53 protein-coding genes, 4 tRNA genes, 1 other RNA gene and 1 pseudogene (2 of these 59 running past the window's edge) are annotated in these 57,671 nt (G+C 39.0%); 36 read left to right on the plus strand and 23 right to left on the minus strand.

Annotated elements, in window-relative coordinates:
- Together M5E07_RS04110 and M5E07_RS04115 are read left to right on the plus strand one after the other, a co-directional pair.
- Window positions 1–1,345, plus strand: partial view of a vWA domain-containing protein gene (locus tag M5E07_RS04110; RefSeq protein WP_434087804.1) — the 3' portion only. 248 nt of this gene lie to the left of the window's left edge; 1,345 of the gene's 1,593 nt are visible here — the last part of the coding sequence; its start codon lies beyond the left edge, outside the window; its stop codon occupies window positions 1,343–1,345.
- Window positions 1,346–1,467: 122 nt separating this feature from the next.
- On the plus strand, window positions 1,468–1,782 hold the full coding sequence (locus tag M5E07_RS04115) for a DUF5713 family protein (protein ID WP_116760366.1): 315 nt from the start codon (window positions 1,468–1,470) through the stop codon (window positions 1,780–1,782).
- Between the two features lie 84 nt (window positions 1,783–1,866).
- On the opposite strand, the gene M5E07_RS04120 is transcribed toward M5E07_RS04115, so the two are convergent.
- Window positions 1,867–1,952, minus strand: a tRNA-Leu gene (locus M5E07_RS04120).
- 209 nt (window positions 1,953–2,161) lie between these two features.
- Between M5E07_RS04120 and M5E07_RS04125 the strand changes: the two genes are divergently transcribed.
- Window positions 2,162–3,946 (plus strand): alkaline phosphatase D family protein, encoded by a 1,785-nt coding sequence (locus M5E07_RS04125; RefSeq protein WP_252222244.1) that lies wholly within the window; start codon window positions 2,162–2,164, stop codon window positions 3,944–3,946.
- 40 nt (window positions 3,947–3,986) lie between these two features.
- On the opposite strand, the gene M5E07_RS04130 is transcribed toward M5E07_RS04125, so the two are convergent.
- The 3 genes from M5E07_RS04130 to M5E07_RS04140 all read right to left on the minus strand — a co-directional run bounded on the left by M5E07_RS04130 (window position 3,987) and on the right by M5E07_RS04140 (window position 5,593).
- A complete protein-coding gene (locus M5E07_RS04130) occupies window positions 3,987–4,718 on the minus strand; it encodes a hypothetical protein (protein WP_252222247.1) in 732 nt (243 codons plus the stop codon).
- 702 nt (window positions 4,719–5,420) lie between these two features.
- Window positions 5,421–5,506: transfer RNA gene (locus M5E07_RS04135), tRNA-Leu, on the minus strand.
- A gap of 13 nt (window positions 5,507–5,519) precedes the next feature.
- A tRNA-Cys gene (locus M5E07_RS04140) sits at window positions 5,520–5,593 on the minus strand.
- Between the two features lie 152 nt (window positions 5,594–5,745).
- Here M5E07_RS04140 and folD point away from each other — a divergent pair.
- Together folD and M5E07_RS04150 are read left to right on the plus strand one after the other, a co-directional pair.
- Window positions 5,746–6,594 (plus strand): bifunctional methylenetetrahydrofolate dehydrogenase/methenyltetrahydrofolate cyclohydrolase FolD, encoded by an 849-nt coding sequence (folD, locus tag M5E07_RS04145; protein ID WP_252222250.1) that lies wholly within the window; start codon window positions 5,746–5,748, stop codon window positions 6,592–6,594.
- Window positions 6,595–6,894: 300 nt separating this feature from the next.
- A complete protein-coding gene (locus M5E07_RS04150; protein WP_252222253.1) occupies window positions 6,895–7,563 on the plus strand; it encodes a class I SAM-dependent methyltransferase in 669 nt (222 codons plus the stop codon).
- Between the two features lie 27 nt (window positions 7,564–7,590).
- Here the strand turns inward: M5E07_RS04150 and M5E07_RS04155 are convergent, their stop codons facing one another.
- The gene (locus M5E07_RS04155) at window positions 7,591–8,022 is read right to left on the minus strand and encodes a hypothetical protein (protein WP_116763422.1); all 432 of its coding nucleotides are present in this window, start codon (window positions 8,020–8,022) and stop codon (window positions 7,591–7,593) included.
- Between the two features lie 129 nt (window positions 8,023–8,151).
- A complete protein-coding gene (locus tag M5E07_RS04160; RefSeq protein WP_252222256.1) occupies window positions 8,152–9,471 on the minus strand; it encodes an MFS transporter in 1,320 nt (439 codons plus the stop codon).
- A gap of 380 nt (window positions 9,472–9,851) precedes the next feature.
- Between M5E07_RS04160 and glpD the strand changes: the two genes are divergently transcribed.
- The gene (gene glpD / locus M5E07_RS04165; protein WP_252222259.1) at window positions 9,852–11,363 is read left to right on the plus strand and encodes a glycerol-3-phosphate dehydrogenase; all 1,512 of its coding nucleotides are present in this window, start codon (window positions 9,852–9,854) and stop codon (window positions 11,361–11,363) included.
- A 92-nt stretch (window positions 11,364–11,455) separates the two neighbouring features.
- On the opposite strand, the gene M5E07_RS04170 is transcribed toward glpD, so the two are convergent.
- Together M5E07_RS04170 and M5E07_RS04175 are read right to left on the minus strand one after the other, a co-directional pair.
- The gene (locus tag M5E07_RS04170; protein WP_116763426.1) at window positions 11,456–11,821 is read right to left on the minus strand and encodes a hypothetical protein; all 366 of its coding nucleotides are present in this window, start codon (window positions 11,819–11,821) and stop codon (window positions 11,456–11,458) included.
- A 101-nt stretch (window positions 11,822–11,922) separates the two neighbouring features.
- The gene (locus M5E07_RS04175) at window positions 11,923–13,755 is read right to left on the minus strand and encodes a phosphoenolpyruvate carboxykinase (GTP) (RefSeq protein ID WP_252222262.1); all 1,833 of its coding nucleotides are present in this window, start codon (window positions 13,753–13,755) and stop codon (window positions 11,923–11,925) included.
- 413 nt (window positions 13,756–14,168) lie between these two features.
- Between M5E07_RS04175 and M5E07_RS04180 the strand changes: the two genes are divergently transcribed.
- The 5 genes from M5E07_RS04180 to M5E07_RS04200 all read left to right on the plus strand — a co-directional run bounded on the left by M5E07_RS04180 (window position 14,169) and on the right by M5E07_RS04200 (window position 19,354).
- Complete coding sequence (locus M5E07_RS04180; protein WP_116763430.1) at window positions 14,169–15,101, plus strand: diacylglycerol/lipid kinase family protein; 933 nt, start codon at window positions 14,169–14,171, stop codon at window positions 15,099–15,101.
- Window positions 15,082–15,840 carry a metallophosphoesterase family protein gene (locus M5E07_RS04185; protein ID WP_116763432.1) on the plus strand — a complete coding sequence of 253 codons (759 nt, stop codon included), beginning with the start codon at window positions 15,082–15,084 and terminating at the stop codon, window positions 15,838–15,840. The genes M5E07_RS04180 and M5E07_RS04185 overlap by 20 nt, the downstream gene beginning before the upstream one ends.
- Before the next feature lie 195 nt (window positions 15,841–16,035).
- Window positions 16,036–16,326 (plus strand): co-chaperone GroES, encoded by a 291-nt coding sequence (locus M5E07_RS04190; protein ID WP_116763434.1) that lies wholly within the window; start codon window positions 16,036–16,038, stop codon window positions 16,324–16,326.
- Between the two features lie 60 nt (window positions 16,327–16,386).
- The gene (gene groL, locus M5E07_RS04195; RefSeq protein WP_116763436.1) at window positions 16,387–18,021 is read left to right on the plus strand and encodes a chaperonin GroEL; all 1,635 of its coding nucleotides are present in this window, start codon (window positions 16,387–16,389) and stop codon (window positions 18,019–18,021) included.
- Window positions 18,022–18,187: 166 nt separating this feature from the next.
- Window positions 18,188–19,354: a helix-turn-helix transcriptional regulator gene (locus M5E07_RS04200; RefSeq protein ID WP_252222265.1), complete on the plus strand. Its 1,167-nt coding sequence runs from the start codon at window positions 18,188–18,190 to the stop codon at window positions 19,352–19,354.
- Window positions 19,355–19,361: 7 nt separating this feature from the next.
- Here the strand turns inward: M5E07_RS04200 and M5E07_RS04205 are convergent, their stop codons facing one another.
- Window positions 19,362–19,736, minus strand: coding sequence for a diacylglycerol kinase (locus tag M5E07_RS04205; RefSeq protein WP_116763441.1), 375 nt, complete (start codon window positions 19,734–19,736; stop codon window positions 19,362–19,364).
- A 419-nt stretch (window positions 19,737–20,155) separates the two neighbouring features.
- Here M5E07_RS04205 and M5E07_RS04210 point away from each other — a divergent pair, with 419 nt between their 5' ends.
- Window positions 20,156–23,254 carry a multidrug efflux RND transporter permease subunit gene (locus tag M5E07_RS04210; protein ID WP_252222268.1) on the plus strand — a complete coding sequence of 1,033 codons (3,099 nt, stop codon included), beginning with the start codon at window positions 20,156–20,158 and terminating at the stop codon, window positions 23,252–23,254.
- Between the two features lie 276 nt (window positions 23,255–23,530).
- Window positions 23,531–24,118, plus strand: a complete 588-nt coding sequence (locus M5E07_RS04215; protein ID WP_252223679.1) for a DUF4112 domain-containing protein — start codon at window positions 23,531–23,533, stop codon at window positions 24,116–24,118.
- A gap of 56 nt (window positions 24,119–24,174) precedes the next feature.
- Here the strand turns inward: M5E07_RS04215 and htpX are convergent, their stop codons facing one another.
- A complete protein-coding gene (gene htpX / locus M5E07_RS04220) occupies window positions 24,175–25,080 on the minus strand; it encodes a protease HtpX (protein WP_116763447.1) in 906 nt (301 codons plus the stop codon).
- Window positions 25,081–25,209: 129 nt separating this feature from the next.
- Complete coding sequence (locus M5E07_RS04225; protein WP_416224532.1) at window positions 25,210–26,010, minus strand: lytic transglycosylase domain-containing protein; 801 nt, start codon at window positions 26,008–26,010, stop codon at window positions 25,210–25,212.
- A gap of 565 nt (window positions 26,011–26,575) precedes the next feature.
- Here M5E07_RS04225 and ttcA point away from each other — a divergent pair.
- A complete protein-coding gene (gene ttcA / locus M5E07_RS04230; protein ID WP_116763451.1) occupies window positions 26,576–27,499 on the plus strand; it encodes a tRNA 2-thiocytidine(32) synthetase TtcA in 924 nt (307 codons plus the stop codon).
- A 228-nt stretch (window positions 27,500–27,727) separates the two neighbouring features.
- Complete coding sequence (locus M5E07_RS04235) at window positions 27,728–28,111, plus strand: SCP2 sterol-binding domain-containing protein (protein ID WP_116763453.1); 384 nt, start codon at window positions 27,728–27,730, stop codon at window positions 28,109–28,111.
- A gap of 63 nt (window positions 28,112–28,174) precedes the next feature.
- Here M5E07_RS04235 and M5E07_RS04240 read toward each other — a convergent pair whose 3' ends face one another.
- Window positions 28,175–29,287 carry a transglycosylase SLT domain-containing protein gene (locus M5E07_RS04240; protein ID WP_252222271.1) on the minus strand — a complete coding sequence of 371 codons (1,113 nt, stop codon included), beginning with the start codon at window positions 29,285–29,287 and terminating at the stop codon, window positions 28,175–28,177.
- A gap of 365 nt (window positions 29,288–29,652) precedes the next feature.
- Here M5E07_RS04240 and greB point away from each other — a divergent pair, with 365 nt between their 5' ends.
- Entirely contained in the window at window positions 29,653–30,144 is a 492-nt protein-coding gene (gene greB / locus M5E07_RS04245; RefSeq protein ID WP_252222287.1) for a transcription elongation factor GreB, read from the plus strand.
- A gap of 92 nt (window positions 30,145–30,236) precedes the next feature.
- Window positions 30,237–30,326, plus strand: a tRNA-Ser gene (locus tag M5E07_RS04250).
- Window positions 30,327–30,443: 117 nt separating this feature from the next.
- Here M5E07_RS04250 and M5E07_RS04255 read toward each other — a convergent pair.
- Entirely contained in the window at window positions 30,444–30,938 is a 495-nt protein-coding gene (locus M5E07_RS04255; RefSeq protein WP_252222290.1) for a hypothetical protein, read from the minus strand.
- Window positions 30,939–31,261: 323 nt separating this feature from the next.
- On the opposite strand from M5E07_RS04255, the pseudogene M5E07_RS04260 reads away from it, so the two are divergent.
- A pseudogene (locus M5E07_RS04260) lies at window positions 31,262–31,491 on the plus strand (IS982 family transposase); the annotation flags it as partial.
- 169 nt (window positions 31,492–31,660) lie between these two features.
- On the opposite strand, the gene M5E07_RS04265 reads toward M5E07_RS04260, so the two are convergent.
- Window positions 31,661–32,563 (minus strand): LysR family transcriptional regulator, encoded by a 903-nt coding sequence (locus M5E07_RS04265; protein ID WP_252222293.1) that lies wholly within the window; start codon window positions 32,561–32,563, stop codon window positions 31,661–31,663.
- A 169-nt stretch (window positions 32,564–32,732) separates the two neighbouring features.
- On the opposite strand from M5E07_RS04265, the gene M5E07_RS04270 reads away from it, so the two are divergent.
- The 8 genes from M5E07_RS04270 (at window position 32,733) to M5E07_RS04305 (ending at window position 40,106) form a co-directional block, all read left to right on the plus strand.
- Window positions 32,733–33,419 (plus strand): hydrolase, encoded by a 687-nt coding sequence (locus M5E07_RS04270; protein WP_252222296.1) that lies wholly within the window; start codon window positions 32,733–32,735, stop codon window positions 33,417–33,419.
- A 70-nt stretch (window positions 33,420–33,489) separates the two neighbouring features.
- Window positions 33,490–35,358, plus strand: a complete 1,869-nt coding sequence (locus M5E07_RS04275; protein WP_252222299.1) for an amidohydrolase — start codon at window positions 33,490–33,492, stop codon at window positions 35,356–35,358.
- Between the two features lie 52 nt (window positions 35,359–35,410).
- Window positions 35,411–35,575, plus strand: a complete 165-nt coding sequence (locus M5E07_RS04280; protein WP_116763708.1) for a DUF1427 family protein — start codon at window positions 35,411–35,413, stop codon at window positions 35,573–35,575.
- Window positions 35,576–35,926: 351 nt separating this feature from the next.
- Window positions 35,927–36,139: a hypothetical protein gene (locus M5E07_RS04285; RefSeq protein WP_252222302.1), complete on the plus strand. Its 213-nt coding sequence runs from the start codon at window positions 35,927–35,929 to the stop codon at window positions 36,137–36,139.
- 158 nt (window positions 36,140–36,297) lie between these two features.
- Window positions 36,298–37,005, plus strand: a complete 708-nt coding sequence (locus M5E07_RS04290) for a YoaK family protein (RefSeq protein WP_116763706.1) — start codon at window positions 36,298–36,300, stop codon at window positions 37,003–37,005.
- 9 nt (window positions 37,006–37,014) lie between these two features.
- On the plus strand, window positions 37,015–37,599 hold the full coding sequence (locus tag M5E07_RS04295; RefSeq protein ID WP_252222305.1) for a TMEM175 family protein: 585 nt from the start codon (window positions 37,015–37,017) through the stop codon (window positions 37,597–37,599).
- 237 nt (window positions 37,600–37,836) lie between these two features.
- Entirely contained in the window at window positions 37,837–39,243 is a 1,407-nt protein-coding gene (locus M5E07_RS04300; RefSeq protein WP_252222309.1) for an aldehyde dehydrogenase family protein, read from the plus strand.
- A 200-nt stretch (window positions 39,244–39,443) separates the two neighbouring features.
- Entirely contained in the window at window positions 39,444–40,106 is a 663-nt protein-coding gene (locus tag M5E07_RS04305) for a helix-turn-helix transcriptional regulator (protein WP_116763702.1), read from the plus strand.
- Between the two features lie 525 nt (window positions 40,107–40,631).
- Here M5E07_RS04305 and ssrS read toward each other — a convergent pair.
- The 3 genes from ssrS to M5E07_RS04320 all read right to left on the minus strand — a co-directional run bounded on the left by ssrS (window position 40,632) and on the right by M5E07_RS04320 (window position 41,755).
- Window positions 40,632–40,816, minus strand: a non-coding RNA gene (gene ssrS / locus M5E07_RS04310) — 6S RNA.
- Window positions 40,817–40,916: 100 nt separating this feature from the next.
- Complete coding sequence (locus M5E07_RS04315; RefSeq protein WP_116763700.1) at window positions 40,917–41,201, minus strand: cell division protein ZapA; 285 nt, start codon at window positions 41,199–41,201, stop codon at window positions 40,917–40,919.
- Complete coding sequence (locus M5E07_RS04320) at window positions 41,198–41,755, minus strand: hypothetical protein (RefSeq protein WP_252222312.1); 558 nt, start codon at window positions 41,753–41,755, stop codon at window positions 41,198–41,200. Before M5E07_RS04320 ends, M5E07_RS04315 begins: the two co-directional genes overlap by 4 nt.
- Window positions 41,756–41,819: 64 nt before the next feature.
- Between M5E07_RS04320 and M5E07_RS04325 the strand changes: the two genes are divergently transcribed.
- Window positions 41,820–42,449: a UPF0149 family protein gene (locus tag M5E07_RS04325; RefSeq protein WP_252222315.1), complete on the plus strand. Its 630-nt coding sequence runs from the start codon at window positions 41,820–41,822 to the stop codon at window positions 42,447–42,449.
- A 76-nt stretch (window positions 42,450–42,525) separates the two neighbouring features.
- Window positions 42,526–43,845 carry a Xaa-Pro aminopeptidase gene (gene pepP / locus M5E07_RS04330; RefSeq protein WP_252222318.1) on the plus strand — a complete coding sequence of 440 codons (1,320 nt, stop codon included), beginning with the start codon at window positions 42,526–42,528 and terminating at the stop codon, window positions 43,843–43,845.
- A gap of 993 nt (window positions 43,846–44,838) precedes the next feature.
- Here pepP and M5E07_RS04335 read toward each other — a convergent pair.
- From M5E07_RS04335 to M5E07_RS04345, 3 genes are all read right to left on the minus strand, one after another.
- Window positions 44,839–45,330, minus strand: a complete 492-nt coding sequence (locus M5E07_RS04335) for a flavin reductase (RefSeq protein WP_252222321.1) — start codon at window positions 45,328–45,330, stop codon at window positions 44,839–44,841.
- Between the two features lie 162 nt (window positions 45,331–45,492).
- Window positions 45,493–46,539: a methionine synthase gene (locus M5E07_RS04340; protein ID WP_252222326.1), complete on the minus strand. Its 1,047-nt coding sequence runs from the start codon at window positions 46,537–46,539 to the stop codon at window positions 45,493–45,495.
- 36 nt (window positions 46,540–46,575) lie between these two features.
- Window positions 46,576–47,568 (minus strand): DUF1852 domain-containing protein, encoded by a 993-nt coding sequence (locus M5E07_RS04345; RefSeq protein WP_116762251.1) that lies wholly within the window; start codon window positions 47,566–47,568, stop codon window positions 46,576–46,578.
- A gap of 390 nt (window positions 47,569–47,958) precedes the next feature.
- Here M5E07_RS04345 and M5E07_RS04350 point away from each other — a divergent pair, with 390 nt between their 5' ends.
- The 5 genes from M5E07_RS04350 (at window position 47,959) to M5E07_RS04370 (ending at window position 52,757) form a co-directional block, all read left to right on the plus strand.
- Window positions 47,959–48,666 (plus strand): hypothetical protein, encoded by a 708-nt coding sequence (locus tag M5E07_RS04350; RefSeq protein WP_252222330.1) that lies wholly within the window; start codon window positions 47,959–47,961, stop codon window positions 48,664–48,666.
- Window positions 48,667–48,671: 5 nt separating this feature from the next.
- Complete coding sequence (locus M5E07_RS04355; protein ID WP_252222333.1) at window positions 48,672–49,499, plus strand: ADP-ribosylglycohydrolase family protein; 828 nt, start codon at window positions 48,672–48,674, stop codon at window positions 49,497–49,499.
- A gap of 397 nt (window positions 49,500–49,896) precedes the next feature.
- The gene (ubiH, locus tag M5E07_RS04360) at window positions 49,897–51,105 is read left to right on the plus strand and encodes a 2-octaprenyl-6-methoxyphenyl hydroxylase (RefSeq protein WP_252222336.1); all 1,209 of its coding nucleotides are present in this window, start codon (window positions 49,897–49,899) and stop codon (window positions 51,103–51,105) included.
- Window positions 51,102–52,334, plus strand: a complete 1,233-nt coding sequence (locus tag M5E07_RS04365; protein ID WP_252222339.1) for an FAD-dependent monooxygenase — start codon at window positions 51,102–51,104, stop codon at window positions 52,332–52,334. The genes ubiH and M5E07_RS04365 overlap by 4 nt, the downstream gene beginning before the upstream one ends.
- 174 nt (window positions 52,335–52,508) lie before the next feature.
- Complete coding sequence (locus M5E07_RS04370; RefSeq protein WP_252222355.1) at window positions 52,509–52,757, plus strand: hypothetical protein; 249 nt, start codon at window positions 52,509–52,511, stop codon at window positions 52,755–52,757.
- 66 nt (window positions 52,758–52,823) lie between these two features.
- On the opposite strand, the gene rsmI is transcribed toward M5E07_RS04370, so the two are convergent.
- Complete coding sequence (rsmI, locus tag M5E07_RS04375) at window positions 52,824–53,660, minus strand: 16S rRNA (cytidine(1402)-2'-O)-methyltransferase (protein WP_252222358.1); 837 nt, start codon at window positions 53,658–53,660, stop codon at window positions 52,824–52,826.
- 342 nt (window positions 53,661–54,002) lie between these two features.
- Here rsmI and M5E07_RS04380 point away from each other — a divergent pair, with 342 nt between their 5' ends.
- The 3 genes from M5E07_RS04380 to M5E07_RS04390 are packed head-to-tail and all read left to right on the plus strand — an operon-like array spanning window position 54,003 to window position 56,073.
- Window positions 54,003–54,443, plus strand: a complete 441-nt coding sequence (locus M5E07_RS04380; RefSeq protein ID WP_252222361.1) for a YraN family protein — start codon at window positions 54,003–54,005, stop codon at window positions 54,441–54,443.
- Between the two features lie 60 nt (window positions 54,444–54,503).
- Window positions 54,504–55,199: a BON domain-containing protein gene (locus M5E07_RS04385; RefSeq protein ID WP_252222364.1), complete on the plus strand. Its 696-nt coding sequence runs from the start codon at window positions 54,504–54,506 to the stop codon at window positions 55,197–55,199.
- The gene (locus tag M5E07_RS04390; RefSeq protein WP_252222367.1) at window positions 55,189–56,073 is read left to right on the plus strand and encodes an alpha/beta hydrolase; all 885 of its coding nucleotides are present in this window, start codon (window positions 55,189–55,191) and stop codon (window positions 56,071–56,073) included. Before M5E07_RS04385 ends, M5E07_RS04390 begins: the two co-directional genes overlap by 11 nt.
- Here the strand turns inward: M5E07_RS04390 and nudC are convergent.
- Both nudC and M5E07_RS04400 read right to left on the minus strand, forming a co-directional pair.
- Entirely contained in the window at window positions 56,062–56,835 is a 774-nt protein-coding gene (gene nudC / locus M5E07_RS04395) for an NAD(+) diphosphatase (RefSeq protein ID WP_252222370.1), read from the minus strand. The genes M5E07_RS04390 and nudC overlap by 12 nt on opposite strands.
- A protein-coding gene (locus M5E07_RS04400) for a chemotaxis protein (RefSeq protein WP_252222374.1) crosses the window boundary here: on the minus strand, window positions 56,835–57,671 show its 3' portion. Its footprint extends 813 nt past the window's final position; only the last 837 of its 1,650 coding nucleotides appear in the window; the start codon falls outside the window, past its right edge; it ends in the stop codon at window positions 56,835–56,837. The genes nudC and M5E07_RS04400 overlap by 1 nt, the downstream gene beginning before the upstream one ends.

A 57,671-nucleotide genomic window follows, 5' to 3' on the forward strand; every position in this document is an offset into this window, starting at 1 on the left:
TGATGTGGATACGGGCAGTTATAGCAATGTGAGGCGTTTTCTGACACGTGAAGGTCAGTTGCCGCCTGTAGATGCGGTTCGAATTGAGGAAATGGTGAATTATTTCAACTATGATTATCCCAATCCTACGGGGCAGCATCCATTTTCAGTGAATACTGAGGTTGTAAATTCGCCATGGCAGCCAACTGCTAAAATTATAAAAATTGGTATTAAAGCTAAAGATTTGGAAATAAAGCAATTACCACCTGCCAATCTGGTATTTTTGGTGGATGTTTCGGGAAGTATGGATGAGGACAATAAACTGCCTTTGGTTAAAAAAACCTTAACCTTACTTACTGAACAATTGCGCCCACAAGATAAAGTTACCATTGTGACCTATGCGAGTGGCGAAGATTTAGCATTGGCACCGACTTCTGGTGCAGACAAGGATAAAATTTTAAAAGTCATTCACCGATTAAAAGCGGGGGGTGCTACTTCAGGTGAGCGAGCAATTCAATTGGCCTATGAACAAGCACAAAAGTCTTATGTTCAGGGTGGCATTAACCGCATTCTGATTGCAACAGATGGTGATTTTAATGTGGGAATTACTAATTTTGAAACCTTAAAAGGGATGATCGCTGAGAAACGAAAGTCAGGGATTTCTTTCTCTACATTCGGTTTTGGAACGGGTAATTATGATGAGCAGTTGATGGAACAATTGGCTGATGCGGGAGATGGTAACTATAGTTATATCGACAATGAGCGTGAAGCAAAAAAAGTATTACAGCGACAACTGAGTTCGACATTGGCAACGGTTGCTCAAGATGTAAAAATCCAAGTGGAATTTAATCCGGCTACGGTTAAAGAATACCGTTTAATTGGTTATGAGAATCGCGTATTAAATAATGAAGATTTTAATAATGATCGTATCGATGCAGGAGATATTGGTGCAGGGCATACGGTCACAGCCCTATACGAAGTTATTCCTGTAGGTCAGAAAGGTTGGCTAAGTGAATCACGCTATCAAGCACCAATGAATTCATCCAAAGCCAATAAACAAGAATACGCTTATGTGAATGTACGTTATAAACAACCACAACAAAGTCAAAGTATTTTACTGAGCCAACCTGTCCCAGCACGCAGTCTAGCATTGGCACAATCATCTTCAGATACTCGCTTTGCTATTGCGGTTGCATCTTATGCTCAACAGCTACGTGGTGGGCAATATAATGCCAATATGAAGTGGGATGATATTTTAAAATTAGCCCAAAGTGCAGCTCAACCAGATGAATTTGGCTTGCGTGCAGAATTTTTAGATTTGGTGAAAACAGCGAAAAGCTTAAGTGCTGAGTCTATAAAACCCTAAGGATTCACGTTATTTTTATATTCAGACAACTGGGCAGTATTTATACTGCCCATTTTTTATTTGGTAAATGTTCATCTTTATGCTATATAGGCTCGCGTTTATAAGTAGTTTTGAGTGGCTGTATGTTTGCAGATTTACTTCTCCCAATGTTTGACGATGATTATTACCCTGATGTATTGGTGGCGGATGTACAACAATGCATTGTGCAATTTGCCAATAAAGTCGCAAAGGTGAAAGAAAGCACGGCAGAAATTTATCGTTTTGCTAATGAAACAGTTATGGCAATTAATGAAATGAAGCCACAATTTGAAGATTTAGATTCATCCTTGGATGATACCGCTGCGGATTATATTGCCGAAGCGATGATGATGGTGGTGCAAGAGCATGGCCATTTCGATGTGGAAATGGAAGAATTGATTGTAAATCGAGAGTGGTAACACTCTCTTTTTTTATTTATTTCAGATATAAAAAAACCAGCTTTCGCTGGATTCTTTATTGCACCATTTTAAGAAGTATTAAAATGGTGCCCGGGGCCGGACTCGAACCGGCACGCTTTGAGGGCGGGGGATTTTAAATCCCCTGTGTCTACCTATTTCACCACCCGGGCATGAGCGCAATAATAGAGTACGAATTTATTCTTTGCAAGACTATTTCTTTGTGTTTGCTTTATTTTCAGACAATTCAGAGGTTTGTGATCAAAAAATCACAATTTCAACGCCAATCTAATTTTTATTGTCATCATATGTTCATGTAATTGAGATCATCATTAAATAATTATTGCCTATTTTTAACTCACGTTTGTAGTGGATTAAAAAAATGACAAATACTTTAACGCGCCGTGAACTCATTCAAAAAACTTTAGCGGGTTTTGGTGCAGTCTCTTTACCTATTTCGCTCACCGCATGTGGAGATGACTCAGATAACTCCTCTGGCTCGGGTGTGAGTGTTCAATTTAAACATGGTGTAGCCAGTGGTGACCCTTTACAAGACCGCGTAATTATTTGGACGCGAGCGACCCCCAGTGATGTGCAAGCCCGCTTAGAAATTACTTGGGAAGTTGCTCTAGATGCACAATTTACTCAAATTAAAACCTCAGGTAAAGTGCAAACAAGCCCAGCACAAGACTTTACCGTAAAAGTAGATGTTATTGGCTTACAGGCACAGCAGCGTTATTTCTATCGCTTCCGCTTCGGGCAAACAGTTTCACCGATTGGGCAAACCAAAACCTTACCATCGCAAACCAATCAGGTGAAATTAGCCGTCTGTTCTTGTTCTAATTATCCTGCGGGCTATTTTTATGTCTATCGTGAAATGGCCAAACAAGATGTTGATGTGGTGCTGCATCTGGGGGACTATATTTATGAATACGGTCAAAATGGTTATGCGACTGAAGATTCGGAAAAGTTAGGACGCTTATTGGCAGCAGATAATCAGCAAGAAATATTGAGCTTGGAAGATTATCGCAAACGTTATGCTTTGTATCGTCAAGATGCTGATTTACAAGCATTGCATCAGCGACACCCTTTTATTGTCATTTGGGATGATCATGAGCTTGCCAATGATACGTGGCGTAATGGAGCAGAGAATCATACTGAAGTGACAGCTCAGGCACAAAATGAAGGTAAGTTCTCAGAGCGTAAGCTGGCGGCATTACAAGCTTATTTTGAGTGGATGCCTATTCGTCCTGTTTCAGAGGATGATCATTTGCATATCTATCGTCAGTTTAATTTTGGTTCATTGGTACAGCTCACCATGTTGGACACACGAATTATTGCACGTGATCAGCAATTGGATTATGCCAATTATATGACGGCTCAGGGCTTAAATACGGTGCAGTTTCAGCAAGATTTGTTAGCACAAGACCGAACTTTGCTCGGCTATGAACAGCGTGAGTGGTTGTTGCAGAAAATGATGCAAAGCAATGCACAGTGGAACGTATTGGGACAACAAATTTTAATGTCAAAGATGTTTATTCCTGCCGAGTTGCTTTTATCTTTGGCGGAAATTACCAGTGGCTCAGTCAGTGCTGAAACGCTCACAAGAATGAATGCGCAAATTGCTGAATTAGTGGGTATTAAATTGCGTGCTCAAGCGGGTGATCCTACATTGACAGATTTGGAAAAGGCGCGGGTTAATACGCTGGCACCTTATAATCTGGATGCATGGGATGGCTATTTTTATGAGCGAGAAGTGTTGTATGCAACCCTAAAGGCCTTGAATAAGAAAGTAGTGGTCTTGGCTGGGGATACGCATAATGCTTGGTATTCTGAATTGCTGAGCAAGGATCAAGATGTGGTTGGTGTCGAATTGGCGACAAGTTCTGTGTCTTCGCCTGGTTTAGAAAAGTATTTGAATATTCCTTTGGCACAATTGCAGCAATTTGAATATGCCTTTCAAACACTCATTAATGATTTAGCTTATTGTAATTTGAATCAGCGCGGCTATCTGTTGGTGAGTTTTACTGAGCAGAACATGCAAGCTGATTGGATCTTTGTTGATAGTATCAAGGAAAAAAGTTACGTGGTCGATGAAACCAGAGGATATCAATTGATATTCAATTCACAGCTACAAGTGTTGGAATCATTACCACAATCAGCATAACTGCAATAAAATAAAAAACTGGGAAAGTCCCAGTTTTTTATTACATTAAGCTATCTAGATAATTTTCTAAATCTTGATGTTTATGTGTTTGGCAAAGTTGCTGTTCCATATGCATAGATTTTAAATGCAAAGCATGAAAGTGCTGTAATTGTTTAGTTTTTTGCTGATATTTTTCAGTATCTTTTCCAATGAATTTTAGTTGAAATTTTAGTTTAAGCGTCTGTTTATAACTCCAGAAGTTAAAACGTCTTAATTCTTGCAGGTAATACAATCCAACATGGGTTGCGCTATTACGAAAAAGATTTTCTTTATAAAATTTCACAAAGCCAAAACCCATAGCAAAGAAAAACAGTACAATTTGCAAAAAAGTACTTTCAATAAATGCGATATTAATTGCTTGTAGAATAATTAATGCTGCAATTTTAATCGGTGCATGTTGTTGCTGTTCATAACAGGAGCTTGAGCTGTGTTTCATTTGTTTGAGTACAATCGGAACATACAGCATAAATAACAACATAAAGCACAATACAGCAAAGCCATGCGCTTGAAAGGGGGTAAAGCGAGGAAAATATATTTCGAAATAATGTCCTAAGCTGAAGGACAGGGAAACAAAAATCATAATGGCTAAAATCCAAGGAATAAATTCTTTGATTTCATCCATTAAACCTTTGGTTTTGAGCATGCCGTAAAATACAAAGTTACGTTTAAATGCTGCGGGATACTGCATTTGTAACGGTTTTAAAAAAAGTGCTGCCTGCTTATCACTGACCATAAAAATGAGTACTTGAAAGTTACGGCATTATAAATCAGAAATACACTTTTTGTTTAAATGATCTTAAAATCGATTAGAAGAGTATAAAATTTGATTGTGAAATAGAATCGTGACATAACCTTGCCTGTAGATAGCATATTTAAAAAACTGAGATCAGTTGAAGGGTTTTATGAAAACTACCGCTATGCCATTACATAATTTATATAAATTTTAAGAGTTGCTTTTTGGTTTGTTATTCCGTGGCTATCAGATATGGGGAGATTGCTTCTAAGTCTTGAGCCATTATTTTTGCAGGAATTCCTTGGCAATCAGGATATGGTAAAAGGCTGTAGTTTTGAAGATCTAATACAATTCCCCAAACAGACTATCCTCAAAGAAATGGAGAATAGAAATGTGCACTTACCTTTTTTCAATTATTTGTCCAATGTAACTTTTACCTTTTGTGCGGTACTGGATTTTGTATGTAAATATTTTTCAACTTAATAATTTAAAAGAGGATTTCTTTCAGGAATTGAAAACTTATATGTAGCAATCTTTGATCACTTAAGGAAATAATCAATTTAAAAAATCAGAGCTTTGTAGTTTATGTAATTTTAATTTGAAGGTTTTACTGGAGGGTTTAAGCATAAGAGCTATATTTTAGACATAAAAAAACCAGCTTTCGCTGGGTTCTTTATTGCACCATTTTAAGAAGTATTAAAATGGTGCCCGGGGCCGGACTCGAACCGGCACGCTTTGAGGGCGGGGGATTTTAAATCCCCTGTGTCTACCTATTTCACCACCCGGGCGTTTTAACAAGATTGGAGGCGGAGGTCGGAATCGAACCGGCGTACACGGAGTTGCAGTCCGCTGCATGACCACTCTGCCACCCCGCCATGTCTTGTTGATGCACATATTAGCAACCTTTAAAAAAATTACAATACTTTAAATAGCGCATATGCACATAAAATCAGCATGTAGAATAAAATTGCCTAAATAATCATGTATTATTTGCAAAATTGATTCATATCTACCTTGGAGATGTGCTGTGGTATTAGTTTTAGATGGTCGTGCATTGGCGAAACAAATTGAAACTGACTTGTTAACCCGTGTTGAAGCGTTGAAAGCAAAATCAGGTCGTACCCCAATTTTGGCAACGATTTTGGTCGGTGACGATGGTGCATCAGCGACTTATGTGCGTATGAAGGGAAATGCCTGCCGTCGTGTAGGTATGGATTCATTAAAAGTTGAACTTCCAAAGGAAACTACGACTGAACAATTATTGGCTGAAATTGAAAAATTAAATGCGAATCCTGATGTTCATGGGATTTTGTTACAGCATCCAGTGCCTGAGCAAATTGATGAGCGTGCATGTTTTGATGCAATCTCTCTTGCCAAAGATGTGGATGGCGTGACTTGCCTTGGCTTTGGTCGTATGGCAATGGGTGAAGCGGCGTATGGTTCTGCAACACCAGCGGGAATTATGACCATCCTAAAAGAAAACAACATTGAAATTGCAGGTAAGCATGCCGTAGTGGTTGGTCGTTCTGCAATTTTAGGTAAACCAATGGCTGCAATGTTATTGGAAGCAAATGCAACAGTAACGATTTGCCATTCACGTACCCAAAACCTTGCTGAGTTTGTTAAACAAGCCGATATTATTGTGGGTGCGGTAGGTAAAGCTGAGCTGATTCAAAAAGACTGGATTAAGCAAGGTGCTGTTGTGGTTGATGCGGGCTTCCATCCGCGTGATGGCGGTGGTGTAGGTGATATTCAATTGGTAGGGATTGAAGAGATTGCATCTGCTTATACGCCTGTTCCAGGTGGTGTAGGTCCAATGACCATTACCACTTTAATTCGTCAAACAGTTGAAGCGGCAGAGAAAGCATTAGGCTAATACTTTAAGTATGCTTCTAAAAAGCTGTATAGCATAAAACTATACAGCTTTTTTTATGAGGTAGATTTCATTAAGGAGAATTTTAGGCTTAGTCGAAAAATCTTCTGTTCAAGCCACTTTGATTGATTGCATAGGTTTACTAAGCGGATTATTACTTTTCAGTCATGCGCAGCTAGATTATGATCGCCTGATCTGTGGATTCTAACGACAGCGATGGCAGTATTTAAATTGCTGTTTCTATACGATTCGCTGTTTCTGAACGATGCATATTTTGCATAGCATTAAAGGTTTATAAATTTAATGAGCTGTACTTTTCAAATGGCGAAAGCACCACAACATTTATTGGATGCATTGCATGAGGTCATTCCTCAGGCGGAGCTATTGGCGCAACAGTTGCCAGAAACTCCTATTGCTTTGTGGCTCATTCCACCAGTATTTCCATCAGATCGTTTAGATGATGAGGTGATTCGCCGCATTTGGAATGAAACCCCATACTGGATTTTTTGCTGGGCTTCAGGGCTGGCAATGGCACAATGGTTATTGGCAGAGCCACATCATGTGAAAGATAAAATAGTCCTCGATTTTGGTGCAGGTTCAGGTGTGGTCGCGATTGCTGCCAAAATGGCAGGCGCGAAACGCGTGATATGCTGTGATATCGATTCCATTAGCTTGGCTGCCTGTAAAGAAAATGCAGCGCTAAATCAGGTCGAATTGGAATATTTAGATGATTTATATCAAGCTGAACAAGTCGATGTACTGTTGGCGGCAGATGTGTTGTATGACCAATGTAACCGTTTTTTCCTCGATGAGTTTTTAAAATTCGCACCTGAAGTTTGGGTGGCAGACAGTCGAGTGAAAAATTTTAGTCATCCAAAATACCAAAAATTAGATGAGCGCAGTGCCACAACTTGGCCTGATTTGGATGAAGCAAAAGAGTTTCGTAATGTAAGCTTTTATAAGACGCTATAACGCATAGCATCTTATAAGACTTTGATTTTATGAGCAGCTATAACGCACAATACGCAAAGTACTTGGACGCGCTTCTAAAGCCTGACGTGTTGCATAGTCTTCACTATTATGCAGATCTGGCGTGTTGCTTAGACCAATCGAGGTACGTGAGTTGCCAATTTGGCGACCATAACGATCAGATGCCATCGCAGCAGGGTTGGCAACTTCATTCACGCTGAGAATTTGTAATTTAAAGGTTTTATTTGTACCTAAAACTTTCTGGCAAGCACGTTGTAGTTTTTTGGCATCTAAATCCTGATTTTGACGACCAGCTAAGGTATAAGCGAGGGTTACTGAGTCCGCTGTTTGGCTTTCTACACGGTAACCAACTTGACCATTATACTGTTGGGGAGTGCTTTGGCAGGCTGCAAGACCTAAAGCGATAAAACCGAGCCCTAAAAATTGAAACGTTTTTTTCATGGTGGAAGTTCCGTGTTTTATTCTTGGGCACAGTATGCCATAAGCCTGTGAAAATAACGATGTGGTTCAAAGTAAAACGACCTACCTGTAACAAAATAAAGGTAGATCGTCAGTGTTTATTTTCAGTGTTTAATGGTCTGTGATCAGACTATGTTTTTTAGTGTCTTTCATAAAGACGTAGGTGATGAGTGAGAGACCAATCATGAAGGTAATATAGTAGAAAAAGTAACTTTCATGTCCTGCATTTTTAAAACTTAAAGCGATCAATTCTGCGGTACCACCGAAGATGGTATTGGCAATCGCATAAGGTAGTGCGACACCTAAAGCGCGGATATGGGGTGGAAATAATTCTGCTTTTACGACCGCGTTAATTGCGGTATAGCCAGTAACAATAACCATCCCGCTCATACACAGCCAGAATGCAGTGGTTGCATCAGTGGTCGTTCCTAGACGATTGAAAATTGGTACTGTAAAGAGTACCCCACAAATACCGAAAGCGATCATAATTGGTTTACGCCCAATTTTATCGGACAAGGCGCCTACCGCAGGTTGAATCAGCATAAAAATAAAGATGGCTGCTGTGGTAATTTCAGTGGCAGTGCTTTTGTCAAAACCAGAAGTATTGACCAAGTATTTTTGTAGATAGGTGGTAAAGGTATTGAATGCGAGTGTGCCGCCCGCAGTCAGCATAATGACAGTAAAAGCCGCTTTAGGATGTTTGGTAAATAACTCGATTGCCCCTGATTTTGGTCCGCCTTGTTTGGCTTGTTCTTGCGCTTCTTTTGAAGATTGGGTTTCAACCAGTCCACGACGAATCCAAAACACAACAATGGCTAACATGGCACCAATCAGGAAGGGAATACGCCATCCCCAAGCATGTAGTGCGTCTTCAGAAAGCGTATGTTGCAGAATAATCAGTACGCACAGAGCGATAAGCTGCCCTGAGATTAAAGTCACATACTGAAAACTAGAGAAAAATCCGCGATGGTTTTTTCCTGCCATTTCGGTAAGATAAGTCGCACTCGAACCGTATTCTCCACCGACACTGAGCCCTTGTAATAGACGCGCAAACAATAAAATTGCAGGTGCTAACATTCCCGCAGCATCATAAGTAGGTGCGCAGGCAATCATCAGTGAGCCAACACACATCAAAGATACGGATAGGGTTAAACCTGCTTTACGCCCCTTGCGATCCGCATAAATGCCCATAATCCAAGCGCCAATAGGGCGCATTAAAAAGCCTAAGGCAAATACGGCTGCGGCCTGTAATAGCTTGACGGTTTCATTGCCTTCTGGAAAGAAAACAGGCGCAAAATAAAGTGTGAAGGCTGCATAAACGTACCAATCGTACCACTCTACAAGGTTACCAGCGGAACCCCCTAAAATAGATTTAAAACGTGTTTTTCGATCAAATGGTGTGTGTACAATTTGTGGAGATGAGTTTGACACAAGAAATTCCAAAGCTGTGGCAAAACACATTCTTTTAAATTCTTCAGAAAGGGAGAGAAAAATCTAAAAACATGTATTTTGAAAAAGAGGGTATATGTTACTTTTCACATAATCTTTTATACGCCGATGCGAATGAATCTGCATTAGACATTCGTCGCACTTAAGTCCATGTTTGCTGATGGATCGTATAAATGCTGGACAGGTGTTGAGTCTGGAAGATGGCTAAGCTTGAAAAAACTTTTGAGATAAAATAATTCAATTTAACCGTCTTGGTTGGACAATTAATCTATAGTGATTTGGGTTTTCTGTTAGGATTGAATAGAGAATTATTAAACAAAATAAAAGTTGCTTGAAGCACGCAAAATAAGAGGAGCCTCAATATGGATCAACATCATATCTATGACATGGTCGTCATTGGTGGCGGAATCAACGGTGTAGGTATTGCTGCCGATGCCGCAGGGCGTGGGTTATCTGTTTTGTTGTGTGAAAAGGATGATTTGGCCAGCCATACTTCATCGGCCAGCAGTAAATTGATTCACGGTGGTTTACGTTATTTAGAGCATAAAGAGTTTCGTCTGGTACGAGAAGCTTTGGCTGAGCGTGAAGTCCTCATGGCGAAAGCGCCACATCTGATTCGTGCCATGCGCTTTATTATGCCGCATCGCCCACATTTACGGCCTGCATGGCTGATTCGCACGGGCTTATTTTTCTATGATCATTTAGGTAAGCGGGAAAAGTTAGCAGGTTCAAATTTGGTTGATTTTGATCCCAAAACCAGTCTATTTAAACCTGAAATCGTCAAAGGTTTTGAGTATTCGGATTGTGCTGTGGATGATGCGCGTCTTGTCGTTGCGAATGCGATTCAAGCCCATGAAAATGGCGCGAGTATACAAACACGCACGCGCTGTATCACTGCACAGGCAGAGCAAAATGTGTGGACGGTACAATTACAAAATACACAAGGGACTTTCGCTGTTCGTGCCAAAGTACTGGTGAATGCCGCAGGGCCATGGGTCACTGAATTTATACAGCAAGATTTAAAAATGCAGGCGGCTTATAGCATTCGATTGATTCAAGGTAGCCATATTATTGTGCCTAAAATTTATGCAGGAGATAAGGCTTTTATTCTGCAAAATGATGATCAGCGGATTGTTTTTGCTATTCCGTATTTAGATGAATACACCTTGATTGGGACTACGGATCAGCGCTATTTGGGCAATCCGGATCAAGTAGACATTACAGAAAGTGAAATTGATTATTTGTTGCAGATCATGAATGCACATTTCCAGCAACAATTAACGCGCCAAGACATTATTTCGACTTATTCGGGTGTCCGTCCATTGTGCGATGATGAGTCTGATAATCCATCTGCTATGACGCGTGATTATACCTTGGTATTGACTCAACAGCAGCATGCGCCATTGCTTTCAGTGTATGGGGGTAAACTTACAACTTATCGTAAACTGGCTGAATCTGCCATGCATCAGCTCAAACCATTTTTTAGCAAATTAAAACCTGACTGGACGGCCAAAGCCTTGTTACCAGGTGCAGAAAACTTTTTTAATGCTGAGCATCTGGTCAAAGAGCTAGAGCAATATTTACCAGATGTGCCGAAGTCTTTGGTCGAGCGTTGGGTACATAGCTACGGTTCTCGAGTATGGCGGATGCTTGGAAGTTGTGAGCATGTTTCTGCGTTAGGACAGTGTTTTGGTCATGATTTATATCAGCAGGAGGTGGATTATTTGGTTGCGAATGAATGGGCGGTGAGTAGTGAAGATATTTTAAAGCGCCGTAGCAAACTGTATTTAAAATTTGACCAAGACCAGATTGCTCGATTGGACGAGTATTTACTTGCTTTACATAAACGTCGTGCACAAGAAATAGCTGCGTAGTCATAATTTTGAGTAAGTACGAATTATTTTTTAATTCTAATCGGCGTTAGATTTTTGATTAAAAAAAAGCCGCGTATGCGGCTTTCTAGTCTTTAGATTTCGATACCGCCAAGTTGTTTGCAGTTTACAGGCGTATTCCATTTAACGGCTGTACCCCAAACCACTGGGCGTACAATACGCCAAGGCCAAAAACCAAATCTTTGGCTTGCATTGTAGTTAATAACCACATTACCACCGACTTGATGCGCACGCTCGGCGAAGCGAGGGTAGAGCTCTTCTACGCTACCATAAGTCCCTTTCGCAACTTTAATCCGCTTCTTAATCTGAAATTGATTCGAGTCGGGTGTACCTTTAATCGCACAAACATGCAGAGCAGGTTGTTCTGTTGTTTCGGTGTTGGCTAGAGCAAGATTGGATAAAGCAAATGAGCAAGTCAAAAGTGCGAGTGTTTTTAGCATGAATTTCCCCTTAGATACTTCTTTTTGATTATAAAGTTTATGAAAAATAGGTTGAAAAAAGACCGCTAGTGCGGTCTTTAATCTTAAATTTTTTTAAGCATTTAAGCAGATTGCTTAACCGCTTCTAAAAGTTCGTTTTGACGAGCTTTAAGTGCAGCCGGTAAACGGTCACCTAATTGATTGAACAATTCAGTGTGGCTTTCAATTTCTTTGATCCATTGCTCTTTGTCTTGAGAAGTAATCAGGTCAAATTGAGCTTGAGTAAAGTCAGAACCAGTCCAGTTTAACTGTTCGTAAGTTGGCACACGACCAATTGGAGTTTCAACTGCATCAGCACGGCCTTCACAACGATCAATGATCCATTCAAGCACACGCATGTTTTGACCAAAACCAGGCCATACGAAGTTGCCTTCAGCATCACGACGGAACCAGTTTACATTATAGATACCAGGAAGTTTGTTACCCGCAGCTTTCGCTTTCGCTTCAACTTCTGCACCCATTTCTAACCAATGAGAGAAGTAGTCTGCCATGTTGTAGCCCGCGAACGGAAGCATAGCAAATGGATCACGACGAACAACACCTTGTTGACCAACAGCGGCAGCAGTTGTTTCAGAACCCATTGTTGCAGCTTTGTACACGCCATCTACCCAGTCAAATGCTTCTGAGATTAATGGAACTGTGTCTGCACGGCGACCACCGAAGATGAACGCAGAAATTGGAACACCCGCTGGATTTTCCCAGTCAGCGTCAATAGAAGGACATTGACCAGCAGCCACGGTGAAGCGCGCATTTGGATGAGCTGCTTTTTCAGTACCTGTATGCGGTTGACCTTTCCAGTTGGTAAGGTTTGCAGGCGCTTCTTTAGAAAGACCTTCCCACCAAACTTCACCATTGTCAGTTACAGCAACGTTGGTATAGATGACGTCTTTGTGAAGCGTCGCCATACAGTTCGGGTTAGTCTTGGTATTTGTACCAGGCGCAACACCGAAGAAACCAGCTTCAGGGTTAATTGCATATAAGCGACCATCTTCACCTGGTTTAATCCAAGCAATATCGTCACCTACGGTTTCAATTTTCCAGCCTTCGTAGCCTGCTGGTGGAATAAGCATCGCAAAGTTTGTTTTACCACAAGCAGAAGGGAATGCCGCTGCGATGTAGTGTTTTTCACCTTGAGGATTAGTCACGCCAAGGATTAGCATGTGTTCAGCTAACCAGCCTTGTTCACGACCCATTGCAGATGCGATACGGAGTGCCAAGCATTTTTTACCCAATAATGCATTGCCGCCGTAACCAGAACCGTATGACCAAATTTCACGAGTTTCTGGATAATGAACGATGTATTTTTCAGGGTTGCAAGGCCATGCAACATCTTTTTGTCCTTCTGCAAGTGGTGCACCTACAGTGTGGATACAAGGAATGTACTCGCCATCAGTACCAAGAACGTCATAAACGGCTTTACCCATACGTGCCATTTTAGACATGCTTACCGCAACGTAAGGTGAGTCTGTTAATTCAATACCAATGTGTGCAATGTGGCTGCCCAAAGGACCCATAGAGAAAGGAACAACGTACATTGTACGACCTTCCATTGCACCGTCAAATAAACCATTTAAACGAGTGCGCATTTCTGCAGGAGCTTCCCAGTTATTTGTCGCACCAGCATCTTCTTCTTTTTCAGAACAGATATATGTACGACCTTCAACACGCGCAACGTCAGAAGGGTCAGAATTTGCAAGATAAGAACCAGGGTGTTTTTCTTGGTTTAAAGCTTGCATAGTGCCGTTAGCGATCATCAAGTCGATAAGACGTTGATATTCTTCTTCGCTGCCGTCACACCATTCAATCTTTGCTGGTTTGGTTAATTTCGCAATTTCTTCAACCCATGCAATAAGCTTAGGGTGACGAACGAATTCTGGTGCGTTCACTTGGGTCATGGTGAGGCCTATCTTAAAAGTGTACAAATTTTGTACAAAGTCCAATCTAAGTAATCAGGTTACCTAGATGAAAGTAAAAAAAAGTGGCAGTATTAAAGCACAAAATGATGAAAAAAATAAGACACCCGTATCTACTTGTAGGTATTGATAATTTGTATTGTATTTTTAATTTTATCTTATAAATCATTATGTTGTGATTTATATTTTGAGACTTTATTTGTATTTATTTTTTTTATGGGAATTATTTATTTAAATTATGTTCTTTTTATACAATAGCTTATGTGTATTTTTTTTATGAGCGCTATTATTGATTAAATGAATGGTGGTAATTTGAATTTTGCATAAGAGCATTGTTAATTGGTGATAAATTGGACAAAATTAGAGCAAATACTTCATAGAAGTGAATTTGCGGGATGAATTTAAAACCCCTTTCCATTATTTACAATGCACGCTCTGGTTTTCATGCCAGTAATAAAGAACAAGTCTATGAGCAATTACTGACATATTTTACAGAGCAAGGCTTTGAGATTCAGGCTTTTGAGCTTGGTGAAAAAAACGATTTTCCTGCCTTGATGCAATCAATTATACAGCGCCATCATTCTTCCAGTGAAATGGGGGTGATTGTTTCAGCAGGCGGAGATGGAACTTTAAATGCGGTTGCCAAAGCCTTACTCGGGACCCATATCCCTTTAGGTATTTTACCCTTAGGCACATTTAATTATGTTGCCCGTGTTTTGAATATTCCACTTGAAATTATGCAAGCGGCTGAAGTGATTGCTACGGGGCAGATACGCTCCATTCATGTGGCTAAAATTAATGATCAAATTTACTTAAATAATGCCAGTTTAGGTTTATATCCTTTATTTATTCAACGTCGTGAACTCTATAATGCCAAGTTTGGGCGTTTTCCTTTACATGCTTACACTTCGGGTTTGGATGTGTTGATTCGAGATCGTAAAGAGTTGAAATTGGAGGTGGAAGTGGATGGTAAAACCTATCCTGTAAAAACCCCCTTAATCTTTTTTGGTAATAATCAACTACAGTTAGCGGAAATGAAATTACGTATTGCTAAATGCGCAGAGCGGGGGCAAGTTGCAGGTCTAGTCGTGGCAAAAAGCGATAAATTAACTTTATTTCGGATGTTATTACAGTTAATCCGTGGTGAGCTAGAAAAAGCACCTGATGTTTATAGTTTTGCCGCAGACGATGTCAAAGTCTTTTCGCAACGTGAAAAATTAACGGTTGCACTGGATGGTGAAATTGTAGAAATGCGCCCTCCACTGCATATCACCGTACAAAAAAATGCAGTTAACATGATGGTGCCGTATGCTGCTGCATCTGTCTGATCTGCATTTTGGTACTGAGCGACCTGAATGTCTGACTGCGATTCAGCGGTTTTGTCGTGAACAACAGCCCGAACTGGTAGTAGTGAGCGGGGATTTAACCCAACGTGCGCGCTATAGAGAATTTTTTCACTGTAAACAGTTCCTCGACAGCCTAAACTGCCCCTACTTGGTGGTGCCAGGTAACCATGATATTCCGCTGTACCATGTTTGGGATCGTATTTTTAATCCTTTTACGCGCTACCAATTGTTTTTTGGTAATATGGAAATGACCTTGGAAACTGAGCACTTTTATGTGATTGGGGTCAATAGTATCCGCCGTCGTTACCATACGCGCGGACATATTTCTTTAGAGCAAATTCAACTGATTGATCAAATATTACAGCGTGCACCAGAGCACAAAATAAAAATTATTGCAGCACATCAGCCTTTTTATGCATCGCCAGAAGATCCGCATGACATTAAAGATTGTCCTGTACTTGGACGTATGGCATTAGAAGTTTGGAGTAAAAGTGGTTTAAAGGCACTGCTGCATGGTCATTTGCATCAGTCAGCGGTATTCGATTTAAATTACTTATACCATTTAAATGTTGGGCATCCTGTGTTGGATATTCATGCGGGAACAGCAACGTCTTATCGTTTACACCATGCTTTAAGCAATAGTTTTAATGTGATTGATGCGCAAGCAGATGTGCGACATTATCAATTTAGCCTTCAACATTTAGAGTTTGAATTGGTATAAATTGCTGAATTAAGCAACGAATCATTCGTATTGCCTAAAAAAAATACAAAAAAGATGCTTTTTTTTTAAAGCAGCCCTTGAAGCGTTCTTTTCCATCCCCACAAAAGTGTCATCTAAATTCATTTTGATGATGACCAAAGGAATAAATAAGTCGTCATCAGTCATCTTAATAGACTTAGTCTGATGGAGTTATTTATGAGCAACATTCGTCCATTACATGACCGTGTAGTTATTCGTCGTGTTGAAGAAGAAACGAAAACCGCTGGCGGTATTTTATTGCCAGGTTCTGCAGCAGAAAAACCAGCACAAGGTGAAATTATTGCTGTAGGTAATGGTCAAATCACGGACAACGGTATTCGCGCTTTAGATGTAAAAGTTGGCGACAAAGTATTGTTCGGTACTTATGCAGGTACAACTGTAAAAGTACAAGGTGAAGAACTTCTTATCATGAAAGAGTCTGACATTTTAGCTGTATTAGAAGGCTAATTCTGTCCTTACTCGTTCAATCTCAGATTAGTAAAGATTAAAAAATTTCGGAGTCTATAAATGTCAGCTAAAGACGTAAAATTTGGTGATTCAGCACGCTCTAAAATGATTGCAGGCGTAAACGTGCTTGCAGATGCTGTAAAAGTAACTTTAGGTCCTAAAGGCCGTAATGTTGTGATTGACCGTTCTTTCGGTGCACCGCACATCACTAAAGATGGTGTAACAGTTGCGAAAGAAATTTCTCTTAAAGATAAATTTGAGAACATGGGCGCTCAATTGGTTCGTGAAGTATCTTCTAAAACCAATGACATCGCTGGTGATGGTACAACGACTGCAACTGTATTGGCTCAAGCTATTTTGAATGAAGGTATCAAGTCAGTAACAGCGGGTATGAACCCAATGGACTTGAAACGTGGTATCGACCTTGCAGTGAAAGCATTGGTTGCTGAAATTAAAGCAACGGCAAAACCTGCATCTGATACTAAAGCAATTGAACAAGTGGGTTCAATCTCTGCAAACTCTGACGAAACTGTAGGTAAACTCATTGCACAAGCAATGGAACGCGTAGGTAAAGAAGGCGTGATTACCGTTGAAGAAGGTTCAGGCTTTGAAGATGCTTTGGACGTTGTTGAAGGTATGCAGTTTGACCGTGGTTATATCAGCCCGTACTTTGCAAACAAACAAGATACACTAACGGCTGAACTTGAAAATCCGTTCATTTTGCTTGTTGACAAAAAAATCAGCAACATCCGTGAACTAATTACTGTATTAGAAGCAGTAGCTAAAACAGGCAAACCACTTTTAATCATCGCTGAAGATGTTGAAGGTGAAGCGTTAGCAACACTTGTTGTGAACAACATGCGCGGCATTATTAAAGTATGTGCAGTGAAAGCGCCTGGCTTTGGTGACCGCCGTAAAGCAATGCTTCAAGACATCGCAATCTTAACGGGTGCGACAGTGATTTCTGAAGAAGTAGGCATGTCTTTAGAGCAAGCTTCTCTTCAAGATTTAGGTACTGCACACAAAATCACAGTTTCTAAAGAAAACACTGTGATTGTGGATGGTGCTGGTGATGCTGCTCAAATCGCTGAGCGTGTTCAACAAATCCGTGCACAAATTGAAGAATCTACGTCTGAATATGACAAAGAAAAACTTCAAGAACGCGTTGCTAAATTAGCTGGCGGTGTAGCTGTAATCAAAATTGGTGCAGCAACTGAAGTTGAAATGAAAGAGAAGAAAGACCGTGTTGACGATGCATTACATGCAACTCGTGCTGCGGTTGAAGAAGGTGTAGTTGCTGGTGGTGGTGTTGCACTCGTACGTGCTGCTGCTGCGCTCGATGGCTTAAACGGTGCGAATGATGACCAAAACGTGGGTATCAACATTCTTCGTCGTGCGATTGAAGCGCCACTTCGTCAAATCGTTGCAAATGCGGGTGATGAGCCTTCAGTTGTTATCAACGCGGTGAAAAATGGCGAAGGTAACTTTGGTTATAACGCTGCAACTTCTGAGTATGGCGACATGCTAGAAATGGGTATTCTTGACCCAGCGAAAGTAACGCGTTCTGCTCTTGAGCATGCTGCATCTGTTGCTGGCCTAATGCTCACAACTGAGTGCATGATCACTGATATTCCAGAAGACAAGCCTGCAATGCCTGATATGGGCGGCATGGGTGGTATGGGCGGAATGATGTAATCATTACCCCAGATCCACAGATCTAAAAAATCCCCACTTGATGTGGGGATTTTTTTATTTTTATCGGTATAATTGAGTTAGAAAAAGACTCGAAAATAATAAAGTAATAAAAAACAAAATATTAAAGTAATGTACGGGTAGGTTTTTTGCGTCTGGGGAGAAGGATATGGAGCAAGAACATGTAATGATCGAAATGATTTATGAAGCAACCATGGATCCTACATTGTGGCAGCAGGTTCTCATTCGACTGGTTGAATATACAGGCAGTCAAAGTGCAATTTTTACCGCGATCGATCAGCTCAATCCCAAATTTAATTTTACCTTTACCCATAACATTTCTGAGGCAACTTTAGCAGCCTATCATGATGAAAAAATTCAAATGATAGATATGCAATTACATGCCCCGATCTTGAAACAACAAGGCTTGGGAGAGCCTGTAGTTTTGGACTGGAGTGCCTACGCACAGCGTCAAGGGCAAGCTGAATATAGCTTTTATGAAAAATGTGTAGCACCTTCAGGCATAGGTTCGGCACAAGGCATTCTGCTAGAAACAGGACAATATCGCTGGGCAGTATTGGGTATTCATCGAGCAGCGACGGTTCCAATATATCAACAACAAGAAACAGAACTGTTAAAAAGATTAAGTAAGCATTTCCGTCGCGCACTGCAAATTCATCGTCAGTTAAGTTTGGTACAGCAGGAAAATCTAGATCTATATAAACTTTTTGATGCTTTAAAAACAGGAGTGATTTTACTGGATGAAAATGCCTGTTTACTGTATGCCAATAAGCAAGCACAAAGGATTTTAGAGACATGTCAAGAACTCAGCTTAGACCATTTTAATCGTTTAAAGGCTGTAACTCCTTATCATGCACAATTAGAACAATATCTTGCTAGTGCACGCTTTCAGGATTCATCACCAACCCATCATCAAGGTATTCATGCAGGTGGAGTTCTGGCAATTCAGTCTGCTCAAAAATCACAAGTTTTGATGGTCAGTGTCGTGCCTTTTTCAAGTGTTTGGCAGAACCTGTCGAATAAACAGCAAATAGAACAGAAAGTAGCGGTATTTTTAACTGAGCCAGATAAGCACTATCAACTTGCGGGTGATTTTTTAAAGCAGCATTATCAGCTTTCACAGCGCGAGGTCGAAATTTGTCAACTATTTGTCGATGGATACAATCTTGAAGCTATTGCAGAAGAATGCACACTGACACTCAGTTCGGTACGCACATATATGAAATATATTTTTGCCAAAACGGAGTGTTCAACTCAAGTCGAATTATTTCGCTTATTGGTAGGTTTAAGTTTGGATTTTGAACATATTCCTTAATTGTACTTTAACCCCATAAAATCAGTGTCCAAGTGATGGCAATAATACTTAAAGCAACAAATTGTGCAGCACTGCCCATATCTTTAGCATTTTTAGACAAGGGGTGACGTTCCAAAGAAACGCGATCGACAATTGCTTCTAAGGCCGAATTGAAAAGCTCGACAATGATTGCCAACAAACAAACAGCTATAAGAATAGCTTGCTCACTACGGCTTACGTTAAGAAAAAAAGTGACTGGAATCAAAATAAGATTGATATAAATAATTTGTCGAAACGCGGCTTCATGTTGAAAAGCAGCTTTAAAGCCAGCGATAGAATAGTGGGTTGCATTAAAGATTCGTTTTAAACCAGTTTTACCTTTAAGGGGAGAATATTCGCTCATGATGGATATGATCATTCTAGATAGAGAGGAGAATAGCCCTGATAGATTAAAGTGGGCTTAAAACATACAAATATGTAGGCTTAGTTTAGCATGAATTACGCTCAATCAAATGAGCAAAAAGTTGTCACTTGGCTTGGGATAAAGTGATATTCATCCTCTCTCAGAATTATATTCAAGTCTGCATTGGCTTTAGGTATTGAGGAATATATAGTTGATATTTGGTTGATTCTTGATTTGCATGATTGATTGAAATTATCGGGTGGAAGGAATGGATCTTCATCATTTCTACATAATTGAATAATAAATCCGTAACTATGTTAATAATGATTGTGTTTTATGGTTGGGTCATTGAATATCAACATAAATTTGCTAGTTTTTTCTTCCTCCTTTGAATTCTAATTTTTAAGTGGCGCAAACCTATGTTGTCTAAGTTTTTTATACAACGTCCCATTTTTGCGGGTGTACTTGCAATTATTGTGATGGCTTTGGGGCTTTTTGCCATTCTGAATTTGCCAGTAGAACGTTATCCCGATATTGCGCCACCACGAATTACCGTGAGTGCAAGTTATACAGGTGCATCTGCGGAAACCGTAGAGGAAAGTGTTACGCAAATTTTAGAACAACAAATCAAAGGGATTGATCACCTTTTATATTTTAGTTCCAGTAGTGATTCTTCTGGGCGTAGCCGAATTAGCATCAGTTTTGAAAATGGCACTGACCCCGATACTGCACAGGTACAAGTACAGAATGCAATTAATGGTGTCGTCAGTCGTTTACCAGAAGATGTACAGCGCCAAGGTGTAAATGTCTATAAATCACTGGGGGATACCCATATGGTGATTGGCTTATATGATGCTTCTGGTCGTAGCGACAATATTGAGTTGTCTGATTATATGATGACGCATTTGGAGCAGGACATTGCCCGTATTGACGGTGTCGGTGAAGTTGATGTATTTGGTTCGCAATATGCGATGCGTATTTGGCTCAATCCTACAAAATTAAAGCAATATAATTTAATGCCATCCGATATTCGTAGCGCAATTGAAGCACAGAATACTCAAGTGGCAGCGGGCGGTATTGGCGATTTACCCACGGTCGAAAATCAATATCTGAATGCAAAAGTGACTTCAGGATCTCGACTTAAAACTGTACCTGAATTTGAACAAATTATTGTGAAGTCAAACCGTGATGGTAGTTTCGTTTATTTAAAAGATGTGGCGCGCATTGAGTTAGGTGCAGAAAACTATCAATCCTTTAATACCATTAATGGTTTTGCATCGGCAGGGATGGGGATTTCGTTGTCTTCTGGAGCAAATGCACTTGCAACTTCTGCTTTGATTAAAGCCGAGGTTGAGCACTTATCCAGTAAATTACCCGCGGGCTATAAAATTGTTTATCCACGAGATAATACGCCGTTTGTACAAGAGTCGATTAAGGAAGTTGTCAAAACCCTGTTTGAAGCGGTCACTCTGGTGGTGATTGTGATGTTTCTGTTTTTGCAGAATTGGCGCGCTACTTTAATTCCCACTATTACCGTGCCTGTAGTGATTTTGGGCACGATGGCAATACTCTATGTTTTAGGTATGAGCATTAATACCTTAACGCTATTTGCTTTGGTTTTAGCGATTGGTTTATTGGTAGATGATGCCATCGTGGTGGTCGAAAATGTGGAGCGTCTGATGCACGAACAGCATTTGTCTGCCAAAGATGCCGCCATTGAATCCATGCAGGAAATTAGTGGAGCCTTAATTGGGATTACTTTGGTACTTACCGCAGTCTTTATTCCGATGGCATTTTTTGGCGGATCTACAGGGGTAATTTATCGCCAGTTTTCCATCACTTTAGTGGCTGCCATGGGACTTTCCTTAATGGTGGCTTTGGTGTTAACGCCAGCCCTGTGTGCTTTAATTTTGCAGCCCAGCAATAAGCAGAAAAAATGGGCAGTGTGGTTCAATCAAAAGTTAGAACAGTTAAAAACACATTATCTTAAACTCACGCAATTGACCATAAACCATAAACGCATCAGTTTGGTGATATTTACTGCATTAATCGCCGTATTTGCCTTGTTTTATCGTGCTTTGCCCACCAGTTTTATTCCAAGTGAAGATCAGGGCATATTAAGTGTGCAATTTGAGCTGATTAATGGCGCACCGTTGTCTAAAAGTCGTGAAATTGGTGAGGAGATTCGCCAGTATTTTCTGAGTCAAGAAAAAGACAATGTCAATTTGGTGATGGTTCGCTATGGGCGTAATTACTCTGGGACTGGACAGAATTTGGGGCAAGGATTTGTCGCCTTGAAACATTGGGATGAGCGGAGTGGTCAATACAACTCAGCCCAAGCCATACGTGAACGGGCGATGCTGCATTTTCGTCAGAATCGTAATGCCAAAATTATGGTGAATATGCCATCTTCAGTCAGTGGTTTGGGTCAGACGGATGGTTTGGAGTTTTGGATTCGAGACATTAACGGCAATGGACGTCAATTCTTAGATGCGGAATTTAAAAAGTTACAAACTGCTGCAGAACACTATAAGAGCTTTGAAAATCTGGATAACAAGGCAAATCCTGATAAAGCTGAATTACAAGTCAAGATTGATCAAAAACAAGCGATGGCATTAGGTCTATCACAATCCGCCATTAACAGCACTTTATCGGCTGCGTGGGGCGGTTCTTATGTCAATGATTTCATTGATCGTGGGCGGGTCAAACGTGTGATGATGCAGGGGGATGCCGAATATCGATCGAAACCTGAAGATTTACAGCAATGGTATGTTCGTAATGATACCAATCAGATGGTGTCATTTGCCAGTTTTGCCAACGTAAATTGGGGCGGTGGGCCTGAAGTGGTGAAACGCTTTATGGGCTATACCGCTTTAGAGATGGAAGCAGATACAGCAAAGAATATCAGTTCGGGTGTCGCCATGGGGGATATTCAGACGTTGGTGGAACAGCAGCCTGATATTAACTTGGCGTGGAGTGGGCTTTCATTTGAAGAACAAAAATCAAGTCATCAGGCTTTATGGCTATATTTGATCTCGATTGGTTTTATCTTTTTATGTTTGGCGGCACTGTATGAAAGCTGGACTATTCCAACGGCTGTTATGAGTGCTATTCCTTTAGGCATTGGAGGAAATATTCTCTTTAGTTATTTTGTGGGCTTTCCAAATGACATATATTTCCAGATTGCCTTACTCACCACGATTGGTCTGTCCTGTAAAAATGCCATTTTAATTGTGGAATTTGCTTCTATGGCGCAAACACGTGGTCTGACGGTCATACAAGCAGCCATGGAGGGGGCGAGTTTGCGCTTACGTCCAATTTTGATGACTTCTTTGGCTTTTGGTGCTGGCGTCATTCCTTTGGTGTTTGCTTTTGGTGCAGGGGCGGCAAGTCGACAGGAAATAGGCATTAGTGTACTGGGCGGTGTGATTTTCGGGACAGTCTTGGTATTGATTTTTATTCCCTTTATGTACGTGTTGATTCGTTCTATTTTTGGTGTGAAACATCAGCAATTATAGTGCTTCGAACTGTTAATGGTTTTCTATGTTTTGTAAATCCACCAGCAGGATGAGCCTGAAGAGATTTCTAAAATTTCATGTTGAAAGCTATTCATCTATGGTGCCATGTAATGGCAAAAATTCTTATAAACTGCTGATTTAAGGTTAGCTGCTATTCTGCTAGATGAATGGAAAGTAGTTGTTCAATTTTCTGCAAATTTGCATAACCCTTTGTTACGGCATTCGCATGAGAAATGCTTTAAGCTGTAGTGAAATCAACATCATACTGACATGAACATGCCTGAACAGCAGCGAGCTACAAAAAAAACACCGCAAGAAGTCATTCGTTTAGAGCGTGATTTAGCGAAATATGCCAATCTTATGGATTCACTGATTCGAATTCCTTTTACCAAGCAAGGTGTGGGGGCAGATGCCGCTTTAGGCACCATTCCTGTGGCAGGAGATGTCGCAGGTTTTGCATTAACCTGTTATGCGGTGTATAAGGCCAAGCAAATTGGCGTACCACAACATAAATTAAATGTAGTGTATAAACTGGCGGCAATAGACTTAGTGGTCGGATTTATTCCAATAGCAGGAACCTTATTTGATATTTTTATTCGTCCAAGCCGTAAAGCACTCGATGTCGTACATGAGCATATTCGGGAAGAATATCAGATCCGCGATACGATGCATGTCGAACATCCGTATTTACATGAAAAGTTAGAACAGAAGCAGCAGCATTCAGCCTTTTGGCGCCAGCCAGTCATTGCATGGTTATGGCTACATATTCCAGATTTGATTGGTTTGGTGGTGATTTTTTTGCTGCTTGTTGCCTCTTGGTATGGCTTTACTGCCGTATGGTCTTGGTATCAAAACTGGTCTTAAACCTATTGATCTAATAAAAAAGCCTCCATATCGGAGGCTTTTTTGAATCTTTAAACTTATGCGCAGTCTAATTGTTGTAAGGCTGCTACACGTTGTTCAATCGATGGGTGAGTTTGGAATAAGGCAGCTAAGCTGAACCCTTGTTCTTTACCTTCCGTAATTGAGAAAGCTTTCATTTCTTTTGGCATTTGGTCAGGAAGTTCTGATTCTGCTTGTAAACGTAATAAGGCAGAAATCATGGCTTGTTTGCCTGCAAGACGTGCACCCGCTTCATCCGCACGGAATTCACGATAGCGTGAAAACCACATCACGATGGCAGACGCCAAAATACCAAATACGATGTCTAAGACAATAGTAATAGCGAAGTAAGCCAATCCTGGAGCTTCTCCGTCTTCACGACCGAATACATTGCGGTCAATGAAATCACCCACAACACGTGCAAAGAACATGACAAAGGCGTTAACGACACCTTGGATCAATGCCAGTGTCACCATATCACCATTGGCAACGTGACCAATTTCATGGGCAAGTACAGCACGCAATTCATCTTTATTCATACGCTCAAGTAAGCCCGTAGAAACGGCTACGAGCGCATCATTTTTATTCCAACCTGTTGCAAATGCATTTGATTGGTAAGATGGGAAAATACCCACTTCTGGCATGTTAATACCAGCACGCTGAGACAATTCCGCAACTGTTTGTAGCAACCAAACCTCTGCTTGGCTACGTGGAGCATTAGGGTCAATAAGTTCAGTGCCAGTTGTTTTTTTCGCCATCCATTTCGACATGAACAGAGACACTAAAGAGCCAACCATACCAAACACGAAACAGACGACTAAAAGGTTGCCTAGATTCAAGCCACCCGCGCCATGATAACTACCGACACCGAAGAGTGACAAAATAATGCCAGCTACAACCAGTACCGCGAGGTTGGTTAGCAAGAACAAACCAATCCGCATCATTGAGAAAATCCTCTTAATATAGAAATATAATCTGATTTATAACTGATAAATCATAAGGATCAATATGCGGTGAATATTGCAAAAATTCAAGAAAAAAACGTGACTGTCGCTAAAAATAACATTTTTCTATTAATAGATTCGTGCAGATGCCGAAGCATGTTCTGTCGAATATGAGCCTGCTCTTGGAGTATCTGTATAACTACCATCCGCTGCGATGATGATCTCACGCTGCCCACTTCTGGACGATGGGTTTGGGATGGACTCTGCCTGTGCAGATTGAGCATTGTTTTGCTTCGCACTGTAATTTACAGATTGGGCAACGATTTTCCCTGAGTTGCTACCATTGCTGATCAGACCACCTGAATACAGATTGCTATAACGACTGCTCACACGGCGTACATAGTCTTGGGTTTCTTTAAATGGGGGGATGCCACCGTACTTTTGCACATTGCCTTCGCCAGCATTATAGCCTGCAAGGGCAAGGCTGGTATTGCCATTAAAGCGTTTCATCAACCACGCAAGGTATTTCGCACCGGCGTTAATGTTTTGTTGCGGGTCGTATGCATTCGAGACATTGAAGCGACGTGCGGTTGCAGGCATCAGTTGCATTAATCCTTGTGCACCCACTGGAGAACGTGCATTGACGTTAAAGCCAGATTCAGTATGCATCACGGCTTTAATTAAACCTTCCGAAATCCCATGGGTTTGGGCAGCTTGGCGAATCATGGCATCAAATGCGTTGCGATTGCGGCTGTAACTGGGCAAAACCGAAGATTCTGAATTACCCCAGTTACTATAACTATGAATATTACTGTCAGGATAATATGTGGCTTTGACTTTAGTTAAAGATTTATCTGAACTTTTACGATTAGTAAGCAGCGTGCCACCGTTACTATCTTTATAGATATAAATTTGCCCAGCGTAAGTCATAGCACTTCCTAGACTAATAGATGCTGTGCTTAATAAATATAATGCTAATGTTCTTACTTTATTGTTCATTTTAATAATTAATAAAATCTTGCCCAAATAAGTCTTAACAAGTTTAGCAAAAAAATACGGCTTAAAAAGCCTTGCCGAATTTTATTTTTCATGACTTCGTAAAAATCAAGCTTAATTGCAGAGTTAATAATCAAAAAAAAATTAATTTATTTTTAATCAGGATTGCTTGACTATGATAAGTCATTGATATTTATTTAAAATAAAATTGATCAAAAAATGATCGATTTAAATAGAAGCCTTAGACTATGGGAAGGATCACCTGTCAAGTGTTTTGAAATCCACAAAGTTATCCACAGCTTTTGTGGACAACTGTGGAAAAGTCCAAAAGATAAGCATTTGGGCGAAAAAATGAACTGCAACGTTCAAATTTACCCTCTAAGCAATACGAAAAAATGACAAGTAGATTCGGTCATGAGAATTTACATTCTTTAGATGCGATTGCTTGGCGAATCATATAAAATTGCGCGGTATTTTCATTTATGGGTTAATCGTGTCTATGTACTCGCCAGTTGAGTCCGAACAAGGGTTTAATTTCAAGCCAGAACTCCCAACCAGCTCTGCCTACTATCGTTTGTTAAAAAAGCTTCGCCGCCAAGTGGGGCATGCTATTCGTGATTTTAAAATGATCGAAGACGGCGATAAGGTCATGGTCTGTATTTCTGGCGGTAAAGACAGTTATACCTTGCTGGACATCTTATTGCAGTTTAAACGTATTGCACCGATTAACTTTGACGTGGTTGCGGTAAACCTTGACCAAAAGCAACCGGGTTTCCCTGAAGATGTATTACCGCGTTATTTAGAAGAAAATAACATTCCCTACTATATTTTGGAAAAAGACACTTACAGCATTACGAAGCGTTTAACTCCAGAAGGGAAAACCTATTGTGCGGTGTGTTCGCGTTTACGTCGTGGTTCGTTATATGGCTTTGCACAAGAGATTGGTGCAACCAAAGTGGCACTCGGACATCACCGTGATGATATTTTAGCGACCTTCTTCCTGAACTTGTTCCATGGCGGTAGCTTAAAAGCCATGCCACCAAAATTGTTGTCTACAGATAAAAAGAACATTTTGATTCGTCCACTGGCCTATGTGGAAGAGAAAGATATTATTAAATATGCAGAAATGCGTCAGTTCCCAATTATCCCATGTAACTTATGTGGTTCGCAGGAGAACCTGCAACGTGCTATGTTAAATGACATGTTGCGTACATGGGACAAAGAGCATCCGAAGCGTTTACACAGCATTTTTGGTGCGTTACAGAACGTTTCACCATCCCAATTGGCCGATCGTGAACTGTTTGATTTTGAAGTGCTCGATTCACAACGTGAGTTCGACTTTAAAGGCGAAAGTTGTTCGACTGAAGCTGAACCTGAGAACAAACGTATTAATATGGTGAATCTTGGCTTTGCTGTTGAATAATTTTGTCATTTAAGCCAATACAAAACACCAATCAATGATTGGTGTTTTTTTATGTAGATGATTTTGATCATCTTTGTATAAGAAATATAAAATATGAACGGTACGTACAAAAAACTTTAGGCACAGGTAAGATATACATGCTATAACAATCTCCACGTGTATTTAGCTTCACAATGATGTCGACTGGATAGGCGACACAAAATGAACAAATAAATTTGAGGAAACATCATGCCTGCCTTTTTAACTGATGATTGGTTTTCAACTGTAGAAACTTTGACTGCACAAGCAGGGGACTTAAATTTGCCACCTGCTTTGGCAAATTTAGCCATTAACTTGGTTGTGACAGATACGAGCGGTAATACCGAATTGGCATTAGATGGTGGCAAAATCTTAAAAGGTTTGTCTTCAAATGCCAAAACAACGCTCAATATGGATGCTGATACACTTCGTAAAGTATTCTTAGAGTTTGATATGGCTGCTGCGATGCAAGCATTCATGACAGGTAAAATCAAAGTTCAAGGTGATATGTCACAATTGATGGCGTTGCAAACCGCAAAACCAAGCCAAGAACAAAAGGATTTATTTAAGAAAGTACTTGAGCTTACAGCTTAAGTTTTTCGCAAAAAAAAGCTTACCAACAGGTAAGCTTTTTTTCTGCCTTCAATTCATGACTATTTATATATTCACCAATTGAGGCGTATTTTTGATGTATTCCAAGTAAGAACGAATACGCGTGACATATTGTACTGCTTGGCGATAGCGACCATTTTGTGCTTTATGACTATCTAAATAACTATATAGGTTTACCCAGTTATCTGGATCTTTGCCTTGAGCACTGATACGCTTCTGAATCTGATCTACGGCTCCTGGTCCCATGTTATAGGCAACCAATGCATACCAGTTACGATCTGGATAAGGAACTTCCTCAAACTTGCTCAGCATCAGGTCGTAGTACTTTGCACCCCCCTGAATACTTTGCGCAGGATCGGTACGATTACTCACACCCATCGCTTTGGCTGTGCTGTTGGTCAGCATCATAATGCCGCGCACACCTGTGGGCGAAATTGAATCGGGTTTTAAGTACGATTCTTGATAGCCAATAGCCGCTAAGAAATGCCAATCGAGGTCGTATTTCTCAGCAGTGCGCTGGAAACTGGCTTTATAAATCGGCATACGTTTGGTGAGATCACGTTCAATAGAATCCCATGACTCGGCCTGTACAACATTGCGATTATAAAAAGAAGCCAATTGGCTAATTGAACCCGTTTGCTTACTTTGACAAACAAAGCCACTGGCTGTTTGAGTCAAGGGGTCATCAGCATGTTTAAATACCCAATTCAATTGAGTATTTAAGCCATTTTTCTGTAGGCTATATAAGTCACCACAGGTGGCTGAAAACGAAGTTAGTTTTTTACTTTCAATTTTTTGAATGCTTGAGGTGGTAATGGCAAAGTTTGCTTTACCTTGATCAACCAATTTTAATGCCGTGGCATCATCAGGAACGGTGGTAAACACCAGTTCAACATTCATACTGTCAGCATAATTACGTGCAAGGTCATAACCAAAGCCATGTAAATACTGCCCATCTTTAAAAACAGTCGATGGATTTTCTACACCAACCACTGTGAGTTTGTTGTTATTAACAACAGCGTCATATTGGTAAGCCTTGCTCGCGTTAATCGTATGAAAAGGAATTAAGGCGGCGGTGAGTGCTAAGGCTTTTAAAGGGAGAGAGAAAGTTAATGAGTTAAGGCTAAGCCTCGACCCAGAAGATGAACTACTGTGCATGTTGTCTCCGCTACAAGTAATTTATGCCCTAAAAATCCAAAGCAAACGAGGCCTTAAACTTTTATAAGTTTGATAAATTCAATAAGGGGTGGGCAGGCATGACGTCATTCAGAATGACATGGGATAAAAGGAAATTATGCAGTAAAAAACCACACAGGTTAAAAAGTACACTAAACAGAAGATGAAGGCATAATAAAGTCGGAAATTTGGATTGTCAAATTTAGTATAAAAAATAGTGAGAAAATACAATGTAAATATATGATTTAATTAATAAATTATTTTTACACCCTTTTATTGTAGTGAAATTGGGCATAAAATAGCTTAAAAATGTATCTGTTTCGTACTTTGAAAAGACAATTTGCAATATGAAATCTAACTTAATTACACGTTCTGGACACGATAAATTGGTGGCCGAATTGCAGCATTTATGGCGTGAAGAACGCCCAGAAATTACCAAAAAAGTGAATTGGGCGGCTAGCCTTGGTGATCGAAGTGAAAATGCGGATTACCAGTACAATAAACAAATTTTAAGAAAGATTGACCGTCGGGTACGTTACCTTGGAAAGCGTTTAGAAGAGTTAAGAATTGTTGATTTTGCTCCAGAGCAAGAGGGCAAAGTTTTTTTTGGAGCATGGGTCGAAATTGAGAACGAACAAGGCGAGCAAAAACAACTGCGCATTGTTGGTGTAGATGAAATTTATGATCATCATCCACAGCATATTTCCATAGATTCACCGATGGCACGGGCATTACTGTCGAAACAAGTAGATGATGAAATTGAAGTAATCACACCATCTGGGAAAAAGACTTGGTATATCAATGCAATCCGCTATGAAAAGCCAGAAATTACCCTTTAATTTAGTTTTTGATTTTATTTTGTGCAATTGAATAGAAAAATATGCAAAAGTATTTGCCAACTTAGAAAAATATTTATATGATAGCCGCCATTGGAAGCGTGGCAGAGCGGTTTAATGCACCGGTCTTGAAAACCGACGAGGGTGTGAGTCCTCCGTGAGTTCGAATCTCACCGCTTCCGCCAAATATTTAAATAAGTCCTTGTTTTTACAAGGGCTTATTTTTTTATCTATAGTTTTATCCCTCAACTTACCCATCATTAAATTTTGGATAGAAAGGCTTTAATTAGGATTGGTTCCAACTATTTTGGAAAAGCCTCAAAATTATTTAAAGAAGCAGAAGAAACATCTGAACTAAACTTTAAATGAAAAAAGCCCAATGTTAGATCATAGGGCTTTATGTTTGCGAGCTTAAAACAATCAATAAATGATGCAATTAAATTTTGCAGGGATTGTTCTAGATTCGTAATAGATATCAAAGGATAGAGTAAATTATTAAAAATAACTTTCCATTGCTCTGGGTGAGTTATTCCATAGTGATTCTTACCCAGAACAAGTTGCTGTAAATTTCCATTCGCTAGATCGAGTCTTAAGGTCTGTTGTTCATTGCCATCAAAACAATGTGCCAACTTACGTCGATCCTGAGATAAAATTAAGCTGTGCTCTGTATCGTGGTCAACCAGTACATTTAAATCATACTCTCCAGATAATATTCGTTGGATTCGCCATTGGATATAGAACAATTGGTTTTGATTTAACATTGGAAGTTGGCTGGAGAAGGCTGTTTTAAGCTTCACAATTTCCTTTTCAAGTCGGCTAAGCTCAAGTTGAGTAAAATTAAATTACCAACCAGTCTCGTGATTTTGCCCTTAGTGTGCTTGCTTGGTAAGTAACTGTCTGACTAGTCTGCTATTTTCAGTACGTTGTCCCACATGAGTGTAGTTCGAACAGCGCCGTCACGTTCAGCTTCAGCAGATAAGCGATACCCACAGGTTTCATTCCATAGCATGTTTAAACAGGTTTGGATCTGCTGTTTTGATAGGTGTTGGTTAATGCTTAACACATCAAACCATAGATTTTGATTTATTATGCTCTGAATTTTAGTCAAAGCATGACCTAGCATCGTAAAAACATGCAGGCAGTTCAATTATTAAAAAAAGATGAATACCATTTAAAGCCGCGTAATAAAATAGAGACTTTATTCAGCCTGTTAAAAGGGCAATATCATTTGGTAACGAGTAAAGCTAGAAGCATTGAAGGCTATTGAGCTGGACTTTATGCCTCTTTATGTGCTTACCAATTATGCATCACAATAAGCCAACGATTCGTATTATGGAAATATTGGTTTAAGCAGAATTCGGGTTAATTAAAGTTAGATTATTTTATGTATTACTGTTAATTTTTTAAATTATTATTTAAAAGCCTCTTAAATACCGAAAATTGATACGTCATAGTAATCTCTGTGCTTAAAATTTTACTGCATAAATATTAGTTGATAAGTTTATGCAATAAATTTATTTTAAGTGGATATAGAAGAAGTGTTCGGTAAAAATTTTTTTAGGTGATCTAAAAATAGTTTTAATGTCCTTGGTGGTCTTTTCTTAGATGAAGTGATTGCATAAAAGTGAAGAGGAGGCGAATGATAATCTTCTAAACAACGAGAAATATTATCTAATATTTCTTCTTTTTCTACTAAAAAACTAGGTAGATAAATAATGCCTTGATTTCTTTTACATAATTCTAGAAGAAAGCTACCACTATTACATATTAACTGTGGTGTACAATAAAATGATTCCTCTTTTTTATTCTTTGTAAGAATAATTTTATTGTTTAATTTGGTTTGTGAATATAATAAAAGATTGTGTTGCTTTAACTCTTCTAATGTTTTTGGTTTGCCATGATTTTTAAAATAATTCTTAGTTGCATAAAAGTATTTGTGATGGATGCTAAATAAATGGACATGAGGTTCATTCGTATTTTTTTGACTTATTCTTAGGGAAATATCATAGTTTTCTTCATTAATATCTATAACTTTATCCGAAAGAAATAAATCAATTTTAATAAGAGGATAAAGGGTCATAAAGTTTGAAATAATTTCTGAAAGATAAGTTTGTTGAAATGAAAGAGGGGCATTGATTCTTAATACGCCTCCTGGAAACTCCTGATCATAAGTAAAATCACTAGTAGCCCATTCAAATTCACTCATGATTACTTTAGAGTGCTGGTAAAATTTTTCTCCTGAATGGGTCAAACTCATGTTTCGAGTGTTCCGAATAAATAAAACACTATCAAAAAGAGTTTCTAAATAACAAATTCTTTTTGCAACTTGATCTCTAGTGATACCTAAATTACGTGAAGCACTGCTGAAATTTCCATGTTCAACGACACTAATAAAAGTATTTATACAGTCTAATTTATCCATTCAATTTTAGAGAGATCGTTTTAATTATTGTTAAAGTACCTGAATACAATATTTGTATCAATAATTGTATCTTAGAGGGATACAGTCTGTATCTAATTTTATGAGTAGTGTCTTACATCTAATTATGATTTTATAAGGATTCGTATATAAATATGTAGTGATACAAAACATGAATAAGTCACTTTTAGAACAGCTTTCTCCAACCAATTGTCAAATTATTTTTATTGATCAGCAACCTCAAATGGCATTTGGTGTACAGTCAATTGACCGTCAAACTTTAAAAAATAATGTTGTTGGTTTAGCAAAAGCTGCAAAAGTTTTTGATATTCCAACAACGATTACAACAGTAGAGACAGAGAGTTTTTCTGGACATACATACCCTGAATTACTTGATGTTTTCCCAAATGCTCCACTTTTAGAGCGTACATCAATGAACTCTTGGGATGATCAGAAAGTACGTGATGCACTAGCAAAAAATGGTCGTAAAAAAGTAATTGTTTCTGGTCTTTGGACTGAAGTTTGTAATATCACTTTCTCTTTTGGCGCAATGCTAGAAGGCGATTATGAAATTTATATGGTAGCTGATGCCTCAGGTGGTACGTCAAAAGAAGCACATGATTATGCTATGCAACGGATGATTCAGGCTGGTGTTATTCCTGTGACTTGGCAACAGGTTTTACTTGAATGGCAACGTGATTGGGCCAAACGTGAGACTTACGACGCAGTGATGGATATCGTGCGAGAACACTCTGGTGCATATGGCATGGGGGTAGATTATGCGTATACCATGGTGCATAAAGCTACAGAAAGAACAAAAAATCAACATGAAGTATTAGCGCCAGTCCCAGCTAAATAAAATTTTTAAAAATGAGGTATGCAATATGCGCGTTTTAAAAAAATAAATTCAGCTACAAATGGAGAAGATCATGACCGATGTACAGCTGATTCTCAAGAATGGAAAAATAACAACACTTGATCCTCAAAAGCCAGAAGTAGAAGCCATAGCCATGGCCGATGGGAAAATTGTGGCGATAGGCGATGAACACAGCATTATGAAGTTGGCAAAAGATTCAACAAAAATTGTGAGTTTGAATGGTCGTCGTGTGATTCCTGGTTTAAATGACAGTCATTTGCATATTATTCGTGGCGGTTTAAATTACAATATGGAACTGCGCTGGGAAGGTGTTCCATCAATTACTGATGCATTAAATCTCTTAAAACAACAAGCCGATAATACACCAGCACCGCAATGGGTACGAGTGGTTGGTGGCTGGACAGAATTTCAATTTGTTGAAAAGCGTTTACCAACTTTAGCTGAAATTAACAAAGCAGCACCTGACACACCTGTATTTATTTTGCATTTATATGCCAGTGCAATGCTGAATCGCGCTGCCCTAGCTGTGCTTGGTTTTAATAAAGATACGCCAGATCCACCAGGTGGAAGAATTGAACGAGATGAAAAAGGTGAACCAACAGGATTGCTTCTTGCAACGCCATCTGCCGCTATTCTGTATTCAACCTTGGGGAAAGCACCAAAATTACCTGTAGAAGATCAAGTTAATTCAACACGCCATTTTATGCGTGAGCTAAACCGTTTAGGTTTAACTTCAGCAATTGATGCTGGGGGAGGAGGTCAAAACTATCCTGAAGATTACGATGTTATTCGCGAACTTCATGAAAAAGATCAAATGACAGTTCGTATTGCGTATAACTTATTTGCGCAAAATGCAGGAGCAGAACTTGAAGATTATAAAAAATGGACTGAAATGACCTTTCCTGGTGATGGTGATTCATTGCTGATGATGAATGGTGCAGGTGAAAACCTGACTTGGTCAGCAGGCGACTTTGAAGATTTCTATGAACCACGTCCTGATTTGCCTGAAAAAATGGAAGGTGAACTAGAAGCTATTGTCGAGCATTTATCTGATAAGAAATGGCCGTTCCGAATCCATGCGACTTATGATGAAAGCATTGCCCGTTTATTAGATGTCTTTGAGCGTGTAAATGGGAAAAAGCCATTCGAGACCCGCTTTATTATTGACCATGCTGAAACAGTATCTGAAAAAAATATAGAGCGAATTGGTGCATTAGGGGGAGGGATCGCGATTCAGCATCGCATGGCATATCAAGGTGAAATTTTTGTACAGCGTTATGGTGCAGAAGCTGCAAAAGATACACCACCTGTGAAAAAAATGCTTGAGCTAGGCGTTCCAGTTGGTGCGGGTACAGATGCAACACGTGTGGCATCTTACAATCCGTGGGTGTGTTTAGCTTGGCTAACAACAGGAAAAACAGTGGGTGGTTTGCCGCTTTATGATGAGAAAGATTTGCTTGATCGTCAGACTGCGTTAAAACTTTGGACGAAAGGTTCTGCATGGTTTTCAGGAGAACAAAGTCAAAAAGGTGCATTAGTAACTGGTGAACATGCTGATTTAGTCGTACTTTCTGATGACTACTTTGCTGTTGAAGGCGATGAGATCCAGTTTATCGAATCAGTGATGACGATTATGAACGGTAAAGTTGTTTATGCAGGTGCTGAATTTAAACAAGAAGATCCACCGCTTCCACCAGCTTCTCCTGAGTGGTCTCCAGTCAAACGCTTTGGTGGGCAATGGCGTAAGTCCGAAAACCGTAATGCACCTTCCTTACAACCTTTACAAAGCGGTTCATGTGCTTGTTCTAGTAGTTGCGGTATGCATGCACATTCACATGCGTGGATGCTTGATATTCCTGTGAATGATAAAGATAAAAAAGCATTCTGGGGAGCGTTAGGCTGTTCATGTTTTGCTTTCTAAATGCTATTTGAAAAAACCCACCTGAAATAGGGTGGGTTTTAGAGAGTCTTTCATGAAAATGTATCTTATTTCTTTGGCAGCAGGACTGCTTGTAGGTGTTCTGTATTACCTACTCAATGTGAAATCCCCAGCCCCTCCATTGGTTGCACTATGTGGCTTATTGGGTATGGTGATTGGTGAGCAACTGATCCCTATGATTAAAAATTTAATGAGTTAAAAACAAAAGCTTTTGAATAAATGATGTGAATTCATCTAGGAAAACTTCTAAGTTTTAATGCAGGTTATGTCGACACAGCAAGTTTTTAGCATTGCACGGGCTATTTGCTACACCTGTAACGGGTACTTTGGGGGTGGCTTTAGTCTCAGATAGCCACGCTGGTGCATGAGTGAAACTTGCTACTTTGCCCATGTTCTGTATTACAGTTTTGTTGATGAAATTGTTTAATCAGCAATTTTTAAAACTCCAGAAAAACTCCTATACATTTCTTCCAAAGCTTATGTTTGTGTTTTTTAGTTTAGATGCTGTATTTTCAGTTTTTATTTACTTTGTCCTAATTACGATATGGTCATGAGTTTTATTGTTGGTATGTTGCTAGTTTTGGCAATGGTAATACAAAAAGCCATGCATCGTATTCATTGGATCAAAGGATCTCTGACCATGGTGATGACAGGTTCAATTACACAGCTTATGCTTGATATGGGGGAACTTTTCTCTAATCCTACTACAGAAAAAATCACAGATTTATCAACGGTTATATTCAATCTTGCTGACTATGTTTAGTTTCACTTTGGGATGTGTAGTTGCTGTGATCGTATATAAGTTTACGCTTTCATCGCTGGTTATTGTTCCATCGATCTTATTGATTTTGACTTATATCTATCGAGAAAATTATAAAAAAGCCTAATTTTTATATGATTTAATTTATTCAGGATTTAAAAATGGAAAATGTAGAAACGGTTAAAACTAAAGGGTTTTGGAGTATTTGTCGAGATCCAATTTTACTGACCATTGTAGGTGGTGCAATTGATACCATTGGTTTTATTGCATTATTTGGTTTTTTTACTGCACACGTGACAGGAAACTTAGTCTTGGCGGGCGCAGCATGGGTCAAAGGTGGGCCTGGTATTTGGATTAAACTTGGTGCAATCCCATTATTTATTTTAACTGTGGTAATTACCAAATATTGGATTGACCGCAGCATGCAAAAACACATCACTTTAAGTTATTTGTTTTTGGGTGAAGCCATTTTTTTAACAGGTTTTATGCTTGCAGGACTGTATTTTGAACCATTTAAAGATGCCGATAGTGTAACAGTGGCAATTACAGGTGGTTTAGGTCTAATTGCGTTAGCGATTCGAAATACCTCAAGTAAAACCTTAATTAAACACATCAGCCCAAGTACGATGATGACAGGTAATACTACACAGCTTGGGATTGATATTTCAAATTATCTGCGAAAAAAAAGTGATGATAACAAACATAAGTTACAACATAGCTTAAGTATAGTCATTGGTTTTGTAATTGGCGCATTTTTAGGTGCATTTTTATATGTTTACTTAGATTTTTGGAGTGTTGCTTTCTTTATTATTCCTGTGTTGTATTTGTCTTATCTTGCTGCAAAACAAAGATTTGTTGAGCCGCAATAGGAGTAACAGATGAATAAACTCCGATTAGAAACAATCAGTGATGGAATTTTTGCAATTATTATTACGGTCATGCTATTGGAGCTTAAAATTCCTGAAGGTCAGGATTTATCAGCACTAAAAGATGAATTACATCTGATTTTTAGTTATATCCTGAGTTTCATTTATGTCGGAATTTATTGGAATAATCATCATCATTTATTCCAAGTGGTGAAAAGCATTAATGGAAAAATTTTATGGATAAATTTACACCTAATGTTTTGGTTAACCATGATTCCGTTGACCACAGGGTGGTCTTCTTATAGCAATTATGCCCAAATACCGACAGCGCTGTATGCATTTATTCTTTTTATGTGTTCATTGTCCTATCATTTGTTGGAAAAAACGCTTATCAAGTCAGAGGGAGTGGACTCCTTAGCTGCCAACTTGCTAGGTAAAGACAATAAATTATTTATTTCTGTAATACTTTACGGCACATCCATTTTTCTCAGTTTTATCAATACAAAATTGACATTACTTACTTTGGGAATGCTGGCAATTTTTTGGTTTTTACCCAATAAAAAGATTGAACAATATTTTAAAGAACATCAAAGCTAACAGTGATCAGGGTGTCATGATTTGAATTGAGCAATTACAAAGCTGATCCACTTTGTTGTTTTGTTAAATACATGTAAAATTACATTTAAAAATACTGATACCAGATTTGTGAAAATAATAAATAAAGTGTATTGTTTTTATGCTAGGTTGCGTTAAAATCATCCCAAAGGATGAGTTTATGAATAATAATCAGCGATAAACTTCATGTAAAAGAACATCAATATGGATATGAGTCAGATGAATAGTAACATGTTGTTAAATGGTGAAACGGTTGTTGGTCAGGGCGAAGCTTTTGCAGTATTAAATCCTGCAACAGAGCAAACGATTGTCGAGATGAACAGTGCAACAGTTGAACAAGTTGATCAAGCTGTACAAGCTGCGCGTGCTGCATTTAAAACATGGCAGCATGTGACTGATCAGACGATTAATGAAAGTTTTCTGAAAATTGCACAAGATATTCGCGCAGAAACTAATGAAATTGCTCAGTTGATTACCACTGAACAGGGTAAACCGTTAGCTTTGGCACAATTTGAAGTTGAAGCTGGTGCAAATTGGATTGAATACATAACCAGTTTGGAAGTGCCAGTCGAAACCATTGCCGATCCGAGTGGCAAGACAATAAAGGTCTATAACCGTCCGTTGGGTGTTGTGGCTTCAATTACCCCTTGGAATTGGCCATTTATGATTGCAATCTGGCATTTCCTTCCTGCGCTGAAAACCAAAAATACCGTGGTGAACAAACCATCTGAATTTACCCCACTCAGCACGATTAAACTGGTTGAAATTATTAACCGTCATTTGCCAAAAGGTGTGTGTAATATTGTCTTAGGTAAAGGCGATGTAGGTCAGGCACTGAGTGAACATATAGATGTTGATAAAGTCACGTTTACAGGCTCAACGCGTACTGGTCAAAGCATTCTAAAACATTCGGTAAATACCTTAAAGAGTGTGGTGCTTGAGTTGGGCGGCAATGATGTCGGGATTGTATTAGATGATGTCGATGTCGATGTTGCCGCCGAAAAAATCTTTGGTTCTGCATTCTTGAATATGGGGCAAACCTGCGCAGCATTAAAGCGCTTATATGTACACGAAAATGTTTATGATGCGCTTACACAGAAACTAACTCAAATCGCCAATGCGCAAGTGGTCGGTAATGGATTAGATTCAACGACTACATTTGGTCCAATTCAAAACCATGTGCAATATAATAAAGTCAAAGGCATGATTGAGGATGCTGTGGCACAAGGTGGTCAGATTATCACTGAGGCGAAAAAAGTAAGTGAGCATGGCTATTTTATTCCACCAACGTTAGTGACCAACGTCACAGAAGGCATGCCTTTGGTCGATGAAGAACAGTTTGGTCCAGTCTTACCAATCATCAAATTTAGTGATGTTGATAATGTGATTGAACGTGCCAACAAGAGTATTTTTGGTTTAGGTGGTTCAGTTTGGAGCAAAGATTTAGATCGTGCACAAGAAATTGCCAGCAGACTTGAAACAGGTACGGTTTGGATTAATAGCCATTCTGATGTTTCACCTGCGGCCGAGTTTGGCGGCTGGAAAATGTCGGGTTTAGGTTACTCTTTTGGTTTAAGTGGATTATTATTGTTTACACATAAACAAGCCATTCATATTTCTCAATAATGAGAAAAATAGATCAATATGTGTGATTTATGAGAGAGATTCTAGGTTTTAATATACTTGTGTATTGATTATATTAAAACCGTAGAAAATATTCTAAATAAATATTTTTGAATATACATCGGTCACCTTATTTATTGGCAGGAAGCTAATAGTTTTGTTCTATTTATTAGATTAAATTTTCAAAAGGATGATGAAAATTTATGTTTAATCATAATTTTATTCAGCAATTTAGCCAGAATTTTATTGCTCAAATCAAACACGCTTCCGATATTGATGGTTTTCTAACATATAAAATTGATAATATTCAACATGCCTATGATTTTGAGCAAGGTGGAATATCAAAAAGTGCAATTGATGAATATTTAAATGGCAAAATTGAATATGATCCTGTGAGCTTTCAGCATTTTTATCATGATGATCAGAACATTGTACTTTTGGGGCAACATCAACCCAATGAAATATTTTTAAATTTTATGCAGCGCTGGCAAGTTGAAGATACTGCTGAATTTTTCTTCAGAAAGCGCGATGGACAACCGATTTTTGGTTTGAGTATTTTTAGAGAATGGGGCAAAGTCAAATTTAATCAGCAAGAAAAGAAAATATTTGAAGCTTTTCATAGATTATCTATCGATCACTTTCATCATCATGTCGATATGATTAACAAAGATAAAATCATGGATCAATATCAATTAACCAAAAAAGAAATTGTGGTTTTGGAGGAATTATTTACAAATTTGGAAGCCATTCAAATTTCCAAAAAACTCAATTGTAGTTTGTCGACCATAAAAACGCATGTCCAACATATTTATCAGAAATTAAATGTAAATAGCAGACAAGAATTGGTGTGTAAACTAATCAGATAGTCAGACATTTAATATATTCTATAACAATTTTTTTTATATCAATCCATAAAGATATTGTTGGATTTAAGTGCTTCGTATTTATGCTGGGTTTATGCCGAAAATCTATTTATAACGGCTTATTCAGCAATAAACAGTAAAATATAGACGGAAAGACTTGGAAAATTGATCGGCTATTATGCTCTTAGTTTGACGAAGGTAAAGAAACTGCGCATTAAATTATTTGGTTGCGAACTCGGTGCCAAGTATTTTCAAAGTAAGTGAAAGAGGTGAACGTTCATGAGCTACTCTAAACACATTTATAGAAGTAGGCAGACCTCATACACGAATTTTGGTTTGAAATTAAATGATTGAGGAAAACTTTAACTTTTAATCTAACTCAGCTATGCATGGTTAAAAGCAAATTCAAATAGACATATGCAACTGAGGATAATGTTTCTGGATGCTGCATCTAGACGATACATCGACTGAAAGTGATTTTAAAGGAAAGGGTTTGTTGTGGATAAGCTATTATTCTTATATAAAATAAAGCACTCCGATGATGCCGCTGCATGTGTCGTTACCCTGAACCCGATGAGTTCAAGGTGGACGCGACGTATACTTGCTGGGTTTCCCACTCGAAGGCGGGCATACACTCTAAATATACAGAACGCAATCCATAAGTTTAAGTATCGGCAGGGGAATAGACCCGCTGGCGAACATCTCAGAGTTAAGCCTAGTATAACGGATAAACCCATACTGGCAAATCATCGTAGGCAAAGAACTGTAAAATTAAGTGCTATTTGTCGAGAGATTATGCAAATAAACGTGAAACTAGGTAAGCGTTTTGACATCTTCAAGAATGGTGCTGAGTAAACGTTCACAATGTGCATATTCCTGTAAGGATTTATTCATTGCGAGCACTTCTTGCATAAGCTCAAGAGCAACCATAATAATCAGTTTACTAGGTTCAATGCGCGGTGCTTGACGTCGAAATTCATCATATTTGTCATTCAGCAATTGTGCAGCACGTTCCAACTCTGGCTTTTTATCTTCTGTGGTGGCTAAACGAAAGCTATGTCCCAATACACGCAGTTCAACAGGAATTTGTTCACTCATGATTGCATTTCCTCATTTACTTCGGTGGGATGGGCCAATTGTTGAATTTCTTGTGCATGCTGGTCTTGTTCAGTGCCTAAAATAGATAGGCGCTGAATAATCGTTTCCACTTTGGTGCGTGCCAACTCATTTTTTTGTAACAATCTATCACGTTCCTGCTGCAAACTTTGAATTTCTTGCTGCGCATGACGTTGTTCATTCTGCATTTTTTCTTTAATGACACGTAATTCATTACGTTCACTTAAAATATCCTGAAAGCGATTTTTTAAATCGGTACAGCTTTTTTCCAAACGGCTATAACGGTCTGCTAAAGCAGTTGCATCGGTATTCAGTTGCTTAAATTGGGACTGGACCTCAGTCAATTGCTCTGTAAGGTTCTCAATTTCTTCTTGTTTTTTGGTAATGATACCGTTTTTATGCACAACTTGGGCGTGATGCTGCTCAGCTACTGTTGCGCTGGCTTCAGTTAATGCATTATTTTCAGTTTCATAATGCGTGAGTCGGGATTTTAAAACGCCAATATGCGCCTGTAGACGCTGTAATTCTTCTAACATAACGTAGTCGCACAGTGTTGCAAACAAAGGTAATATATAAGAAGTATAGAGATTGGATAAACGAATGCAAGACGATATTTCAGGTTGGTCGGAATGGAACCAACATTTTTCACAAATTGAAGAGATTTCAAGCCCAAGTGAGTTACATGGGTTACTCACAGGTATAGTTTGTGTGACTGAATCACCGACGCGTGAAGAGTGGCAACAAATTTTAGCGACCCTTAATGTTCCAGAATTAAGTGATATGGCTTTAACAGTACTTACTGGTGAAGCAGAAGACGTATCGCATGCACTCTCGGAAGATGAATTAGACTACTTGCCTTTATTACCAGATGATGAACATGTGTTGGTAGATCGCGTGCAAGCACTGGCAGACTGGTGTGCAGGTGTAGTATTGGGTTTTGGTTTAGCATCAGGTCATATTCGTGCCGATGAAATGGAGCTGATTGAGCATTTACAAGATGTGGCTGCCGTTGAATTTGAAGAATCTGACAATGACGAAGAAGGTGAGGACAGTTATCTAGAACTGTATGAGTTTGTACGCTTGATTCCTGTGAGCTTGGCTTTAGGTCGCACGAAAGTAGCGGTAGATGAAAGTTCATTGTTGCAAAACTTTCATGCCAAAATGCAGCAGAATAAAACGAGTCCTGACAACAGTGTTGTAGAAATGTTTACACCACATCGACCAAGTTAATTTTGGTCGATTTTTTGCTTTAAGATCGCAAACACAGCAACCCTATTCTTTATTCAACAAGACCGAAGAACATTCAATGAAAAAACTGACTCAAGTAGATTTTAAGGAACGTCGTGACCGCCTCGCAGAGGAAATGGGACCACACAGTATCGCGATTATTGCCACCAGCCCAGTGGCCATTCGTAATCGGGATGCAGACTATAAATTTCGAGCGGACAGTAGTTTTTTCTATTTGACGGGGTTTGCAGAACCAGAAGCGGTTGCTGTGATTGAAACGTATGAATCTTTAGATGAAGGCTATACCTATAGCTTGTTCTGCCGCGAACGTAATCGTGAGATGGAAATCTGGAATGGTTACCGTGCAGGAATTGACGGTGCAATTGATGATTATGAAGCCGATGAAGCTTATGCGATTGATTTGCTTGACGAAGAAATCATTGAGAAATTACTGAATAAACAGAAATTATTCTATCGGATTGGACACAGTTCTGAGTTTGATGTCCGTGTTAGCAAATGGATTCAGCAGGCAGATGCACAGCAACGCCGTGGCAATGAATCGCCAGCACAAGTGATTCAACTGGATCGTATCTTAGATGAAATCCGTTTATTTAAAACACCACAAGAAATTGAATTGATGCAAATTGCATCGAACATTAGTGCAAAAGCCCATACTCGTGCCATGCAAGCTGTGCATGTGGGCATGATGGAATATGCATTGGAAGCTGAGCTGAATTATGTATTTGGGCAACAAGGTTGCGTACCAGCCTATAACAGTATTGTAGGTGGGGGTGCTAATGCTTGTATTTTGCACTATGTTGAAAATAATCAAGAATTGAAAGATGGTGATTTGGTTCTGATTGATGCTGCTTGTGAATATGAGTTATATGCATCAGACATTACTCGTACTTTTCCAGTCAATGGTAAGTTTAGCCCTGAGCAAAAAGCGTTATATGAAATTGTATTAAACGCGCAGCTTGCAGCAATTGACGCGGTCAAAATTGGCAACTCCTATAAAGAGCCACATCATGTTGCAGTGCGTATTTTGGTAGAAGGCTTATTGTCACTTGGTATTATGCAGGGTGATATTGAACAGATTATTAAAACCGAAGCTTACCATCAGTTTTATATGCATGGCACGGGACACTGGTTAGGCATGGATGTGCATGACGTTGGTGCATACAAACAAGCTGGCGAATGGCGTCCTTATGAAGAAGGGATGGTTGTAACGATTGAACCAGGCCTTTATATTGCGCCAGATGATGAAACAGTGGATGCAAAATGGCGTGGGATTGGTATTCGTATTGAAGATGATGTCGTTGCGACTGCCAATGGGCCACTGGTTTTAACCAAAGGCGTTGTAAAATCGATTGCAGATATTGAAGCATTAATGGCTTAAGCATCAATAATATGAAAGCCAATCATAAGATTGGTCTGATCATTTTGAATAGCAATATTTCATAGAAGATAATTTACGTAAAATAGCTCCTTGATATGGGGCTATTTTTTTTAAGTTTTGTATAAAGTATATTTTGCTCGTTTGATGGAAACTAAATTATTTTACATATAGCGATACATTAGAATCTTGATGAGAGTCAACAAAAATGCAATCTATTTTTAGACAAAATAATATAGAACAATTTTTACCAGTATTTCGTTATATATTAGGTGTTTGTTCAATTTTTCTAAGCATAATTGGAATTGGGTTTATTGTTTTTATACTTCCACTATTGTTTGTTTTTCCATTATTTTTATATCTTATTTTTCTCAATTTTAATAAACCTAAACGAATATTAGATCAATTTGATCTAATACAAATTTGTATGTGGCTTATTGTGCTTCTACCTTATGAATATTTTTTTATTACCATTGTAGTATTCGGTATTTTTATTCTACATAAAGTGATCAAAAAACAGTTGATTAGATGTAATATTATGTTGGGGTTTTGCATTGTATTTTTTATTACTAAGGATTTTTTTTCAATAATTTTACTAATAATACTGTGTCTTTTGTCTACATTTTATGATTTTAGAATCAATCAAAAAAAATCCGCGCAATCGCCATTTTATTAAATGATGATGTACCCAGAACTCTTAAATCAAATTTCTCCAGATTAATGTATTCATATGGGGAATTTTCAAGGGACTTCTACATTTTGTGCTGTTGAGAACGTTAGGTCGCAGAATGTACTAATTAAATCAGGGTTCATTCAGCAGAAACTTTTGGAAAAGTGGGCTAAATTTTCAGCATTCGGTGAAGATGTAAGAGACTGTATTGGATATAAGATGCAAATGAAATGGATGTAGAACAACGAAAGCCAATCTTATGATTGGCTTTTTTTATTTTTGAGATTGTTTTTCTTCGAGATATATTCTATCGAAGAAACTATTATTTAAGCGATTTCGGTCTGCCCAACTTGATGATAAGCTCGATTAAAATAAACTAGACTCTGATCTTGCTGACTTTGTTGAATTGCAACAATACGGCAGATAAAAATGGTATGAGTACCCACTTCCTGAATTTGATCAATTTCACAATCAAAATTGACCAAAGCATCTTCTAATACTGGTGCGCCTGTTTCCAACTCTTTCCAAATCCCGTGCTTAAAACGTTCTTCTGAACTCAGTTTAGAGGAGAATACGTTAGAAATATGCTCATGCTGTGCACCTAAAACATTTACCGTTAAAATCTTATTTTCGATAAAATGCTCATGTGATCGAGAAGCTTTATTCATACAGACCAATAAAGTTGGGGGAGTATCGGTAACGCTACATACGGCAGATGCAGTGAAACCATGACGATCAGACATACCTGCCGTGGTCACAACACTTACTGCGCTGGTTAACGAAGACATAGCATTTCTAAAGTCTGTTGCTTCAATCATCACTTTATTCCTAAATTGAACCGTACATTTTGTTTAAATTGGGCTATATCACACAATTCGGTCATATAACCACTGGATTAGAATGCATTCTGGGGAGCGCTGACGCATGCTTTCTACTGAGATAAGAGCTACCCATTTTATCTAATGCGTAGCTCTTTCACATCATGCGATAGATGCGTATGAAGTCGAAAGTTCTTTACGAATGATTTCAGCACCTGCGCTTAAAGCATTCAGTTTACCGCGTGCCACTTCACGTGCCAAAGGCGCCATACCACAGTTGGTTGAAGGATAAAGTTTATCTGCATCAACAAACTGAAGCGCTTTACGCAATGTATTGGCAACTTCTTCTGCTGTTTCAATGGTGTTGGTTGCAACATCAATCGCACCCACCATGACTTTTTTACCACGAATCAGTTCAATCAGATCCATTGGCACACGTGAGTTTTGACATTCAAGTGAAACGATATCAATCTTCGATTTTTGTAGTTTAGGGAACGCTTCTTCGTACTGACGCCATTCTGAACCTAACGTTTTTTTCCAGTCGGTATTGGCTTTAATGCCGTAACCATAGCAAATATGCACCGCAGTTTCACACTTTAAACCTTCAAGAGCACGCTCTAAAGTTGCCACACCCCAATCATTCACTTCATCAAAGAACACATTAAATGCAGGCTCATCAAACTGAATGATATCAACACCAGCAGCTTCAAGTTCTAAGGCTTCTTGGTTTAAGATTTTGGCAAATTCCCAAGCCAGTTTTTCACGGCTTTTGTAGTGACCATCATAAAGCGTATCAATCATAGTCATTGGGCCAGGAAGTGCCCATTTAATTGGTTGGGTGGTTTGGCTGCGTAAGAATTTAGCATCTTCCACAAACACTGGCTTTTGACGAGAAACTGCACCCACTACAGATGGTACACTGGCATCATAACGGTTACGGATACGAACTGTTTCGCGCTTCTCAAAATCCACGCCATCTAGATGTTCAATAAACGTGGTCACAAAATGTTGGCGGGTTTGTTCGCCATCACTGACAATATCAATGCCAGCATGTTGCTGTTCTTGCAATGACAGACGTAAAGCATCTTGTTTGGCTTCAATCAGTTGCTCACCTTCAAGTTTCCAAGGTGACCAAAGTTTTTCTGGTTCTGCAAGCCAAGAAGGTTTTGGTAAGCTGCCAGCAGTTGATGTGGGTAATAAAATGGCCATTTTAAATCTCTATTTCAATATTCTATTTCAGTTAAATTAAGCAGCGTTACGCTCTACGTTGTAATTAGCAGCCCATTGCTCAAGGATGTTTTGATAAGGCTTGATAAAGTTTTCTTCAGTCCATTTACCTTGTTTGACTGCGAGCTGACCACGTTCAACACGGTCATAGACAATTCGTGTTAATGAATAATCTGGGTACTCTAAACTTGCTTTATAAACTTGTGCCGCTGATGAATTTGCATTGTAAATTTCAGGGCGATAAATTTTTTGGAACGTTTCCATGGTACTAATCGCACTGATCAGTTCAAAATCAGTGTAATCACGCAGTAAATCACCCGCAAAATAGAATGCTAAAGGTGCAACGCTTCCTTTCGGCATAAAGAAGCGAACTTGTAAGCCCATCTTATGGAAATATTCATCGGTACGTGAGTATTGATCTTGCTTGTATTCAACACCCAAAATTGGATGCTCATTGGTCGTACGGTGATAAGTCCGTGCTGTTGAAACACTTAAGCAAATGACAGGCTGTTGATTAAACTCAGCCTTAAAAGTATCTGAATTTACTAAATATTGATAAAGCTTGCCGTGTAAATCACCAAAACCTTCAGGTGCGTACGAAGTTGAGTTCTCTTGATTATGTTCTTTCAGTACCACACTAAAATCGTAGTCACGTACATAAGATGAGAAGCTATTGCCAATCATGCCTTCAATACGCTGATTGGTATGATGATCGGTAATGGTGCTTTTCAGCATTTCAATGATTGGAAAAGTTTGACCATTGCCTTCAATATCTAAATCCGCAGAAATAATGTCAATTTCAAGCGAATAACGATCACCATTTGGATTATCTGTTTGTGCTAAAGCATTAAAACGATTGTTAATCATTCGAAGCGTATTACGTAGATTCTGCTCACGGCTTTCACCACGTGCTAGGTTAGCAAAGTTAGTTGTTAGGCGTGTGCTATCTGCTGGTTGATAGTTTTCATCAAAACGAATGCGTTTGATTGAACATGCAAACTCTTTACTCATGGTGATGGTCATCCTAATTTTTGAGATTAAATCTAAATTGCTTGAATGGTGTAATTTATACCGCAATCTAAACATGAATAAAAATGATTTAGTCTCAACCTAAAGTGAGTAAAATTCATGTTTGAAGTTTAAGCCACATTAAAAATAGGCGTGTTTTCGTATTAGCTTTGAGACAAAAATAAAATTAGGAATAAACTATCGACTTGTTTCAAAGTCGGAATTTTGTGAATTTTTAATGGTGTTTATGTTTTTAAGTAATTGATATTTAAGTTAATATTAAAATATACTTCGTATAACGCCCATTATGTTAAATGGGGCGAGTTAAAAATAAAATATTTATAAACATAAAAAATATATGATTCATATTTTAATCACTATATAAAAATAGTCATGGCATTTTTAATTGAAGGCATAAAACTAGATGAAAACCTATCTTTGGATATGTTTTATCCAGAATCATTTCGAACTTTAGATGAGTTACTTATTTTCCCTGAAGAAAATTTAATCGTTGTAAAAGAATTGTGGAGTGGAAAGCCTTGTGATACGTTTTTTACTTTAGATGCTTTAGAGAGAATCGATCCCTTTAAAAGATATAATCAAGAAAATGGCAAGGCTTTAATAGAAATAAAAGGTGATCTAACTATTGTAACTACTGTAACTGTGGAAAGAGGAACGATGGCTGAATATTTATTCGGTTCTATTTTTAAAAATAATCAACAAATATTTAAATCTTTAGGTGTGAGATATTCTTCTATTCCTACTAAATCAACATATCAAAAATATTTAGATTTACAATTTAGCTTAATGACATCTCAAAAAAGCAGGGAGAGTTTTTTTGAAGAATTTAGTAGTTCATTGTTCGATGATAAGGTAAATAAGCTAAGAGGGATCTTTAGGTCTAATTTTAGATCAAATTGTCAAATAGGTTATTTCCCTCCAGAACATTTTTTAACTCAAGAGCTATTCAATGTACTCGATCATGATAAGGAGTTTAGAAAGGCACTTTTTAAAGTTTTGCTATTAGAAGAAGCTGTGACAAATGAAGCAGCATCTGTAGTGTTTAAAGATCTAATAACGCATTATCTAAAAGAGAATTAAGTTTAATGTTAACTGAGATAGCTATTGCAGATGCATATGGTGCAGGTTTTGAATTTTGTGCTGTAGAAAAAATCAATTTACATAATAATTTAGAATCATATTGTAAACATGAATTATATGATATTTCAGGAAAGTATACAGATGATACGCAAATGTCCATTGCCATAGCAGAGTTTATTTTGTCTGGAGAAGAATGGAATAAAGAAAATATCGCATCTAAATTTGTAGAGTGCTTTCAACGGGATATAAGGTTTGGATATTCTGAAGGCTTTTATAACTTATTAATACAAGTTAAATCTGGGAAAGAACTAATAAATACTCTCATTTCAACTAGTGAACGAAATGGTGCTGCTATGCGTTCAGTACCGATTGGCTGTTTAAAGAAGAAAGAGGATGTTATCTCTTTTGCAACCTTACAGGCACAAATAACACATAATACAAGGCTAGGAATTTCCTCAAGTTGTACCGTGGCTTTAGCAGCTTACTATGGTTTACAAAAAAAAGGGACATTAGAAGAGTTAAGACATTTTTTACAGTTTGAAGGCTTTGGTGAGTGGGACTTTAATTGGAAAAAGAGAGTTTCTTTAAGTGCATATGATACGGTGAGTGCAGCGTTTAGTTGTTTATTACAATATGATTCTATGAGTGCACTTTTAAAGTCATGTATTGAGTTGGGAGGCGATACAGATAGTGTTGCTTCTATAGCTATAGGCCTCGCAACATGCTTTACAGAATACCAACAAGATTTACCGAATCATCTTTTTAAAATGTTAAAAGAAGATAAGTATGGAATACCTTTCCTTAAAGGTTTAGATGAAAAATTAATTCGTTAATAAAATTTTTTTACTTTAATTCCTTCTAAAATTAACATAATGCATGTTATACGTAATCAACTTATTATTGTGATATAAATCAAATCGATAGTCCCTTGAATTCAGCCCAATATCTCCACATTGGGCTTTTTTATTGATTTTTCATGTTCCACAAACAATTATTCAACATTGTTTCACGCTATTTATAAGTTAGCTTAAACAGTACCTTGAGCGAGTTTCCTAATAACCGACAGTACATAATTTTTCAAAATCATGGTAGAGCCCTTTACCTTGATAGTACGTAAAAGCATCCATTTCATTATAAAAATAAAACGCTTTGATGTAATATAAAATCCATTAAAACTTATAGGTATTTTGAGGTTTCCTCCTTCGAATACGCCATAAAAAGGATACAAGCATGCAGCAAGAAGTCGTCATTGTCGGTGGTGGAATGGTTGGGCTGAGTCTGGCACTCATGTTGGCGAAAGCAAATATTGCAGTCAAACTGCTCGAAGCCATCAAATACCCAAATTATGATGACATCAATCTTGCGCCTTACCATTCCAGTTTCGATGCACGAAACAGCGCTTTGTCTCGCCGTAGCGTGCAAATTTATCAAGAACTGGGTTTATGGAATGCCTTGCAACAACATGCAACACCAATTTTACAAGTACATATTACTGAAGAAGGCAGCTTTGGTAAGGCGCGTTTACTTGCAGAGCAAGAAAAAGTCGAAAGCTTTGGGCAAGTCATTGAAAATGCGTGGTTAGGGCGTGTGTTACTGACCCAAGTTCGCCAACAGCCATTGATTGAATTGATTGATGGTGTGCAGGTCACCTCACTTACCCAAGATGCAGAGCATGCTTATATTGAAGCGCGACGTGGTGAAGAACAGTTGCAACTACAAGCCAAGTTGGTGATTGCGGCCGATGGTCGAGATTCGTTCTGTCGTCAAGCTTTGGGTATTGGTGTATCTGAGCATGATTATGATCAAGTAGCGATTGTCACCACCGTACAAACTTCGAAACCGCATCAACATATTGGCTTTGAGCGTTTTAGTCCTCTTGGGCCATTGGCATTGTTACCTTTACCGGGTGAATACCGTCGTTCAGTGGTTTGGCCAGTGAAAAAGGGCACAGAGCAAGAGTGGTTGGGTGAAGAAAATGATCAACATTTCTTGGATGCTTTGCAGCAAACCTATGGTGACCGTGCTGGAAAATTCCAAAAAACAGGCAAGCGTTTTAGTTATCCATTGTCACAAGTGTTAGCAGAAAAGCAGGCAGTAGGGCGTGTAGTGCTGATGGGAAATGCGGCACATACCATTCACCCTGTTGCAGGACAAGGTTTTAACCTATGTATGCGTGATGCTTATGTATTGCTGCGCTATTTAGAAGCGCAACAGAGTGTAGGTGCTGACCTCGGTGAGCCAAGCATGTTACTTGAATATGAACAAGCCCGTTTAAAAGATCAGCAACGTGTAATTAAGTTCTGTGACAGTGTGGTACGAGGTTTTAGCAATCAAAATCCGATGTTGAAATTACTACGTAATACAGGACTGATCGCTTTCGATTTAATTCCGGGTATTAAACCATTGGTGGCTACCTACGCAATGGGACTAAAAGCATGAGCCAAGTTTTAGATGTCGTGATTGTTGGTGGTGGTTTGGTCGGTGGATTGACCGCCTTGTTGCTGGCTCAAGGCGGCATACAAGCCACCGTTTTAGATGCTGCACCGATTTTGGATGAGAGCAAGGTTTTAGCAGTTGCCAATTCACGTGTATTGGCGCTGAGCCAAGCGACCATTCATTTGCTCAAGACGGTAAAAGTTTGGGAGTTATTGGCACGCCAGATGCCCTATAGTGGTATGCAGGTCTGGAATAAAAATGGCTATGGTGACATTCATTTTGGACATGCTAGCGAAAAAGCTCCATCAGCCGAGCAAGCCTTAGGTTCAATGGTCGAGCCAAGTATTTTGAATTTAGCCATTCAAAAACGCATGTTGAGTGAAGTCAAAGACTATCGAACGCAAGTCAAAGTCACGCGTGTAGAACGTGGCGTTGGTGTTTGGCATATTCATCTAGCGGATGGCACGCAATTAACCACTAAATTGGTGATCGGTGCCGATGGTGCCAACTCTTTTGTGCGCGAACAGGCATTTATTGATCTGGATGTATTGGATTATCGTCAGGCAGGCGTGACCTGTGCCATTCGTACCGCACAGCCACATCAACATGTCGCCCGTCAAATTTTCTTAGAAACGGGTCCTTTGGCATTTTTACCGATGGCAAGCTTAAAACCAGAGCAAGATGGTCATTGGCAGTCCATAGTCTGGACTTTGCCCGATGACTATGCCGAGGAATATACTGCACTGGATGACTCTGCCTTTTTACAACTGCTGACACGTGAAAGTCAGCATATGTTGGGTGAGGTGTTAGAAGCGACACCGCGGGCGATGTTTCCGTTGAAAGCACGAGCTGCACAGCAGTATGTGACTTCAGGGCTGGCTTTGATTGGAGATGCGGCACATGTGATTCATCCTTTGGCAGGGCAAGGGGTGAATATTGGTTGTTTAGATGCTGCGGTACTGTGTGATGCCCTATTGCATGATTTCTCGCGTGGGGTGTGGGCACATGAGCAAACGTTGCAGCGCTATGAACATGGTCGTAAAGGTCAAAATGACGCCATGATGCATAGCATGTCAGCAATTGGCTGGTTAGAAACCATAGATTTTTTTCCCATTATTTGGGCGCGTAATTTTGGCTTAAAACAAGTTGAACAACAGCCCGTATTGAAAGATGCATTTATGATACAAGCCAATGGTTTGCAGGCATTAAAAAATACCCGTTATGCAAATTAGGTTTAAACAGATAGTTTTTAGGCATTTAGTTAAATCTGATTACGAATTTGATTAAAAAAGATACGATTTTTTTGCATTAAGTACTATGCGAAAGTGATTTAGATTGATAAATTTCATCGTAATTCGAAATCGATTCGAAACGAAGTATTTGGAAGTCATTGTGGGGAGATTAAGATGACGGATATGAATGATTATGATGATGCGGAAGACTCAGTTGTAGATGAGGATGAAGCAAATGCTGCCGAAAAAGGTGCATCAGATGACGTAGAAGGTGCTTCTGATGGTGATCTTGCTGAGGCAGAAACATTAACCGTGACTGCAAAGAAGAAGCAACGTGAAGCTTTAGAGGATGAAGTGGCTGCATTCTTGGCGCGTGGTGGACGTATTACTGAAGTTCCACCAGATGAGTCTGCACACGACTAACCTAGCAGTATAAAAAACCACTCATGAGAGTGGTTTTTTTATTTGTTCAGCACTCAAGCTTCAGTTTTACTGCGCAGTCAACTCTAAGGCACGTTGATAAGCCACTTTTTTCTTAATGCCAGTTAAGTCCGCAGCCAGTTGTGATGCAGCTTTGACTGATAAATCCTGTAAAAGACGTGTGAGAAGTTGGTCTAATTTCTCTTGTTCCATGTCTTTTTCTTGAGTTGCACCACCGACCACCAACACGATTTCACCTTTTTGTTGGTTATGGTCAGACTCAATAAATTGAACTAATTCACCCAAAGTCATTTTGCGAATGGTTTCAAAGGTTTTGGTAATTTCTCGAGCAAAACCTACTGGGCGGTCTGCACCAAATACTTCAGCCATGTTTTTTACAGATTCTAAAATTCGATGAGGTGCTTCATAAAAAATTAGAGTTTGAGTTTCGTCTTTCAACTTTTCAAGTTGCAATAAACGTTGTGAAGCTTTAGAGGATAAAAAACCTTCGAAACTAAAACGGTCACTTGGCAAACCCACGCTACTTAAGGCAGCAATTGCGGCACATGCACCCGGAACTGGAATCACACGAATGCCATGTTCTTGGGCTGCACGGACCAGTTTGAACCCAGGATCACTAATTAAAGGGGTGCCTGCATCACTAATCAATGCCATATTTTCGCCTTTTAACAGACGTTGCACTAACATATCAATTTTGTTGCTTTCATTGTGGTCGTGGCAGGCAGTCAGCGGTGTTGAAATATTAAAATGCTTGAGTAATTGTGCCGATGTACGTGTATCTTCGGCTGCAATAATACTCACTGATTTTAGGGTATCAATGGCGCGAAAAGTCATATCATCTAAGTGCCCGATAGGGGTTGCTACAACAAATAACTGAGCACTCATGTGAAGTCTCCATGCCAAAAATAGAATTAAGAAAAGAATGACGCGATGTAAGTGATATGGGAGTTAGGGTCCCAAAACGCGTGAGAATACTTGCATTCTACCTGAATCCACTGCTCAGACGCGAATTAGATTCTATAGGGCTACTAGATAAAATATGCGCTTAAGGTGTGGTATAACGTTGCCGATGAGTGTATTTAAAAAAATGATTAAAATTTACAAGTTTGCATTTACTAAATTTACGAGGTGTATTTGAGATTAGATCTATGCTTGCACTAGAATAAACATATATAAAAAAGCTTGGTATTCATTGCATTACAACAAGAAATGAGTGGGTTTTACTGAATGGAAGAAAAATTGAAGCTTAAAACAACATCACAAGCTTTGGGGGATTGGGCAGAACAACAAGCTTTAATCCTTTTGCAACAGCAGGGCTTTCAGCTTGTGCAAAGAAATTATCATAGCCGATATGGTGAGCTAGATTTGGTGGTGCAACACGGCGAAGAATTACTTTTGGTTGAAGTGAAGGCACGTGCTTTGACCCGTTATGCACATGCCAATGAAGTGGTGTCACTTTCAAAACAGCGCAAACTCATCAAAACAGCGTTGTGTTTTCTGAATGAATATCCTGAATTTCAGCAGTTCTATTGTCGATTTGATGTAATTTGTTTTGATTTCTATCAACAATTTGCAAAAACAGTACAGTATGACTTTTCAAGTTTCACTTATGATCTGCAATGGATAGAAAATGCTTTTACTTTTGATTCAGAGTTCATTAATCTTTGAAGGAGCAGAAAGCATTAATGTTATAAAAAAATGAATGAAATAAGTGAGGAGTCTTGCTGAGTGTTGAATCGTATTGCAATGACAGTGCTTTGTGTCGCAGGTCTAAGTTTATCGGGCTGTGCGAGTTTTATTTCAGGTGGTACAGGGACTGCACCCGTTGGAACTGAAAGTGGGGTACGCTCACTTGGTCAGGTATTTATTGATTCCTCAATTGAACGTACAGCGAACATTAATTTATATAAATTAGATTCTCGTTTTAAACAGTCGCGCATCAATATTGAAAGTTTTTATGGTAATGTTTTATTGACAGGGCAAGTCCCAGATCAGCATTTAAAACAACTGGCTGAAGACAATGTTCGTGCGATGAGTGACGTAAAAAATGTGCATAATTTTATTACCGTGGGTGATAAAATTGGATATAACACCATCATGCAGGATGCTTCTGCAACAGCAAATACTCGTGGCTTGATTATGAAAGCACCAGTGGTGGCTGATAGTAAACTCCGTGTACATACAGAGGATGGTGTGTTGTACGTGATGGGGCGTTTGAATAATGCTGAAATCAATGATTTAAACAACGTGTTACAGCAAGTGGGTAATGTAACTAAAATCGTGACATTGGTTGATAATGTCGATCAAGGACAGAAGTCGATAAATTCTAGTTTTGTAAGCCCAGTCGCAAGCAATGCGCAGCCTGAAGTTCAAACGCCTGTAGCTATTGACCCAGATCAGGTAGAACCGACGAATGTTCAATAAATCCGAATATTGGATTAAACAGTTAAATGACACCGTGGGTAATGCGAAAGATTTTATTCGAGACTTTCGCATCTACGATGTTGGTAGTTATGCATTAAATCAACTCACACCGCGTGAGGGATATACACTGCATGAAAATATTGCGTATGGTTTAAAGGCACGGCATCGTCTTGATTTATTCAAAACGCATAAACCACAGTTGAATCAACCTTTAATTATCTTTGTGCATGGTGGTGCTTGGACCCATGGCGATAAAAGTTCATACCGCTTTGTGGGTGAAGCTTTTGCCCGTGAAGGTTATGACGTGGCAGTAATCAACTATCATCTTGCGCCACAGTATATTTTCCCGAGCTATGTAGACGATTTAACCCTTGCACTCAACTTTTTGAGTCTGCATCAGCAAAAGCTGGCTATTCGCACCGACAATGTTGTACTTATGGGACATTCGGCTGGGGCATTTAATGTCATGTCGGCGGTGTATCATCCGCAGCAGTATGAATTGCAATGTCGTGTGCAAATCCGTGCCATTATTGGGGTAGCAGGTCCATATCATTTTGATTATAAAGGGGATCCGCTGTGTGCCGAGGCATTTGATCAAAGTGTTCCTTTTCAGCAGGTCATGCCATATTATTTTGTGGCATCGAATAGCATTAAGCATTATTTGCTGATGGCAGAAAATGACCAGATTGTGGGACACAACAATACTGAAGATTTTGACCGAGTATTGAAAGAAAAAGGCAATCACAGCAAAATGATTGTGATTCCGCGCACAGGGCATATTACTGTGATGGGATCGGTATCGAGTTTATTCAACCGTTATTTTGAAACCAAAGAGCAGATTTTGATTTCCCTTGAGGAAGCCTTAAAGCCATAGATGGGTGTCATCGGCCACTGGATGCCCTTGTGTCACATGCATAATCATGGCATGTGCAATACTTCCTTTGAAGGGAATTTGAGGGAGTTGGTCAAATTTGAAAAATTGCGCATCACTGATTTCTTCTTGTTGTAATTCAATATCACCCGCAGCATATTCAGCACGGAAGGCAATCATTAAATTACTTGGGAAGGGCCATGGTTGGCTCGCTAAATATTGAATATTTTTGAGTTTTACGCCGACTTCTTCTTCAGTTTCACGACGTACAGCATCTTCTAGAGTTTCACCGACTTCAACAAACCCTGCAATCAGACCATACATATTGTTGGTGTTTTTGGCATTTTTCGCTAAAAGAATTTCATCTTCCCCGCGTGTAATTACCGTAATAACACAGGGTTGCACCCGTGGATATTGATGATAATGGCAAGCAGGGCAGATCATGGCATATTCAGTTGCATGAACCTGTGTTTCATGTCCGCAATGACTACAGAACTTATGGTTGCGACGCCATTCTAAGAGCTGCATGGCACGACTGGCTTGTTCAAACTGCTTGGTGGTCCATTGAGTCAAAAGTTGTCGAATGGGCACCAATTGTAGTCCACTCGGAATATTTTCATGGGCTTGTAGATCACGGGCAATGACAGTATTGCCCGTGTGTAAGTGTAGATCACTTGCCAAGCGCTCAACTTTAGGCAGTTGTAGATGTTCATCAACCAGTAGTTGTTGTTGATGAAAAATATAGGCAAGTGATAATTCTGACATTAGGCGACTACTTCGGCATTAAGTTTTTTACTGCTGCTCAATGCTACATCAAACATCGAATGCAATACAGGCTGTTTATTCTTCAAATTATCAATCATCATTTCGGCACTCGCGAGAGTATCTAAAATGTAGTTGATTTCTTGTTCAGATATACTGCTTGAAGCTTCAATTTTTTGTTGCACAAATTGCGCAGCATTTTTTAATGCCTGCTGACCTTCATTGGCATTAAGAAAGAGTAAAGCACCGCTGATTTCACTCAGTTGTGTAGACAAATTACCTAAAGCACCCAAGAATTGATCTTGAAGATACTGAACTAACGCAGTAGCAGCGTGATCAACCAATATTTTAGTTTCATTCAGTAAAGCATCATGGGCTTCATCTAGACGATCTAGAGAAACATTCAAGTTATTCACACGATGTTGTAAGCGATTTGAAGTATGGTGACGTTCTAATACCCCAATCGAATTCATGGCAGATAAAATGCTTTTCATTAATTGCTGAGCAAAGTTTTCGTCTTTTAACACATCACTTTGATTCAGCACTTCAACCTGACGTGATAAGTCTTGGTATGCTTCATTCAAATTCAAGACTTTGAATATATTGGCCAATTCCTTAATTTTTGCCTGTAATTCTTGCGTTTTTTCAGGCGACATGGTTTGGTAGTTATATTCAATTTCATTGCGGATTTGTGCCATTTCACTGGTCACAAGTTCGCTAATGGTGTGCATGGTATTGAAATCTGGACCATAAAGATGACGACTAAACACTTGGAGTTGAGTGTCTGTTAAGGCATCTTCCCCAATATTTAACTGATCACGGATACTTTGAGCTGTCTC

It is taken from the genome of Acinetobacter tibetensis (assembly GCF_023824315.1).
Taxonomy (GTDB): domain Bacteria; phylum Pseudomonadota; class Gammaproteobacteria; order Pseudomonadales; family Moraxellaceae; genus Acinetobacter; species Acinetobacter tibetensis.

What these genes read in the sequence shown, in the direction of transcription:
- M5E07_RS04210 (WP_252222268.1), top strand. Translation starts at nt 20,156, where the DNA reads ATGTTGTCTAAGTTTTTTATACAACGTCCCATTTTTGCGGGTGTACTT.
- M5E07_RS04185 (WP_116763432.1), top strand. Translation starts at nt 15,082, where the DNA reads ATGCTGCTGCATCTGTCTGATCTGCATTTTGGTACTGAGCGACCTGAA.
- M5E07_RS04315 (WP_116763700.1), bottom strand. Translation starts at nt 41,201, where the DNA reads ATGAGTGAACAAATTCCTGTTGAACTGCGTGTATTGGGACATAGCTTT.
- M5E07_RS04290 (WP_116763706.1), top strand. Translation starts at nt 36,298, where the DNA reads ATGGAAAATGTAGAAACGGTTAAAACTAAAGGGTTTTGGAGTATTTGT.
- M5E07_RS04130 (WP_252222247.1), bottom strand. Translation starts at nt 4,718, where the DNA reads ATGGTCAGTGATAAGCAGGCAGCACTTTTTTTAAAACCGTTACAAATG.
- glpD (WP_252222259.1), top strand. Translation starts at nt 9,852, where the DNA reads ATGGATCAACATCATATCTATGACATGGTCGTCATTGGTGGCGGAATC.
- M5E07_RS04205 (WP_116763441.1), bottom strand. Translation starts at nt 19,736, where the DNA reads ATGAGCGAATATTCTCCCCTTAAAGGTAAAACTGGTTTAAAACGAATC.
- M5E07_RS04190 (WP_116763434.1), top strand. Translation starts at nt 16,036, where the DNA reads ATGAGCAACATTCGTCCATTACATGACCGTGTAGTTATTCGTCGTGTT.
- M5E07_RS04325 (WP_252222315.1), top strand. Translation starts at nt 41,820, where the DNA reads ATGCAAGACGATATTTCAGGTTGGTCGGAATGGAACCAACATTTTTCA.
- M5E07_RS04340 (WP_252222326.1), bottom strand. Translation starts at nt 46,539, where the DNA reads ATGGCCATTTTATTACCCACATCAACTGCTGGCAGCTTACCAAAACCT.
- M5E07_RS04365 (WP_252222339.1), top strand. Translation starts at nt 51,102, where the DNA reads ATGAGCCAAGTTTTAGATGTCGTGATTGTTGGTGGTGGTTTGGTCGGT.
- groL (WP_116763436.1), top strand. Translation starts at nt 16,387, where the DNA reads ATGTCAGCTAAAGACGTAAAATTTGGTGATTCAGCACGCTCTAAAATG.
- greB (WP_252222287.1), top strand. Translation starts at nt 29,653, where the DNA reads ATGAAATCTAACTTAATTACACGTTCTGGACACGATAAATTGGTGGCC.
- M5E07_RS04215 (WP_252223679.1), top strand. Translation starts at nt 23,531, where the DNA reads ATGCCTGAACAGCAGCGAGCTACAAAAAAAACACCGCAAGAAGTCATT.
- M5E07_RS04355 (WP_252222333.1), top strand. Translation starts at nt 48,672, where the DNA reads ATGTTAACTGAGATAGCTATTGCAGATGCATATGGTGCAGGTTTTGAA.
- M5E07_RS04305 (WP_116763702.1), top strand. Translation starts at nt 39,444, where the DNA reads ATGTTTAATCATAATTTTATTCAGCAATTTAGCCAGAATTTTATTGCT.
- ubiH (WP_252222336.1), top strand. Translation starts at nt 49,897, where the DNA reads ATGCAGCAAGAAGTCGTCATTGTCGGTGGTGGAATGGTTGGGCTGAGT.
- M5E07_RS04150 (WP_252222253.1), top strand. Translation starts at nt 6,895, where the DNA reads ATGAGCTGTACTTTTCAAATGGCGAAAGCACCACAACATTTATTGGAT.
- M5E07_RS04240 (WP_252222271.1), bottom strand. Translation starts at nt 29,287, where the DNA reads ATGCACAGTAGTTCATCTTCTGGGTCGAGGCTTAGCCTTAACTCATTA.
- M5E07_RS04175 (WP_252222262.1), bottom strand. Translation starts at nt 13,755, where the DNA reads ATGACCCAAGTGAACGCACCAGAATTCGTTCGTCACCCTAAGCTTATT.
- M5E07_RS04180 (WP_116763430.1), top strand. Translation starts at nt 14,169, where the DNA reads ATGAATTTAAAACCCCTTTCCATTATTTACAATGCACGCTCTGGTTTT.
- M5E07_RS04155 (WP_116763422.1), bottom strand. Translation starts at nt 8,022, where the DNA reads ATGAAAAAAACGTTTCAATTTTTAGGGCTCGGTTTTATCGCTTTAGGT.
- M5E07_RS04345 (WP_116762251.1), bottom strand. Translation starts at nt 47,568, where the DNA reads ATGAGTAAAGAGTTTGCATGTTCAATCAAACGCATTCGTTTTGATGAA.
- M5E07_RS04200 (WP_252222265.1), top strand. Translation starts at nt 18,188, where the DNA reads ATGGAGCAAGAACATGTAATGATCGAAATGATTTATGAAGCAACCATG.
- ttcA (WP_116763451.1), top strand. Translation starts at nt 26,576, where the DNA reads ATGTACTCGCCAGTTGAGTCCGAACAAGGGTTTAATTTCAAGCCAGAA.
- M5E07_RS04300 (WP_252222309.1), top strand. Translation starts at nt 37,837, where the DNA reads ATGAATAGTAACATGTTGTTAAATGGTGAAACGGTTGTTGGTCAGGGC.
- nudC (WP_252222370.1), bottom strand. Translation starts at nt 56,835, where the DNA reads ATGTCAGAATTATCACTTGCCTATATTTTTCATCAACAACAACTACTG.
- M5E07_RS04225 (WP_416224532.1), bottom strand. Translation starts at nt 26,010, where the DNA reads ATGACTTACGCTGGGCAAATTTATATCTATAAAGATAGTAACGGTGGC.
- M5E07_RS04320 (WP_252222312.1), bottom strand. Translation starts at nt 41,755, where the DNA reads ATGTTAGAAGAATTACAGCGTCTACAGGCGCATATTGGCGTTTTAAAA.
- M5E07_RS04380 (WP_252222361.1), top strand. Translation starts at nt 54,003, where the DNA reads ATGGAAGAAAAATTGAAGCTTAAAACAACATCACAAGCTTTGGGGGAT.
- pepP (WP_252222318.1), top strand. Translation starts at nt 42,526, where the DNA reads ATGAAAAAACTGACTCAAGTAGATTTTAAGGAACGTCGTGACCGCCTC.
- M5E07_RS04285 (WP_252222302.1), top strand. Translation starts at nt 35,927, where the DNA reads ATGAGTTTTATTGTTGGTATGTTGCTAGTTTTGGCAATGGTAATACAA.
- rsmI (WP_252222358.1), bottom strand. Translation starts at nt 53,660, where the DNA reads ATGAGTGCTCAGTTATTTGTTGTAGCAACCCCTATCGGGCACTTAGAT.
- M5E07_RS04295 (WP_252222305.1), top strand. Translation starts at nt 37,015, where the DNA reads ATGAATAAACTCCGATTAGAAACAATCAGTGATGGAATTTTTGCAATT.
- M5E07_RS04280 (WP_116763708.1), top strand. Translation starts at nt 35,411, where the DNA reads ATGAAAATGTATCTTATTTCTTTGGCAGCAGGACTGCTTGTAGGTGTT.
- M5E07_RS04275 (WP_252222299.1), top strand. Translation starts at nt 33,490, where the DNA reads ATGACCGATGTACAGCTGATTCTCAAGAATGGAAAAATAACAACACTT.
- M5E07_RS04170 (WP_116763426.1), bottom strand. Translation starts at nt 11,821, where the DNA reads ATGCTAAAAACACTCGCACTTTTGACTTGCTCATTTGCTTTATCCAAT.
- M5E07_RS04125 (WP_252222244.1), top strand. Translation starts at nt 2,162, where the DNA reads ATGACAAATACTTTAACGCGCCGTGAACTCATTCAAAAAACTTTAGCG.
- M5E07_RS04370 (WP_252222355.1), top strand. Translation starts at nt 52,509, where the DNA reads ATGACGGATATGAATGATTATGATGATGCGGAAGACTCAGTTGTAGAT.
- M5E07_RS04265 (WP_252222293.1), bottom strand. Translation starts at nt 32,563, where the DNA reads ATGGATAAATTAGACTGTATAAATACTTTTATTAGTGTCGTTGAACAT.
- M5E07_RS04270 (WP_252222296.1), top strand. Translation starts at nt 32,733, where the DNA reads ATGAATAAGTCACTTTTAGAACAGCTTTCTCCAACCAATTGTCAAATT.
- M5E07_RS04115 (WP_116760366.1), top strand. Translation starts at nt 1,468, where the DNA reads ATGTTTGCAGATTTACTTCTCCCAATGTTTGACGATGATTATTACCCT.
- htpX (WP_116763447.1), bottom strand. Translation starts at nt 25,080, where the DNA reads ATGATGCGGATTGGTTTGTTCTTGCTAACCAACCTCGCGGTACTGGTT.
- M5E07_RS04335 (WP_252222321.1), bottom strand. Translation starts at nt 45,330, where the DNA reads ATGATTGAAGCAACAGACTTTAGAAATGCTATGTCTTCGTTAACCAGC.
- M5E07_RS04235 (WP_116763453.1), top strand. Translation starts at nt 27,728, where the DNA reads ATGCCTGCCTTTTTAACTGATGATTGGTTTTCAACTGTAGAAACTTTG.
- M5E07_RS04390 (WP_252222367.1), top strand. Translation starts at nt 55,189, where the DNA reads ATGTTCAATAAATCCGAATATTGGATTAAACAGTTAAATGACACCGTG.
- M5E07_RS04350 (WP_252222330.1), top strand. Translation starts at nt 47,959, where the DNA reads ATGGCATTTTTAATTGAAGGCATAAAACTAGATGAAAACCTATCTTTG.